A 57671-nucleotide genomic window follows, 5' to 3' on the forward strand; every position below is an offset into this window, starting at 1 on the left:
TAGTTAAATTGGAATTGGATTGACACGATTGTCACCCTGAGCGTTTGCCTGTTCCGACTTTTTCGGAATCGAAGGCTAATGAAAATGGATTGTAGCACAAAGTTTCACAAAGTTTTACATAGCGCCACACAGAGTTTTAATCTTTGCGACTTAGCGTCTTTGCGAGCAAAAATTCTCTTATGAACTTTTCAACGCAATCAAATTCAACTTAAAAAGCTTATATGACTTATATGGTTAATTTTGTGTTTTTAGTTTTTGAACGCTGATGATAAAGATTTTCTCTGCGACTGAAAACTGCGACTGAAAACTGATTTTTGTTTCAGGTTTCAAGTTTGAATTTGAACTTGTTTTTTGAACTTGTCCTTGTTCTTGATTCTTTTGTTTTTTAAAAGACTTCATCGAATAAAGTTTGCTTGGTAATTAAAATAGTTTAATTTTGAAAAGTTAAAACGTGAAAGTCCTAAAAGATGAATAAAACAAGTTATTCCGAGGAAGAATGGTTGTATGAAATTACCCCAAAAAACAAATTCTTTTCCCTTAATTTAAAAGAAGTTTGGCGTTATCGCGACTTGTTGCTTTTGTTTGTAAAACGTGATATTGTAACGGTGTATAAACAAACGGTTTTAGGGCCACTTTGGTATTTGATTCAGCCTTTGTTTACTTCTATTACATTTACTATTATTTTTAATAATGTAGCAGGGATTTCAACAGGAAGTATTCCTCCATTTTTATTCAACTTGGCTGGAATTATGGTGTGGAATTATTTTACTTCTTGCTTAACATCAACTTCAGATACGTTTAGGGCCAATGCTGGAATTTTCGGAAAAGTATATTTTCCAAGGTTAATTGTGCCAATTTCGGTAGTGATTTCTAATTTAGTGAAGTTCCTTATCCAATTTAGCATTTTTGTTGCTTTTTACATTTATTATGTAAGTACAGGAACAGTAATTGATTTAAATGGAACCGTTTTATTATTCCCGATTTTGATTATTGTAATGGGAATTTTAGGGTTAGGTTTGGGAATGTTAATTTCATCCTTAGTAACCAAATACCGTGATTTCTCTTATTTGATTGGTTTTGGTGTGCAATTGTTGATGTATTTATCAGCAGTAATGTACCCAATGGCATTGATTAAAGAAAAAATGCCGAACTTAGCTTGGCTGGTTCAGTACAACCCATTGGCGTATATTATAGAAACGTCTCGTTATATGTTGTTAGGTATTGGTGATGTGTCACTATTTGGGGTTTTGTATGTAGTTGGAATAACCGGTTTTATATTTCTTTTCGGATTATTGATTTTTAATAAGACAGAGAAGAGTTTTATTGATACGGTTTAGTGTGGTGATGGGTGATAGGTGATGGGTGATGGGTGACGAGGAGACTGGGGATTGAGAGATTGGCACGCGGATGAAACGGGTTCTTCGAAGCGCGGATGATGACGGATTTTTTACAAGTTTGAAGTTGATTTTTGGAGTTGATTTTGAATTATTGTCACTCTGAGCTTGTCGAAGACTAATGAAAATATATTGTAGCACAAAGTCTCGCAAAGTTTTTACTTCGTCAGTTCGCTATGGCTCGGGTCACAGAGTAACACGGAGTTTTTTTGAAGTGGATTGTGCTGAGAGAGTTACAGAGGCGTTTTACTTTTTAAGAGAGCGAAACAGATAAAAGATTTTTTAAATTGTTGTAATTTCTTAAATCAGTGTTCCTAAAATAGTTAAATTGAAATTGGATTGACACGATTGTCACTCTGAGCTTGTCGAAGACTAATGAAAAGATAACTTCATTTAGCCAAGTCTGACAAAGCAGAATAAAAAATAAAAATGAGTAAAAAAGATATCATATTAAAAGCAGAAAATATTTCCAAACAATACCGCTTAGGGGTTGTAGGTACGGGCACTTTGAGTCACGATGTAAATCGTTGGTGGCATAAAGTACGTGGCAAAGAAGATCCTTATTTGAAAGTAGGAGAAGCTAATGACCGAACTACTAAAGGAACTAGCGAGTACGTTTGGGCATTGCAAGATATTAATTTTGAAGTAGAGCGTGGTGAAGTATTAGGGATTATTGGTAAAAATGGCGCAGGAAAATCTACTTTATTAAAAATCTTATCCAAAGTTACAGCGCCAACAACTGGAAGTATCAAAACACGTGGTCGTATTGCTTCTTTGTTAGAAGTAGGAACTGGTTTTCATCCTGAATTAACAGGAAGAGAAAATGTGTATTTGAATGGGGCTATTTTGGGAATGACCAAAAAAGAAATCACTGCTAAATTAGACGAAATTATCGCATTTAGTGGTTGCGAACGTTACATTGACACACCAACTAAACGTTACAGCAGTGGAATGACCGTTCGTTTGGCTTTTGCGGTAGCTGCTTTTTTAGAACCTGAAATTTTAGTAGTAGATGAGGTTTTGGCTGTTGGTGATGCCGAGTTTCAAAAGAAAGCTATTGGCAAAATGCAAGATATTTCAAAAGGTGATGGAAGAACCGTTTTGTTTGTGAGTCACAATATGTCAACGATTAATAGTTTATGCAAAAATTCTATTATGCTTGAAAATGGTAGAATTTTCAAAACGGGTCCGACTAGTGAAATAATACCTTACTATTTATCATCTTCACAGAGCGAAGCAATGATTTCAATGGTTATCTATGAAAATGATAATCTGAAGAAATTACAAATCGTAGAAGCAAAATTGATTGATAATTCTGGAGAATTAATTTCTGATGGAATCGTTTCAACAAGTCAAGATTTTTTCTTTGAGGTCGTTTATAACTTTAAAGAGGTTATGCCTAAATGTCATTTGACTTACATAATTAAAAACTCTCTTGGGGAAGTTGTTTTATTTGTAGATAGAACTGATTTTTATAAAGAGTATTTTGTGGCAGAAGCCAAAACCTACAAATCGGTAATCAAAATTCAAAATCCGTTATTAAAGCCAGGTGTTTATTATGTTAGTTTAGGTCTTGCTGACCAATATTCAAATTTAAATGATCATAAATTTGATGTTTTGAAATTTAAAATTGAAGATTTAGATTCTATTAGATCTTCAAGACAAGGGGATTTATTTTTACCTACTGAATGGGAAATGAAAATGATGTAAAAATGGTAAAACTACTATCTAACATACTCGTTAAGTTAATTATGAAAGCTGATTCATCTAATTTGATACAACTTTATAATAAGTTGAGTAAATTAAATTCAGAAAATAATTATTTTGTTTGCAGAAAAAAATATGATTTGTCGGAAACTTTTAGATTTAACGGTAAGGATATTATGTTTTATGGAGAAGGTAAAATCTTCTGTGGAGACAATTCCTATATTGGTAATTTATCAACCGTTCAAGCATCAAAAGATTGTTTTGTAAAAATAGGGACTAATACGTCTATATCTCATAATGTAAGAATCTACACGTCGTCTAATGATGCTAATCAGGATATGAATTCTACTAATGAGAAAAATAAAATTTTTGGAAATGTAACCATTGGTGATGGTGTTTGGATTGGAGCAAACGTGTTTATAAATCCAGGAATTACAATTGGTGATAATGTTGTTGTGGGAGCTAATTCTGTGGTAACAAAAGATTTAGAATCCTATGGCATTTATGGAGGCGTACCAGCTAAACTAATTAGACAGAAAGACTATGAATAAATCAATCGCTTTTTTTATTCAAGCTAGAACAGGTTCTACTCGTTTACCTAATAAAGTGCTATTGCCTTTTGATGAAAATATTTATTTATAATGAGATAAATTTAATAAAATGAATATACTAGAGCTAATAGGGAGAAAAGAGACTTTGTTTGATAAAGATGTTTTTCAATATGAAAATGAATTATCTTTTTTAGTTTCAAAGTCTAAATTCTTAGTGCTTGGTGGTGCGGGTTCTATTGGTCAAGCTGTAACTCAAGAAATTTTCAAACGCAAACCCAAAACGCTTCATGTAGTAGATATATCAGAAAACAACTTGGTTGAATTAGTTAGAGATATTAGAAGTTCTTTTGGTTATATTGATGGCGATTTTCAAACATTTGCTTTAGATATTGGATCAATAGAATACGATGCTTTTATTGAGAATTCTTGTAGTTATGATTATGTACTGAATCTTTCTGCTTTAAAACATGTAAGAAGTGAAAAAGACCCATACACTCTTATGCGAATGATTGAGGTAAATGTATTTAATACCGAGAAAACCATTCGTCAATCTATAGTTAAGGGAGCAAAGAAATATTTTTGTGTTTCAACTGATAAAGCGGCAAATCCAGTTAATATGATGGGTGCATCAAAACGTATTATGGAAATGTACTTAATGAAATATAGTAGAGATATTTCTATTTCTACAGCACGTTTTGCTAATGTAGCTTTCTCGGATGGTTCTCTTTTACACGGATTTAATCAACGAATACAAAAAAAACAGCCGATTGTTGCGCCAAGTGATATAAAGCGATATTTTGTGATTCCTCAAGAGGCAGGAGAATTATGCTTAATGTCTTGTTTGTTGGGGGAAAATAGAGATATTTTCTTTCCTAAATTGAGTGAGAGTTTGCATCTTATCACTTTTGCAAATATTGCTGTGAAGTATTTAGAACAGCTAGGATATAAGCCTTTCTTATGCAAGTCAGAAGAAGAGGCAAGAAGTTTTAATTATGATAAAAATTCTTATCGTTGGCCTTGTTTATTTGTAGATAGTGATACCACAGGAGAGAAAGACTTTGAAGAGTTTTTTACAGAAAAAGAACAATTGGATTTAGAAACTTTTGTTAACTTAGGTGTGATAAAAAATGAATTAATTTTAGAGGAAGATAAGATAAATCATTTTAGTAAAACTATTAGTGAAATGAGAAAAACAAAAAAATGGACTAAAATAGAATTGGTAGAGTTATTTAATGATATGATATCTAATTTTGGACATAAAGAAACAAATAAGTACTTAGATGCTAAAATGTAAATGAATAATACTAAAGTCATATCTCACATTAGAGAAATTTTCAATACTTCTGAAAATTTTATCCCATTACATGCGCCAATGTTTAAAGGTAATGAGAAAGCTTATTTAGAAAATTGTATTGATACTACGTTTGTTTCAAGTGTAGGAAAATATGTAGATGGATTTGAACAAAAATTGCAAACTTATACAAGTATTAAAAAGGCTGTTGTTTGTGTAAATGGCACTAATTCAATTCATCTTTGCTTAGAAATAGTAGGAGTTAAGCCAGGGGATGAAGTTATTACACAAGCGCTTACGTTTATTGCTACAGCCAATGCTATTTGCTATGCACAAGCAAAACCTGTTTTTGTTGATGTAGACAAAGATACGATGGGTATGTCACCTAATGCCTTACAGCATTTTTTAGAAAATAATACTGAAATTCGCAATGATGAATGTTACAATAAAACGAGTGGTAATAGGATTAAAGCTTGTTTGCCAATGCACACCTTTGGTCACGCATGTAGGATAAAAGAAATTGCAATAATTTGCTCAAAATATAACATTGAATTAGTTGAGGATGCTGCTGAAGCAATGGGTTCATTTTATGAGGGAAGACATTTAGGTAATTTTGGAAAGATGGCTGCTATTAGCTTTAATGGTAACAAAATAATGACCACAGGTGGTGGTGGTGCTATTTTGACTAATGATGAGAGTTTAGCAAAAAAGGCTAAGTACCTAACCACACAGGCCAAAGTGCCTCATCCATGGGAATACTCACATGATGAGATAGGGTATAATTATAGAATGCCCAATATTAATGCAGCTTTAGGATTAGCACAAATGGAACAATTGGATTTTTTTTTAGAGAGGAAACGAGTCTTAGCAATGAATTATAAAGCCTTTTTTGAAAGTGAAAACATTGTGTTTTTTGACGAAAGACCTGGTGAAAAATGTAATTTTTGGTTAAATGCTATAATTTTAAAAAATAGAGAAGAGCGAGAGGAGTTTTTAAAGAAAACTAATGAAAAAGGAGTAATGACTCGTCCTATTTGGACATTAATGAGTAAATTGCCTATGTTTAAAAATTGCCAACACGATGGGTTACAAAACTCTGAATGGCTAGAAGAAAGAGTTGTGAATATACCAAGCAGTGTGATATGAGCGAAGATAAAAAACGAATAGTACTTATTGGAGGAGGAGGACATTGTCTTTCAGTTATAGACGTTGTTGAGCAACAAGGAAAATATAACATTTTAGGAATTTTAGACTCAAATCCAAACGTAAAAACGTTATTGGGTTATCCAGTTTTGGGAGGTGATGAACTCATACCTGAAATGGCATCACAAGGTGTCTTCTTTTTAATAACAGTTGGACAAATAAAATCAGTTGAATTAAGAAAAAAAATAGCAAATATTTTAGATAAAAACAATGCACAATTGGCAAAAGTAATTTCGCCTTTAAGTTATGTGTCAAAACACGCTAAAATAAAAGATGGAACTATTATTATGCATCATGCTTTAGTGAATGCTATGGCAAAAGTGGGTAAACATTGTATCATTAATTCCAAAGCCGATATTGAGCATGGAGTTGTTATTGAAGATTTTTGTCATATTTCAACTGCTGCAGTTGTAAATGGTGATGCCAAAGTGGGTAAAGAAACTTTTATAGGTAGTAATGCTGTCTTAGCCCAAAGTATTGAGGTTAAATCAAATTCAGTAATAGGAGCAGGAACATTTGTAAAATGAAAAAAACACTCATCATAGCCGAAGCAGGTGTTAATCATAATGGTGACCTAAAACTTGCAAAAAAATTAATAGATGTAGCAGCGGGAGCTGGTGTAGATTATGTGAAATTTCAAACTTTTAAAGCAGAAAAACTAGTAACAAAAGTAGCAAAAAAAGCGACTTACCAAAATGCTAGTATTGGAGATGATGAATCTCAATTTGAAATGTTAAAGAAACTTGAGTTAAATGTTGATCAACACAATGAACTCATATTATATTGTAAACAAAAAAACATCAAATTTCTGTCTACTGCATTTGATTTAGAAAGTATGGATTATTTAAGTACTTTGGGAATAGTACTTGCTAAAATTCCTTCAGGGGAGATAACGAACCTTCCTTATCTCAAAAAAGTCGCAAAGCTATTCCCAAATATTATTTTATCGACAGGAATGGCAAGCCTTCAAGAAGTAAAATCTGCTTATAAAGTCTTAATAGACAATGGAGCATTACATGATAATATTGTAATTTTACATTGTAATACTGAATACCCTACACCAATGGAGGATGTTAATCTTTTAGCAATGAACCATATTAAAAAAGAATTAGGTATAAATGTAGGTTATTCAGATCATACTTTGGGAATAGAAGTGCCTATAGCCGCGGTGGCTTTGGGTGCGTGTGTTATAGAAAAACATTTTACGTTAGATCGAACATTACCTGGTCCAGACCATGCAGCTTCTTTAGAGCCAAACGAGTTAAAAGCCATGGTCAAAGCTATTAGGAATATAGAAAAAGCAATTGGAAGTTCTGGGTTAAAAGAGCCTAGTGCATCAGAGGCTAAGAATAAATTTATAGTTAGAAAAAGTATTGTGGCCATAACTTTTATTAAAAAAGGTGGTATATTCACTGAAGAAAATATTGGTATCAAAAGACCTGGAACAGGTGTTTCTCCTATGAAATGGGATGAAGTAATTGGAAAAATAGCAATAAAAGATTTTGAAGAAGATGAATTAATAAGATTATAGATGAAAAGAAAAATAGCCATAGTAACAGGAACTCGTGCTGAGTATGGTTTACTTAAGCCACTTATTAAGGCAATAAACAATAATGTTGATTTTGAATTGCAATTAATAGCTTGTGCTATGCATTTATCTCCTGAGTTTGGTAAAACCATTAAGGAAATTGAGAAAGATGGTTTTTATGTTAACAAAAAAATAGAATGTTTATTGAGTTCTGACTCAGCTGTTGGAATTTCAAAATCTATTGGATTGGCTAATATTAGTTTTGCCGATGCTTTTGATGATTTAAAATCAGATTTAATCATACTTTTGGGTGACAGAACAGAAATTTTGGCTGCTGCAACTACTGCTTTGATTTTTGGAATTCCAATAGCACACATACACGGAGGAGAAAATACAGAAGGAGCCTATGATGAAGCTATAAGACATGCCATTACAAAAATGAGTCATTTACACTTTGCTAGTACAGATGTGCACAAACAACGTATTATTCAACTTGGCGAACAACCAGCAATGGTGTTTAATGTGGGTGCTATCGGTTTAGATTCGATTAAAAAGTTAAAACTTCTTTCAAAAGTAGATTTTGAACAATCAATTAAAAGAAAATTGCAAAAACAAAACATTTTAATTACCTACCATCCAGTGACGCAAGAAAAAGCTACAGCATCACATCAATTTGAACAAATTTTAAGAGCACTTGATAAATTAGACGATACTTTACTGATTTTTACACATGCTAATTCAGATAGAGATGGTCGAATAATTAATGAAATGATATGCCAATATGTACAAGCCAATTCAAATAAAGCATGTGAATTTAAATCTCTAGGACAGTTACTATATTTATCTGCTTTACAATATGTTGATGTTGTTGTTGGTAACTCTTCTAGTGGAATAATTGAAGTTCCTTATTTTAAAAAGCCCACAATTAATATTGGAGATAGACAAAAAGGAAGAGTGAAATCAGATAGTATTATTGATGTTGATAATAAAGAAAGAGAAATTCAAAAAGCTTTAGAAATGTCTTTTTCTAGAGATTTTAAAGAAAAATGTCTTTTAGTAAAACAGTTATATGGTAATGGTGATACAACAGAACAGATTTTATCAGTCATATCTTCAACAACAGAAATAAATCTTAAAAAGCCCTTTTTTGATTTTCCTTTAGATAAAAAATTATGATTAAACTAGAACATATTACTATACATAAAAATAAAACCCTTCTAGAAGGATTGGAATTACTCAATAAAATTTTATATGTCGAAAATATTAGCCGTCTAATTCTTTTTGTTATAGATGACAACAAAGCTGTAATTGGCACTATAACCGATGGCGATATCAGACGCGCTTTGGTTAAATCTAAAAGTTTAGATGTAAAAATCGGCACGATATGTAATAAAGATTTTCATTTTGAGTGGTACACAAATGGATATATTGATTTATCTAAATATAGGAAAATTGATATAAAAATCATACCTCTTTTGAATAAGGAAAAATGTTTAGTAGATATTATTGATGTTTCTAAACAGCAGGCTAGCTTACCTTTGGAATGTGTAATAATGGCAGGAGGAAGAGGAAAACGATTAAGTCCTTTTACAGATAGTTTACCCAAACCAATGTTGCCTTTAGGGGATAAAACAATTATAGAACATAACATTGACAGATTGATTAGTTTTGGAATAAAAAAAATTTATATTTCAATAAATTATCTAGGTGAAATAATAGAGGCTAATTTTGGTGATGGTTCTTCCAAAGGAATTGACATTGAATATATAAGAGAAGATGAGCCTTTAGGAACCGCTGGTGCTCTGACTTTAGTTGACAATTATAAATCGGAACATTTACTTTTAATGAATAGCGATTTGTTTACTGATGTAAATTTTGAAGATTTGTATTTAGATTTGGTCAATAATAATGCAGATATGGTTGTGGCTTCTACTCAATATAAAGTTGACGTTCCATTTGCAATTTTTGAAACAGAAGCAAGACAAGTAAAAAGTTTTAAAGAGAAACCTTCATATATTTATCATTCTAATGCTGGTATTTATATGTTTAAAACAGCTTTGATTAGCAAAATACCAAAAAATCAATTTTATAATATAACTGATTTAATGGAAGAATTAGTTAATGAAGGGGCAAAACTAATTCATAACCCAATTTTAGGTTATTGGATGGACATAGGAACTCCATCAGATTACAAAAGAGCACAAGAATTTATAAAACATTTTAGTTAATGATTGCAATTATTCCAGCACGAGGAGGATCCAAAGGACTGCCAAATAAAAACATTAAAATATTAAATGGGCTACCTTTGATTGCACATACAATCCTTGCTGCTAAAAAAGCAAAAAATATTTCAAGAGTAATTATAAGTACAGATAATTATGAAATTGCAACAGTTGCCAAAGATTTTGGTGCTGAAGTACCTTTCATGCGTCCAGAGCATTTAGCTACTGATACATCTTTAGCAATAGATGCTTATGAGTACACTATCAATAGACTTGAAGCCAACGATGGAATTTCTATAAATAACTTTGTGGTTTTACAACCTACAAGTCCTTTAAGGACTTGTGAAGATATAGATTCTGCGATAGCGTTATTTAAACAAAAAAAGGCGTTTTCGGTTATTAGTTTTTGTAAGGAGCATCACCCAATAAGTTGGCACAAGTACATAGATACAGATGGTAAAATATCATCTGTTTTTGAAGATAAGTTACAAAACAGACAAGATATTCAACCTACTTATTTTCCAAATGGAGCTATTTACGTTATGAACAGAAAAGTTTTTGAAACTAGAAATTATTATAGTGATGACACTTATGCTTTTATTATGGATAGAATGAATTCGGTAGATATAGATACGATTGATGACTTTTTATATGCAGAATTTTTAATGCTTAACCATAAATTTATATAAGTCAAGTTTAAATCTGAAAAACTAAAACAGCATAATTTTATTATGATAAAAAACCGAGTTGATATAAAAAACTTTATCATTAAAATAGAACGCGATTTTTCCGTTAATGAATGGCAAGTCAACGGTATTCATTTATGGCCAACACTAAGAATAAAGTTATATTTTTATCTCATTAATAAAATTGAGTTTGAGGCTAAAGTTTTACCGAATCAACCGTATGCTTCAAACCAAACCATTTCACCTATTCGTAAGTTGCTTTATCGTTTCAAGCGAAAGGTAAAACAATTAAATACTATTTATAATTATTTACTTTGGAAGACTAAATTACCACAAAAAAACTATTTGTTTTTAGGAGGCGATGTGCATCGGGTTGCTCATGAAAACTCCCGATTCAATCGTTTTTTTGATGTACTTATCGATAAGTACGGTATTCAAGAGCAATCGTTGTATTTGGAATATGGAAATCAAATCGTAAAAAATCAGTACCATTCTGAGCGCGTACTTTTTTATGAACCGATTTTTGTGGGTTATAAACTTTTGCATCGTACTTCCAAAAGTGAAGTTGTTTTTAAATGGAATGGATTTGCTGAATTCAAGAGTTTTTTGACTCAAAATGAAATGACAAAAGATTTTATTCAGAATAACGACGTATCAAATTTAGAATATTGGGCAAGAGAACTTTTTTTACCAAAAATTGCATTTTTTAAAACGGTATTGCAAAAAATTCAACCCAAACAAATTCATTTTTTGTGTTATTATTCCGAATTCAATTATGCGTTATTGGTAGCTGCTAATCAAGCAAAAATTACAACGGTTGAAATGCAACACGGTCCACAAACCGATATTCATTTGTCTTATGGTAGTTGGACTACAATTCCCGAAACAGGTTATGATGTGCTTCCAAGAGTTTTTTGGAATTGGGACGAAAGTAGCGCCAACGTTTTAAAGAAATGGATGCAATCAAATCCTAATTACGAAGTAAAAGTCATTGGAAATCCGTGGCTAGATTATTGGAAAACCAAGAGTCAAGCCTATCCTCATAAAGATTTTATTTTATACAGTTTACAACCCAATCCGATTACTTTAGATCAATTGTTTACGCTACAACTATTAGAATGTATACGTTCTGGAGAAGAAATTTGGTTTATTCGCTTGCATCCTAGACAAATGCATGAAATGGATACTATTGTTACGTTATTAGCAAAGGAAAATCTTTCAGCTAAAGTAAATATTACAGCAGCGACTCAAGATCCATTACCACAATTGTTAGCCAATGCCAAATTGCATGTAACTCATTCTTCAGGAACGGCTATTGAAGCTACCTTTTTTGGATTAAAAACGGTTTTACTTAATGAAATAGGTTTGGTTTCGTTTCCTGAATTATTAGCTAAAAATCAAGCCATTTATATCGATTATTTGTCGGAAGACTTTGCTTCAAAATTTAAAAGCTACTTGGCGGGACTTGATAAACCTGAAAATAATACTATATTTGAACAACCAATCATTTCCAATTTATTTCCTTAACATGTTTGCCATTAAGCGTAAAATAATTAATTACCTCAAAAGAACGATTAGCGCTAGTAATACTATTGCTAAAAGTGCTGTTTTGAAGCCTAATGTTAAGGTTACAGGTTCTTATATTGCTAGTCAAGTAACTATTGGAGAAAACACCAAAGTACTTCAATCGGAATTAAAAGGAAATTGCACCATCGGTTCTAATTCATTAGTCGATACGGTTCACATCACAGGAAATTTTAGCGCTAAAGAAAATTGTAAATTGTACCATTGTCAATTAGAAGGGACTGTTCAATTAGGAAGATTTACTTCTTTGTGGGGGCCTAATTTAGATATAAAAACAAACAACGAACGTGTAGTTATTGGTAACTTTTGTTCTATTGCGAGAAATGTTTCCATTCAATCCTATAATCATAACCATAAAAAAATCACTTCCTATTTCATAGGACAAAATTTTTTCAAAGAAAAGTGGGAAAATGAAAACGTATCCAAAGGAGATGTAGTAATTGGAAACGATGTTTGGATTGGTGCTCATAGTGTAATTTTAGGAGGTGTTACCATACATAATGGAGCAGTTGTGGCAGCTAATTCAGTTGTGAACAAAGATGTTCCGCCTTACAGTATTGTAGCAGGAACACCTGCAAAAGTGATAGGCTATCGTTTTGATGAAGCTACAATATCCAAATTATTAGCGTTGGAATGGTGGAATTGGTCTGAGGAGAAAATAAACAAAAATAAGTCACTTTTTATTAACGAACTTCAATCAGATTTTGAATCTTTACTTGTTGATTAACATTTGAATCACTTTATATAAATGCATCCTTTAGTTTCCATAATCATTCCCACTTACAACCGTGCTCATTTAATTGGAGAGACGTTAGATAGTGTATTGGAACAAACTTATACGAATTGGGAATGTATTGTTGTAGATGATGGTTCGGCGGATGATACAGAAACTGTTGTTATAGATTATGTGAAGAGGGATTCCAGATTTCAATTTCATAAGCGACTTGAAAAGTATCAATCAGGTGGAAATGGCGCTAGAAATTATGGCTTTGATGTAAGTAAAGGTGAATATGTAAATTGGTTTGATAGCGATGATTTGATGCTGCCAGATGCTATACAAAGTAAATTGGATGCATTTGAGGAAAATATCGATTTTGTTATTGGGAATTCATTAAACTTTGATGAAGAAGGTGTTATTTCAAGACCTTATGAGTTGGATTATACAATTCCAATTTCAGCCGAAAGTTTTATTAATCAAACCATTGGATGGATAACCAATGATGTTTTAGTAAAAAGGGAAGTTGTCCAAATTCGCTTTAATGAGCAATTAAAGTCGGGACAGGAATATAATTTTTTTTCTAGATTGTTATTTATCACTAATAGAGGAAAATATCTAAAAAAAGATGTTTCAAAAAGAAGAATTCATAAAGGTTCTATTCAGGTGAAATTAAGTTCGTCAAAACAGAAAACACTCCAACTTTTAGCGAATGAAATATTCCTATGGAATGATATTAAGGAAAAGGCAAATAGGAATATAAAAAGTAGAATTTTAAAAAGAATTATCAGGTTTTCATCTGAAACAACAGCTACCTTTTCTTTGCCAAACTATTTAGTTAGTATAGAGAGAACTTTATTTTTTTCTTTTCGATGGAATGTTTTTATTTGTTTTAATTTTTGGATGCTGTCCAATTTAATTACAGGGAAAGGCTATTTTTTTATAAAGAAGGCGTACAAAATATTAAATTAGAATTTTTTAATAAAGCATAACATGAGTTTGAACAGTATTCAAAATATACAACCTAAAGTTTCCATTGTTATACCTTGTTATAATGATGGTTTGTATATTGAAGAAGCTGTTTCCTCTGCTTTAAATCAAACTTATCCTAACATAGAAGTTATTGTAGTAGATGATGGCTCTAATACGGAAACGAAAGCTGTTTTAAAGAAAATCGAACCCAAGATTTCTCAATTAATCACGCAAGAAAATCAAGGGCAAAGCACCGCAAGAAATGTTGGTATAAATGCCGCAAATGGTGAGTTTATTTTGGTTTTGGATAGCGATGATTATTTTGAGTCTAGTTTTTGCGAAGAAGCTGTTGCGGTTTTTAGTTCAGATGCCTCAATTAAAATAGTGACTTGCCAAGCCACATTGCTTTTTTTAGATAATAAAAAGGAACTTTATATTCCAAATGGTGGTGATATAAAGAGTTTTATCTATGGAAATTGTGCTTTAGGAACTTCCATGTTTAAAAAGGAAGATTGGAAAAGAGCTAGTGGTTATGACGAAACCATGAGAAGTGGATTTGAAGATTGGGAATTTTTTATTCGCTTGCTTAAATCGGGTGGAATTGCGTTTGTAATTCAAAAACCACTTTATACTTACCGTAAAAGAGAAACTTCTACAACAACTAGGGCAAATAAAGCACGATACGATTTACTACATTTTATATTTACCAAACATAAAGACTTGTACGTTTCAGATTTTGAAAATTTCACTACTTTTCTTTTGGATAAAATACAAAAAGTAGAAACGACCAATCAGAATTTCAAAGAGAGAATAGATTATAAAATAGGTGCCGTAATCTTAAAGCCTTTACGTTTCATAAAATCTCTTTTCAAATGAAACCAGTAATAACCATCATTATGGCGACCTACAATAGAGCGCATTTTATTGTAGAAACTTTACTTTCTATCCAAAAACAGACTTTTGGAGAATGGGAGTGTTTAATTATTGATGATGGTGGTACAGATAATACACATGAAGTTATAGCTCCGATTCTTGAAAAAGATACTAGATTCCAATTTTTAAAACGTCCCGATACTTATTTAAAAGGATTGCCAGGTTCTAGGAATTATGGGTTGGATTTAGCTAAAGGTGATTTTATTATTTTCTTTGATGATGATGATGTTGTCCATCCGGATAATTTAAAAACTGGTTTGGCTGTTGTTCAAAATGAAAAAGTGGCTTTTTGTCATTATCAAAAACAAGCTTTTGAAATTGAAATTCCCAATTTTGAATTTAATGAACCTAAAATCAAACAAGCACTTAATCAATCTCATTTATACGATATCATTACGCATAAAATAGGTCTGGCATCTTGCACGGTTTTGTGGAACAAGAAATGTTTTGAAACGATTCGATTCAAGGAAGAATTATTATATGCAGAAGAATGGGAATGTTATACTCGAATTATCTCTAAAGGTTTTGAAGGTCTTAGTATTGAAAACGTGCTTTATTTTAACAGAAAACACCCCAATTCTAATACTGGAGAGTTTTTTAACAATAATCCAATTCGAAAAAAGTCTAATAGTGAAGCTATTTTATTGGTAGTTGTCAATTTGAAAGAGAAACAACTGTTAACCGATTCTATTCTTCGCTATTTCATTCAAATTGCTTTGGATTATAAAGAGTATCAATTATTTTCAGCAATAGTAGAAACGGCTCAATTGTCGGGATTTGGGAAAATAAAATGTCAATTTTTTTACACCTTTTTACCTGTAAGATTATATCTTTACAGCTTTAAGAAAAAACTATTTTCATGAGGATTCTACTTTGTTTTGGCACTCGTCCTGAAGCTATCAAAATGGCTCCACTATTTCATGAGTTAAAGAAACGCCCTTTTGAAGTAAAAGTTTGTGTTACTGCGCAGCATAGAGAAATGTTAGATCAAGTATTGGATTTTTTTGAAATACGTCCGGATTTTGATTTGGATTTGATGCAAAAAGGACAAAGTTTAAATCAGTTGAGTGCTCGCATACTTTCAAGTATAGATACAGTGTTGCATGATTTCCAACCCAATTTGGTTTTAGTTCACGGTGATACTACGACTTCTTCTATGGTGGCTTTAGCCGCTTTTCATAAAGGAATAAAAGTAGGACACGTGGAAGCTGGTTTGCGAACGTATAACAAATTATCACCTTTTCCAGAAGAAATTAATAGACAAATAACCGGTAAAATTGCCGATTATCATTTTGCACCCACTTCATGGGCTTCCGATAATCTTTTACAAGAAAAAGTAGCCAAAGAAAATATAGTAGTTACAGGTAATACTGTAATTGATGCTTTGCGATTAGGGATTTCCAAATTAGAAAGCGGTTATACTTGTGTCGATTTAAATATGGTAAAGCAGGTTGTAAATACTGCCAAAAAAGTGATTTTAATTACAGGTCATCGCAGAGAGAATTTTGGTGCAGGATTTGAAAACCTTTGTTTAGCTATTCGCCAAATTGCAACAATGGCACCTGATGTTCAAATTATCTATCCCGTTCATTTGAATCCGAATGTACAAGAGCCTGTGCAACGTATTTTGAGTGACATTTCTAATGTACACTTAATTCCGCCAGTTGATTATCCCGCTTTTTTATATTTGATGCAAAGCGCTTATTTCATTCTAACCGATTCGGGTGGTGTACAAGAAGAAGCACCGTCTTTAGGAAAACCCGTATTAGTTATGCGTGATACTACAGAAAGACCCGAAGCTATAGAAGCAGGCACGGTTGAATTGGTCGGTACTAATACAGCAACAATCGTTGCTGCTTGTTTGCGTTTGTTACAAGATAAAAATGAATATCATGTTAGAAGTCAAGCTCACAATCCTTATGGAGATGGGAAAGCTTCGGAGCGAATTTGTACCTTTATAGCCCAAATACAAGCTTAAAAATGAAGATTTTAGTTATAGTCGATTCCATAAATGTGAATGATAGCAGTGGTTCTAAAGCCAATGTAGCTCTAATTCAAAATTTGGCTGCTTGCGGATTTGAGGTTCGGGTGTTACATTATACCCAAAAAGAAATATCTTTAACTGGGATTACTTGTATTGTTATTCCAGAAAAAAAATGGAATTTCCTTTATTTATTGAGTAGAACGGAGCGACTTTTTACTAGACTAACTAAAATTAGTGTGAATGCCTCTTTAGAAAATTGGTTTGGTTTTTCCTTCACTTTTTTCAATGATTCCAATAGTATAGCTAAGGCAATACGAAAACAAAAAGATTTTCAACCCGATTTTGTTTTGACATTGAGTAAGGGCGCCAGTTTTCGTCCGCATCATGCAATGTTACAATTGCCAGAGCTTCATGATAAATGGATGGCTTATGTGCATGACCCTTATCCGTTTCATTTTTATCCAAGACCTTACAATTGGGTAGAACATGGCTACTATGAAAAACAAGAATTTTTTAGAGCGGTTTCAAAAAAAGCAAAGTATAGTGCTTTTCCAAGTCAATTGTTGCAAGAATGGATGGGAAGTTATTTTCCTGATTTTTTAAGAACAGGAGTCTTAATTCCACATCAAATTAGTGACTATCAGATTCAAGATACCACGTTTCCGTCTTTCTTTAATCCAGAAAAATTTTCATTGTTTCATGCAGGAAATTTAATGAAACAACGCGATCCTATTTTTTTAATTCAAGCATTTGAAAAGTTTTTAGATAACAATCCAGAAGCAAAAGAACAATCCCAATTAATTTTGGTAGGAGCACATGAGTATCATAAAGAAGCGTTGGAGTGCTATAAAAACCATTCTTCCGTTTTTATTGGAGAAAACATGCCTTTTGATGTGATTTTTAATGTGCAAAAACAGGCAAGTGTCAATATTATTTTAGAGTCTAAAGCTGAAATTAGTCCGTTTTTACCGGGTAAATTCCCACATTGTGTGGAAGCAAATAAACCGATATTATTGTTAAGTCCTTATTACAGTGAAACTAGAAGATTATTAGGCGAAGATTATCCGTATTGGTCGGAAGCAGATGATGTTTCTAAGTTGGAAGCGATTATTACAACTATGTATGCTACTTGGAAAGAGAAAAATGGTATATTTGAATTGAATCGTACGGATTTACTAGATTATTTGAGTGTAGAAAAATTAAAAGAAACGCTAACCACTTTACAATAACCATGGTTACTATCGTATATGCTTTTCGTAATCGCGATGTTTTGAGAGTTAAAGCTTCTTTAGATTCTTTGCAACAACAAACGCATTCCGATTTTAAAGTGGTTTTTGTTGATTATGGTTCTGAAACGAATTTAGCACTAGAAATTGAAAAATTAATAGGTAATTATAGTTTTGCTAATTATTATTACGTGCCTTCAACTACTTTACTTTGGAATAAAAGCAAAGCCCTTAATTATGGTATATCAAAAGCGATAACCCCCTTTATTTTTATTGCCGATGTTGATTTAATTTTTCATCAAGATACCGTTGCTTTATTTCATAAAATTGCTAATGCTGATAAAGCGATATTGTTTAAATTGGGTTATTTAACAAAGGAAGAATCTCAAAAAATAGAAACTCCAATTGCATTTGAAAGCCTTAAACCCAAACATTTTGGTTACGTAAATGGGATGGTTTTATGCTCAAAAAAAGCGTTAGAACAAATCAACGGATATGATACTTTTTTTCATTTCTACGGCTCAGAAGATGTAGATTTATATGTTAGATTAGAACATGCTGGAATTACAATTGAACAAAGAGAGGAAGCTTATTTCTTTCATAATTGGCATGTTATTTATAATTCCTATAACGATGAAGTAATGAGTAAAACGCCTCGTTTGTATAATGTAAAGAGAATTAATCAACAACATTATTTCTTTCATCAACAACATAAAATTATAGTACCTTTCAATCAAGAAGAATTTGGAACTGTAGTAAAAAAGGAAGACCAAGAGCAACTATTACAGCCAACCAAAATAGTTGAATTGCCTAATATTCATGCGGTTGTGCATCATTTTATTTGTGTGCAATTGCCTACATTTAAAAACGAAATTGTAAAAATCACTATTCAAGAGGATGCTTATTATCGTTCGTTAAAGCATTATTTGAAAAAGTTGTTAAAAAAGCAGTCTCAACCTTATGTTTCCATAAAGCAAGTTAATGATCTACTATTAACTGAAATCTTATATCGTTATAAACATCATAATTATGCTTATGAAATTTCTAATGATTTAAAAAAAGTTATCTTTACTATTAAACTATAAAAAAAGCATGAAGTTAATTCGAAAACTAGTTAATTACTTGAAGAATCGCAAGCGCAAGAAAGCGAATGAGATACGTATGAAAATGATTCAAGAAAATACTTTGAAATTAAAAGAGCAAAAGCAAAGTGATATTGCCCGTTGGAAAAATGATACCGAACTTTATGAAGATTGGAATGAACGTACTGCTATTTTAGGAAGTTATGTACAGCCAAGTGCAAAGGTGATTGAGTTTGGAGCTGGGAATATGTGTTTAAAATCAATTTTACCATCTAGCTGTGAATATACGCCATCAGATATTGTCAAAAGAAGTGAAAACACAATAGTTTGCGATTTAAATCAGCCTATTGCATTTGATTTGTCAAAATACGATACAGCTGTTTTTAGCGGAGTGTTAGAATATGTGTACGATATTGATACCGTTTTTAAACAAATAGAACCACATGTTCCACATGTGATTTTGTCTTACGCTTGTAGTGATGTTTGTAATCACAATAGATTGGTTCATGGTTGGTTAAGCGATTACACAAAAGAAGAAATTAGAGCTATTTTTTCAAAATATAATTATTCGGTTCTAAACGAACAGGAATGGCGCCAACAAACTATTTTTGAATTGAGAAAAAAGTAAAAGCTATGCTGAAGTCCAATACTATTCGTCTATTTTGGTGGAATGAAATTAAGATGATGCATAAAGCCAAAGAAAATTATGGCGATATGTTAGGTAAATATTTAGTGGAAAAAATTTCGTCGAAAAAGGTTACTTGGGTTTTTCCTAAACATTTTTCTATTTACAATTATTTCCAACCCATTTATGCTACTATTGGAAGTATTTTAGCTCATGTGAATGAAAATTGTATTGTTTGGGGAAGTGGCATTATTTCTCAAACAATTCCAGTAAAAAAAGCTAAATTTTTAGCAGTCCGTGGACCGCAAACGAGGAAATATTTGATTGGATTAGGTTATGATGTTCCCGAAGTTTATGGCGACCCAGCTTTGTTGTTACCCAATTATTATCATCCGGAAGTTGCTAAAAAATACAAATTTGGAATAGTGCCACATTACAATGATTATAAGGCAATGTCTCAATTGTATGTAAATCAGGATGATGTGTTGGTAATCGATTTGATGACTAACGATGTAGAAGCAGTAACGCGACAATTTTTACAATGTGAGAAAGTAGTTTCAACTTCTCTTCATGGAATTATAGTTTCTCATGCTTACCAAATTCCAGCTGTTTGGGTACAATTTTCAGATAAGTTATTTGGAGACGGAATCAAATTTCAAGATTACTTCGAGTCTGTAGAAATGCAATCGTATGTTCCTTCTATTAATTCAGAAAAAATGACGAATTCCGATATGGAACAACTTTTCGAAAGTTATCCTAGTCTTCCAAAAACGGAAAGAATAGAAGCGTTAAAAAATGGTTTAATGGCAGTTTGCCCTTTTGTGTAATTATGAATAAACCCTACTACATAGCCGAAATTGGACAAGCCCATGAAGGTAGCTTAGGCATTTTACATTCTTACATTGATGCTTTAGCTACAACGGGTGTAGATGCCGTGAAGTTTCAAATGCATATAGCTGCTGCCGAGAGTAGTCCCTACGAACCCTTTCGTGTCAAGTTTTCATATGAAGATGCCACACGATTCGATTATTGGAAACGAATGGAATTCACTTTGGAACAGTGGAAAGAAATCAAGCAACATTGCGATGCTGTAGGGCTTGATTTTATTTGTTCGCCTTTTAGTAATCTAGCAGTGGATTGGTTAGAAGAAATAGGGGTGAAGTATTATAAAATAGGTTCGGGAGAAGTTACTAATTTGTTGTTGTTAGAAAAAATTGCACAAACGGGCAAGCCTCTTATTTTGTCTTCAGGGATGAGCAGTTATACTGAATTGGATACTACGGTTGCTTTTTTAAGAGAAAAAAAGGTTTCTTTTTCTATTTTGCAATGCACCACATCCTATCCCACACAACCCGAACAATACGGATTCAATGTGATGCAAGAATTAAAAGAACGCTATCAAATACCCGTTGGGTTTTCTGATCATTCGGCTAAGATAGCTACTAATATTGCTGCTGTTGCTTTGGGTGCTGAGATTTTAGAGTTTCATGTGGTTTTCGACCGTCGAATGTTTGGTCCTGATGCAAAGTCTTCATTAACTATTGATGAAATCACACAATTGGTTACCGATTGTAATGCCATACACCAAGCAAAGCTACATCCTATAAACAAAAACGACAACTCCGCTTTTACCGAATTAAAAACCATTTTTGAAAAATCGCTTGCTGTAAATAAAGATTTACCCCAAGGACATATCCTTTCTTTCGCAGATTTAGAAGCAAAAAAACCAAAAGGTTACGGGATTGATGCCGCTAAATTTCAAGAAATTATTGGAAGAAAACTCAACAAAAACCTTAAGCAGTGGGATTTTTTGAATGAGGCGGATTTGGAGTAGTTGTGTAAATTTGTAATTCCACGATCTATAAGTCAAGCTGAGCTAGTTTATGCTGAGCTTTGTCGATGGAAACGAATTGTACTACAAAGGACTTCGACAAGCTCAGTCTGACATCGGAGTTAAATGATTTCAGTTTAAAAGGAGAGTTCTTTAAATATGTAATTCCACAATTGTCAAGCTGAGCTTGTCGAAGCCTAATGGAAACGAATTGTACTACTAAGGACTTCGACAGGCTCAGTCTGACATCGGAGTTAATCAGTTTCAATTGAAAAATAAGTTTTTTTAATTTTGTAATTCCACTATTGTCATCCTGAGCTTGTCGAAGGCTAATGAAAACAATTAAAGTTTACATCTTATGAAATTATTTTATGTTTATATCTTAAAATGTAAAGATGATTCTTTTTATACGGGAATCACTAATAGTATTGAGAGACGATTATATGAACACAATGTTGGAATTGATAAAGACGCTTATACCTATTCAAGAAGACCAGTTGAATTAGTTTGGTTTGAAATGTTTACAGATCCTACACAAGCTATTATGGTTGAAAAGAAAATTAAGGGATGGAGTAGAAGAAAGAAACAGGCCTTGATTGATGAAGATTGGGATAAGTTAGTAAGATACTCTAAGAATTATACTCAGTTCGGAAAAGAAGATTAGTGTTATAAATGACTTCGAAAGGCTCAGTCTGACATCGGAGTTAATCGGTTTCAGTTGAGATAATCAGTTTTTGAATGGTGCTACTAAGGACTTCGACAGGCTCAGTCTGACATCGGAGTTAATCAGTTTCAGTTGAAAAATAAGTTTTTTTAATTTTGTAATTCCACCATTGTCACTTCTAGCGCAGTCGAGAACTGATGAAAACAATCTCGATTCCGAAAAGCGGAACAGGCATTCGCTCGATTTGACAGAACAGTAGTTCTTTAGCTTTGTAATTCCAACTTTGTCACCCTGAGCGGAGTCGAAGGCTGCTGGAAATAATTTTGTATTTCAATATTTAAACTACCACAATTTCCATAAATTTTACTTATTTTTAGCCCTTTGAAGTAGCAAAGGAAAAATGAATAAAAGAAAAATAGCAGTTGTAATCACAGCACGACCTTCTTATAGTAGAGTTAAAACAGTTTTGTCTGCGATACAACTACATCCCAACTTAGAATTGCAATTGATTGTGGCGGCTTCGGCTTTACTAGACCGCTATGGTTCTGCGGTGAATTACATTGTAAAAGACGGATTTGAAATTGCGGCTAAAGTGTTCAATGTTTTAGAAGGAGAGAATTTAACCGCAGCGGCTAAAACGACTGGTATTGGAATTTTAGAATTGTCAACCGTCTTTGATAACTTAAAACCAGATGTTGTAGTAACTGTGGCTGATCGATTTGAAACTATGGCTACTGCTATAGCGGCGTCTTATATGAACATCCCTTTAGCTCACATCCAAGGAGGTGAAGTAACAGGAAATATTGATGAAAAAGTACGACACGCTATAACTAAATTAGCAGATTACCATTTTGTGGCTTCCGAAAGTGCTAAAGAACGTGTAGTTAAATTAGGAGAAAATCCAGAATTTGTTTTTAATACTGGTTGTCCCTCTATAGATTTGGCTAAAGAGGTAAAAGAAAATAGCGATTCATTACCTTTTAATCCTTATGAAAAATATGGAGGCGTAGGAGCAACACCAGATTTGTCTAACGGTTATTTGGTTGTTATGCAACATCCTGTAACCAATGAATACCAGGATTCTAGGAAACATATTGAAGCTACATTAGAAGCAGTATATCAGTTGAATCGTCCCACTTTATGGTTTTGGCCTAATGTAGATGCAGGAGCGGATGGTACTTCAACAGGAATAAGAGCTTTTAGAGAGCAACACCAATTACCAAATGTGCATTTCTTCAAGAATATGGAAGGCAAAGACTTTTTGCACTTATTGCATCATGCGGATTGTTTGATTGGAAATTCAAGCGTCGGTATTAGAGAGAGTGCTTATTTAGGTGTTCCAGTAGTGAATATTGGTACCCGACAAAATCGAAGAGATAGAGGCAGCAATGTGGTAGATGCCACTTATGACGTGCAAGCCATTAAAAACGCTATCGAAGAACGTATTTCAAGTTCAAAACAAATTTCAAATGTGTACGGCGGTGGAGATGCTGGAAAACAAATAGCGGAATTATTGGAACAGTTGCCCTTACAGTTCCATAAAACAATCATGTATTAATGCGAATTCTTGGTATCATAACAGCAAGAGGCGGTTCAAAAGGAGTTCCAGGCAAAAATATTAAATTGCTCGGGGAATTACCTTTGTTAGCTTATACGGCACAATCGGCTTTGGCTTCTCAACTTTTGACCAAGGTTATTCTTTCTACAGATTGTCCTACAATTGCTGCGGTTGCAAAGCAGTATAGGATTGAAGTGCCCTTTATAAGACCTGAAATTTTAGCAACCGATACCGCTTCAAGTATTGCAGTAGTACAACATAGCGTTTCTTATTTAGAAAATCAAGGAGAATTTTTTGATGCTGTTTGTTTGTTACAACCCACTTCACCTTTTAGACCCAAAGGATTTATTGATAAAGCTATTCAAAAGTTCATTCAAGATGGAGCTGATGCTTTGGTAAGTGTTTTGCCAGTTCCTCATGAATTTAATCCGCATTGGGTATTTGAACCAAATGAAAAAGGTTTGCTTCAAATTGCTACAGGTGATAAGGAAATTATAAAAAGACGACAAGATTTGCCTCAAGCTTTTTTTCGCGATGGGTCAATCTATATCACTAAAACTTCCGTTATAAAAGAAGGGAGTTTTTATGGAACAAAGTTAAGTTATCTAGAAAATCATCCTGATTTTTATGTCAATATTGACACGTTAGAAGATTGGGAAAAAGCAACAGCTAAATTACCTTTAATAAAATCTCAATTGTAATGTGTGGAATTGCTGGTATTTTTTCTTCAGCACTTGCTTTAGAAGATAGAAAATTGAAGTTAGGAAAGATGTTGCAAGCCCAAGAACATCGCGGACCTGATGCTACACAAGAGTGGCACGATTCGCAATGTAGTTTGGGACACAATCGATTGAGCATTATTGATTTATCTACTAATGCGAATCAACCTATGCCGAGTAGTTGTGGTCGTTATGTCATCGTTTTTAATGGTGAAATTTATAATTATTTAGAAATTAAAAAGGAATTACTTCCGCATTTTCAATTTCAAACGCAGTCCGATACCGAAGTCTTATTAAACGCTTATATTTATTGGGGTACTGATTTTTTACACCAACTCAACGGGATGTTTTCCCTAGCTATTTGGGATAAACAAGAAAAAACGTTGTTTATTGCCAGAGATAGATTCGGAGTAAAGCCGTTTTATTATTATGCAGACGCTCAACAATTTACTTTTGCTAGTGAAATTAAAGCCTTGTGGGCTTCTGGTATAAAAAAGATTCGCAATCAAAAAGTATGGGCTAATTATTTGTCTTTTGGGACGTATGGTATGCCCAATGAAACTTTTTGGGATACGATTCATCAGTTACCGGCAGGACATTTTGCAGTTCTTTCCCAAGAAAACTTAGCTACTTTTGAGCCTCAGCTCTGGTATGATTTTGTTGCAAGAGTGCAAGACACACCTGTTTTAGAAGTTGCGGAGTTAAAAAAGCAATATACAGCTTTATTAAACGATGCCATTCAACTCCGATTTAGAGCCGATGTGCCACTTGGAATGAATGTTAGCGGGGGATTAGATTCTTCTACGTTGATTGCTTTAATTCACCAAAATCTTCCCATCACTAAAAATATAGAAGCTTTCACTTTTTATTGTAATGACATCAATTATGATGAATTACCTTGGGTGGATTTGTTATTGCAAGACAAACCGTATTTGTTGAATAAAGTAGTACTAAAAGCAGATGAAGTTCCTGATTTAATTACCGCTTTAAGTCAAAATCAAGACGAACCTTTTGGTGGATTCCCAACGCTAGCTTACAGTTTGTTGTTTGATGCTGCACAAAAAAAAGGAATTAAAGTCTTGTTAGACGGACAAGGAATGGATGAAGCTTGGGCAGGTTACGATTATTATCACAATCAATCCAATCAAGTGATTCAAGGTGTAACTACTAGTCCGGTACGACCAGAAGTTATGGTCAATGATTTTGCAAATTTAGCGGAAAAAGAAGTGTATCCACAACCTTTTGCTTCTTCCATGCAGAATATGCAATATCGTGATTTATTTTATACCAAAATTCCTAGAGCTTTGCGTTTCAATGATCGTATTAGCATGTTGCATGGTACGGAATTACGAGAACCTTTTTTGGATTATCGTTTAGTAGAATTGGCTTTTGCTCAAAAAGATAGCATAAAATACAATCAAGGCAATACCAAATGGTTGTTGCGTCAAATAAGTCAAGAATTGTTGTCAAATCAAGTAGCCTTGGCACCTAAAAGACCATTACAAACTCCACAACGCGAGTGGATGGCTAATGAATTAAACGAATATGTTTCAGAGAAAATACAAGAGTTTGGTCAATTGGATTTTGTAGATTCCAAAAAAGTCCAACAAATTTGGCAGGACTATCGTAACGGAAATCAGGATAATAGTTTTTATATTTGGCAATGGATTAATTTGGTTGAATTAGTATAATGAATAAAAAGAAAGTCTTTGTTTTATTACCAGATGGAGTTGGACTTCGAAATTTTGCCTATTCCAATTTTTATGAAATTGGAAAGAATTTTCATGATATTGTTTTTTGGAATAATACCCCTTTTGATCTTTCTGAGTTAAACTATCCCGAAATAAAGTTTGAAAAACCTATTTTACATCCTTTTACAGATGTGTTTAAAAATGGAGTCATTCAGGCTTCTTTGACAAAAAACAGTAAAATTGAAAAGGATCAAGTTTATGACACTTATCGTTTTAAATCGAAAACTGTTGGTTTAAAAAATAAAATCAAAAATACAGTTGTGTCTTTCTTAAATTCTAATTATTCTAATCAAAAAAGCATACTTTCTTTACGAAATCGAATCAATAAATTAGAGAGAAGTACAACTTATTATAAGGATTGTCGAGCTACATTAGAACGAGAAAAACCCGATTTTGTTTTTTGCACAAACCAAAGACCTGTAGTAGCAATAGCTCCTTTATTAGCAGCAAAGGATTTAAAAATCCCTACGGCTACTTTTATATTTTCATGGGATAATTTACCCAAAGCTACGATGGTGGTTCAAACGGATTTTTATTTTGTTTGGAGCCAACACATGAAAAACGAATTACTTCATTATCATCCTGAAATTCAAGAAAACCAGATTAAAATTACAGGCACACCTCAATTTGAATCACATTATGATGATAATAATTTCATAGAAAGAGAGGTCTTTTTCAAAATTCACAATTTAGATACTAATAAAAAATACATCTGCTATTCTGGGGATGATATTACTACTTGTCCAGATGATGAGGTGTATTTAAATGACGTAGCTAAAGCGGTTAGTGAATTAAATCGAAATGGACATAATTTAGGAATCATTTTTAGAAGAAGTCCTGTTGATTTTTCAACAAGATATGATAGTGTGTTAAAGGAGTTCAAAAATATAATTGTTCCAATAAACCCCGATTGGAGAAAAATTGGTGAAGGTTGGAATACTATTTTGCCTACTCCTAATGATAATTCTTTATTAGTAAATACTATTAGACATTCGGAATTAGTTATTAATTTAGGTTCGTCGATGGTTTTTGATTTTGCAATTTTTAATAAGCCGTGTTTATACATCAATTATGATGTTGAAAATAAAAAGGATAAAAATTGGTCAGTAAAAAAAATATATCAATTTGTGCATTTTCGTTCTATGACTTCCAAAGAAGCTGTAGGTTGGATTTCTGATTCCCAGTCAATTGCTAGCGTGATTGAGAAGAATCTTTCAAAAAAACAAAATATAGAGGCTACTAAATGGTTTGAAAAAATCACTTGTCAACCCGCTAATTTAGCTTCAGACCGAATTTGGAAATCAATTAATTCGATAATCTAAATTATGCTCTTCAATTCCCTAGAATTTCTACTTTTCCTACCCACAGTTTTTGTGCTGTATTGGTTTGTGTTTAAAAACCAATTGCGTGCACAAAATATCTTGTTGTTGGTAGCTAGTTATGTGTTTTATGGTTGGTGGGATTGGCGTTTTTTATCGTTAATAGTTTTAAGTACGGCAATTGATTATTGGGTTGGCTTGCAACTAGAAAAAACAGCTGAATCTTCCAAAAGAAAGCTACTGTTAGGACTGAGCTTAACGGCAAATTTGGGAATGTTGGGCTTTTTTAAGTACTTCAATTTCTTTGTGCAAAGTTGGGTAGATGCATGGGCAAGTGTCGGTGTAACGATGCAAGGCACCACTTTGGAAATTATTCTACCTGTTGGTATTTCGTTTTATACATTTCAAACCTTAAGCTATACGATTGATATTTACCGCAAACAACTACAACCCACCAAAAGTTTTATAGATTTTGCAGCGTTTGTTACGTTTTTTCCACAATTAGTAGCTGGTCCAATCGAAAGGGCGTCGCATTTGTTGCCTCAGTTTTATAAGAAAAGAGTTTTTCAGTACGAACAAGCCGCTGCGGGTGTCCAACTCATAATCTGGGGAATGTTCAAAAAAGTGGTGGTTGCTGATAACTGTGCGTTTTTTGTGAATCCCATTTTTGAAAATCCAGCCGCTTTTTCTAGTGGAGAATTAGCTGTTGGGATGGTGTTTTTTGCCTTCCAAATTTACGGTGATTTTTCAGGCTATTCCGATATTGCCATTGGGATATCCAAATTGTTTGGTTTTGATTTGATGGTGAATTTTAAGTTTCCTTATTTTTCAAGAGATATCGCCGAGTTTTGGAGAAGATGGCACATATCCTTATCCACCTGGTTTCGCGATTATGTGTATATTCCTTTGGGAGGTTCCCGAGGGTCGAAGGGATTTCAGTTGCGAAATGTATTCATTATTTTCTTGGTCAGTGGCTTTTGGCATGGTGCCAATTGGACGTTTATCCTTTGGGGATTGCTGCACGCCTTACTTTTTTTACCGCTATTATTAGGGAATTGGAACCGCACCAATCTAGCCTCCAAATCGTATGGTTGGTTAGACGTTCTTAAAATCGGAACTACATTTACATTGGTTTGTGTGGCTTGGGTATTCTTTAGAGCGGATTCCTTGTCGCTAGCACTAACGTATTTGGAACAATTATCAAGTTTGGATTCGTTTTCGCTACGTTTTTTTATTAAGAATAATGCCTATACGTTGTTGTTTTTACTCAGTGTGCTGGCTATTGTGATTTTGAGCGTGAGAGAGTTGCTTTGGGTACTCCAAAAAAGAGAAACACCGTATTTGAATCGCTATTGGACCCTATTTTTATTGCTAGCTATCTTTTTTATGGGCAGTTTTAAAAATCAAATGGATTTTATTTATTTTCAATTCTAATGCAAAAGTTTGTAATCAAAATAGGTATATATGGAGTGTTGAGTTTTGTTTTACTCAATGCCATTGCTTTTGGAGCTTTGTTTTTTTTAGGGAAATCCCAATTGTACAAACCGCAGTTTTTGAAAAATGGTGTCCCAACAACCCAATTCGATTATATCGTTCTCGGTTCCAGCACAGGATTGACCACTTTAGATACCAAAACTATTGATTCCGTGATGCAATGGAACGGTTTGAATTTAAGTATGGACGATTCTTCGCTGAATTCACACGTACTGATGTTGGAGTATTTTTTGTCATTGGGTAAAAAAACGGATAAAGTCATTTTATGCGTCACGCCATGGGATTTACAAAATCCTACCAATACCTTAAACGACAACGATTATCGCTTTCTCACGGAAATTAATAATCCAGTTATTTATCAACATTATCAAACCTATGATACAAAAGGGTTAGCTGTGTTAAAATATTCCAAATACTTCCCGCTTTTAGGAATGAGTTATTACAACAACGAACTATTTTTTCCTGCTTTGTTTACGGCAGTCCAACCCAATAAGCGCAATCGATTTGATGAAAAGGGCAATTATACGTATCCCAATGCGCAAAATGCAGTAGTTCCCAAAGAACCAAACACCATACAACTGAGTATTAAGAATCCAGCATTCCAACGGATGCAAGCTTTGTGCGAAGCCCATCAAATAGAATTACTGATTTACCAATCGCCTTTGTATCGCCAAACCGTGCAATTTCCTGATGGAAAAGAAACCATCATCAATCACAGTGCTATTTTACCTGAAGATTTATTTTATGATCCGATTCACGTAACGTCGGTTGGACGAACTTTTTGTACATTAGCGTTTTGTGAAGCTTTGAAAAACAACGAATGAAATCGCCACTATCAACAAGTTTGCGTAAGCAATTGAAAATCATCGAACTCCTTACTAAATAAAATCAATTGTGAGATAAACACCTTTAAATAAATTAGCGATTCCATAACTTGTCCCGACTAATCGGGATGACCGCTGAAAAATAAAATTTCCATATATGAAAATAGCCTTTTTAACACCTGAATATCCACACCAAAAAACTGGTAACGCCGGTGGTATTGGTACGAGTATCAAAAATTTAGCGGAAAGTTTAACGGCTTTGGGTCATGAAGTGCGAATTTTGGTTTACGGACAAAAAGAAGATGTAATTTTTGAAGAAGAAGGCATTAACATTCAGCAAATCAAAAATGTCAAGATAAAAGGGGTATCGTGGTATTTTACTAGAAAGAAGTTGCAAGGGATTATAGATGATTTATATGACAAGCAACTTTTGGATATCGTAGAAGCGCCTGATTGGACAGGAATTTCGTCTTTTATACAACCCAAAAAATGTCCGTTAGTCATTCGTTTGAATGGTAGTGATACCTATTTTTGTCATTTGGACGGTCGCCCTGTGAAGTGGTGGAATCGTTTTCATGAAAAAAGAGCGTTACAAAAAGCCGATGGACCTATTTCCGTAAGCCGTTTTACAGCAGACAAAACAAATGTGTTGTTTGGATTGCAACTTCCTTTTACGATTATTCCCAATGGGATCAATCCCGAGAAATTTCAACCCGATGGTTCCGTACAAAAGATTCCAAATACGATTCTGTACTTTGGTACTTTAATTCGCAAAAAAGGTTTGTTGGAATTGCCATTGATTTTTAATCAAGTGGTAGCAAAAAATCCAAATGCCCAACTGATTTTAGTCGGGCGCGATGCTTTTGATATTGCTACGGGAAGCATTTCTACTTGGCAATTGATGCAAAAGTTATTTACTCCAGAAGCACTAAAGCGGGTAAATTATTTAGGAGGCGTTCCCTACGAAGAAGTTCGAGCGCATATAGCGCAAGCAAGCGTTTGTGTGTTCCCCACATTCGCAGAAGCCTTACCGGTTTCTTGGTTAGAAGCCATGGCAATGGAAAAAGCTATTGTAGCTTCCAATATTGGTTGGGGACCAGAAGTGATTGCAAACAACCAAGAAGGTATTTTGGTTCATCCCAAAGACCATGAAACGTATGCCAATGCGATACTGAGTTTGTTGGAAAATGATACCTTAAATACTACCTTTGGCCAAAAGGCAGCTCAAAAAATACAAGACGTTTTTGCTAATGGCTTAATTGCTGAACAGAGTGTAGCGTTTTATCAAACTATAATAGCTAATAAGAAATGATTTCGTTTACTACCTATACCAATACCCAAGGGGAAGCCATTTATTACACAGGAAATCCTGACTTGGATAAATTAGAAACCCTATCACTAGGAACAGGAGATTTGTGGCACAGTTCGTTTGAGCAAGGTTATAAAAATGCTTTTCCTGAAATCGTATATTTTGCCGTAGTTTTTTTTTGGTATGTCAACGATTTTGATGATTTGGACGAATGTGTGAGTTGGCGCATTAATCCAAATGCTTTTGCTATTCGTAAGTCGGCTTGGGATGCTTTGAATGGATTTGATGCTGAAATTGAAAATCCAACGTTGCAAGCTTTGGATTTTGGATATAATTTTCTGAAAAATTCAGGTGGTTTGCCTTTATATGTTCGTGGTTTGTATGCTGATACTACGCAAAGTGTTCAGAAAATAAGTTCTTATGACCGACATGTGTTTTTTAGAAAAAACTTCAAATTGGAACATGCGGTTTACATGAATTTTAGAGAAGGTTTTTGGAAAGTAAACGAATGGGTAAATTTATTTAAAGCAAGAAAATTTGCCTTTAGAACGCATTATCCTCTAATTCCACCTAGAACTTTGGAAGCTATTAAAGGAAATCCAACCGTAAGTTATATCATACCCACAATGTTGCGTCAAGATTTTACCCTGACGTTATTGGAAGATTTAAAAAAACAAACCTATTTACCTACTCAGGTTGTAGTCGTAGACGCTACACCCGAAAATCAGCGTGACGAAAGTTTGTACAATCCAGCTAATTACCCTTTTGAAGTTATTTTTCAATGGCAAACGACTAAAGGAAGTTGTAGAGCTAGAAATGAAGCGATTGCTTTTTGTACCGGTGATTATATTCTTTTTGGGGATGATGATATTCGCATTCCATCTGATTTTATTGAAAATCACATTCGTTTACTACAAACCTATAAAGCGGGGGCTTGTAATGGCTTAGACATAAGAGCAGATCATCAACAACAAACCTTAATCGATTTAGATAAGAAATTAGATCAATTAGGAGAAAAACGTTGGAAAGTTGGTCCAACACCCAATTTCAGCAATGCCAATTCTTGTGTAAAAAAGGAATATGTAGACCAATTGAAAGGAAATGATATCAATTATGATGGTGGTTATGGTGAAGACACTGATTTTGGTCTTTCTTTGGTTAAATTAGGAGTTCCCGTACTTTATAATCCGTTTTCAGCCAATTTGCATTTGAAGCCACCCGCTGGAGGCTATCGTTTTTGGGGAAGTCAGGCAAAAAAGAAAGGCAAACAAAGAAAAGCACAACCTTGGGAGTTAGACACACCAGTAAAAAGGATAATTCCTATTCCGAGCCCTACCATTATGTATATGATCTATAAACATTTTGATGCGCGTACCATTAAAGAATATAGCATTAAGTATTTTGTATTGCATTTGTCTAAAGGGAAGTTAGTGGAATTACCTCTAAAGCTTATACGATTGCCTTATAAAATCTTACAATATAAAAAATCTGTTTTTTACGCTAAAAAATTGCTAGCATTAGGAAAAAGAACCGCTTAATTATGAACTTTAGTCTCATCATATGCACCTATAAACGCCCACAGGCTTTGTTGACTTTACTACAATCCGTAAAGCAGCAAACGCTTTATCCTGATGCGATTTTAATTGTAGATGGTTCTCCGGATGATGCCACTAAAGCCATGCTGGACCAAAATGCTTTTCAAAATTTGAACTATTTCAAAGTAGAGGAAAAGGATAGAGGTTTAACCAAACAGCGTAATTATGGGATTTCAAAAGTTCAAGAAACTAGTGAAGTCGTTTGTTTTTTAGATGACGATACGGTTTTAGCGCCCAATTACTTCGAAGAAATTATCAAAACCTATACGATACACCCAGAAGCATTAGGAGTAGGAGGTTACATTACCAATGAAGTAGCTTGGCAGCATGTGGGTATGGAATATGAACCTAAAAGCAATGAATTTTATTTCGATGGGTACAAACGAAGTGATGGTTCTCGTTTTGTTTGGCGCAAGAAATTAGGTTTGGATAGTAATGTAGCACCAGGATATTCGCCTGAGTTTTCCCATGGTCGTAGTGTGGGTTTTTTACCTCCATCAGGAAAAGTCTATCCTGTAGAACAATTAATGGGTGGAGTTGCTTCATTCCGAAAATCCGTTTTTCAGGAATTTCAGTTTTCCACATACTTTGAAGGCTACGGTTTGTATGAAGATGCGGATTTTACCTTGCGTGTTTCTAAAACCGGGAAATTATTTTTAAATACCGCTGCCCAATTGGAACACCATCACGATGCTGCCGGTCGTCCAAATCAATACGTCTATGGAAAAATGGTCGTGCGAAACGGTTGGTACGTGTGGCGCGTAAAAAATCCAAAACCTTCATTTAAAGCAAAATTAAAATGGCATGCGATTACACTGATGTTAACATCCATTAGAGGGGCAAATGTGTTTACTTCTTCTAAAAGAAAAGAAGCTTTTACGGAGACATTGGGTAGGTTAGTGGGGTGGTTTTCGTTATTTTTGAATAAACCAAAAATAAAATTATGATATCATTGCTGTTTTCCGATTACAAGAAATATAAAAAATACGGGGGTAATTTTTTTACCATCCTGTTTTTTACTCAAGGATTTTGGGCTATTTTTCAATATCGAGTAGCACATAGTGTTTATAAAATGAAATTTCCTATTGTTAAACAAGTCTTGCAATTCTTTTGTTTGATTTGGCAAAAAGGAATTGAAATCACAACAGGGATATCCATTCCTGCTTCTGTTCAAATAGGGCATTCCTTTTATATTGGACATTTTGGAGGTATTATATTAAATGCAAAAACGATAATGGGTAACAATTGTAATCTATCACAAGGTGTAACCATAGGCGTTTCAGGACAAGGAGAGAATAGAGGTGTGCCTAAAATTGGTAATAATATATATATTGGTGCTAATGTGGTAATCGCAGGAAATATTGTGGTAGAAGATAATGTTTTAATTGGAGCTTGTTCACTAGTCAATACGAATGTTACAGCAAACAGCGTAATGCTAGGGGTGCCAGCAATAAAGGTCTCAGAAAAAAGTTCGGATGGCTATATTTAGATGAGGAGACTTTGAGACTAGGAGATTGGAACGCAGATGTGACGGATTCGTTGATACGAAACGCGAATGGTTACGGATTTTATACAATTTCTTGTCCTGAAAATAGGCTTACACCATCTTGTCATGCTGTCAAGCATCTCTTGTAATAACGATAAGTTTTTTAAAATACAGATTCCATAAATTACCACAGATTTCTTTGTGTTCCTTGTGCTTTCCTTGTGTGCTTTGTGGTTAAAATTATCCCTGATTTCCTTTGCGTTGCTTTGCGTAAAACCTAGCAAACTTTGCGTTTAAACTTTTTTGTTCTTTCCTTTTTTTGTTTCGGGATTAAATTTGCTTTATGAAAATGTCTTTTGAAATTGTAACTTGCACCCAAAATAAAAAATACTTTGAAGCTTTTAGTCATATCCTCAGCACCAGTTGTTGCAATCGATGGTAAATTCCATTTGTACGCTCCTTACGAAAAGGAAATGCAATTGTGGGCAAAACATGCCGATACGATACAATTTTGCTGCCCCATTTGGAGAGATGACAAGAAACTTCTAATTGCACCTATTTCTTTTGAAGTAGAAGGGATACAAGAAGTTAAAGAGTTTGACATTACTTCATTTTCAAATAAACTCAAAGCAATTCCTTTTACTTTTCTAGCCTTAGTTAAAATTTTTAAAGCCATGCAACAGGCAGATCATATTCATTTACGCTGTCCTGGAAATATCGCTTTATTAGCTTGTTTAGTTCAAATTTTATTTCCAAAGAAAACAAAAACCGCTAAGTATGCAGGAAATTGGGATCCAAAAGCTAAACAACCTTGGAGTTACAGCATGCAAAAATGGTTACTATCGAATACCTTCTTAACCAGAAACATGCAGGTTTTAGTGTATGGCGAATGGCCAAATCAGACTAAAAATGTGAAGCCTTTTTTTACTGCAACTTATAGTGAAAGTGAAATTCAGAATTCAGAATTAAGCATTCAGAATAAGTTGTCACCTCAAGCGGATACTAGTTCTGAAAAATCGGAATCGAGAACTACTGAAAAAGAATTAGATTTGCCTAGGTCTGATAAAGATGATAATACTTTATTGTCACTTCGAGCGGAGTCGAGAACTATTGAAAACAGTCTCGACTCCGCTCGACTTGACAAAACAGAGAATAAATTATTCCCAACTCCTGACTCCCAACTTCCAACTTCCTTCTTATTCGTTGGTACATTGTCTAAAGGAAAGCAACCTTTGTATGCGATTCAATTGGTAGAAGAACTACACAAACGAGGAAAAAAAGTAACACTTGATTTGTTCGGTGAAGGTATTTTAAGAAAGGAATTGGAAAATTATATTGGTCAAAATAATTTACAAAATATCATTCGTTTAAAAGGAAATCAAACGAAAGAAACCGTTTTAAAAGCCTATCAATCCACTCATTTTTTAATCTTACCATCCAAAAGTGAAGGTTGGCCCAAAGTGGTGGCTGAGGCTATGTTTTGGGGCTGTGTGCCATTAGCTTCGCCAGTTTCTTGTGTGCCATATATGCTGGGTAACGGGAGTAGAGGACTACTGCTTACGGAGCGATTAAGTGAAGATATTAATCAATTAGTAGCATTACTTCATTATCCAAAAACCTCTCAAAAAATGGCAAATGAAGGACAAAATTGGTCGCGACAATTTACTACGGATAAATTTGAAGCGGAGATTAGGGAGTTGTTGAGGTGATGATTGGTTGTTTAATGTTTATGGTTTGTTGTTTGTAGTTTAAGGGATAAGGGAGAAGAACTTTCAAATTGTTATAATTTTTTAATCTGTGTTTCTGAAATAGTTAAATTGGAATTGGATTGACACGATTGTCACCCTGAGCGTTTGCCTGTTCCGACTTTTTAGGAATCGAAGGCTAATGAAATGATTTCAGATTTGAAGTTGATTTTTGAGTTTGTTTTTGTTCTTGCTTTTAGGAGCAACAGATTGGAGTAATTTGATAATTTTTTAAAATTTACCGCTAATTCCCTAATTTTAATGCAAAAGTGTTTTTCTTCTCTAAGTAAAGTTGTAATTTTTTTCACACAATCTTATCATGCTGTTAAGCATCTCTTGTACAACCGATACTTTTATTAGCACTCGTGCAACATTGCTTCTTTTTTTGCACTTTGTGACCTTTGTGGTAAAATTAGAACGCGGATGATGACAATTTTTTTCTGAGACTGAAAACTGCGACTGAAAACTATTTTTTTCAGGTTTGAAGTTTGCTCTTGATTTTTGAGTTTGCCCTTGCCCTTGCCCTTGCCCTTGCCCTTGTTTTAATTTTTTCTATCTTTGACACAATCAATACCGTCACTTGTGCCTAAAAAAGAAATTCGAATTTTACAATTAATTGATAGCCTAGAAGCGGGTGGTGCTGAACGAATGGCAGTTACTTATGCCAATGCGTTGCATCAAGAATTAGGATTTGGCGCACTTGCATGTACACGGGCGGAAGGGATGTTAAAACAACAATTGCTTTCAGGTGTCGTATATACTTTTTTAGCTCGTAAGAACGTTTTTGATTTCGCTGCTTTATTGCGTTTGTATAGATTAATAAATCAGCATCATATTACACACATTCATGCACACAGTAGTTCTGTTTTTTTTGCTGTTTTGTTGAAATTGTTGTGTCCAAGTGTACGATTGCTATGGCACGATCATTACGGGAAAAGTGAAATGCTCGAGCAACGCCCTTTTTGGACTTTGCGAATAGCTTCCTTGTTCGTAACCCAAATTATTGCGGTCAATCAGCAGTTGGTTCATTGGTCCAAAGAAAAACTTTGGTGTAAAAAGGTAACCTATTTACCTAATTTTACTTTACCTGATACATCGGTTGCTGTAACCCAACTTCATGGAACAATGGGTAAGCGTATCGTCTGTTTGGCGAATCTTAGACCTCAGAAAAATCATATGTTGTTATTGGATGTAGCTAAAGTAATTTCACAATCGCATCCTGAATATACGTTTCATTTGGTAGGAAAAGATTTTAATGATGCTTATGCAGCCACTATAAAAGCGACCATTGTGTCTTATGGTCTACAAGACACTGTGTTTTTGTATGGCTCTTGCGATGATATTCCCGCTATTTTAAATCAAAGTACTGTTGGTATATTAACTTCAGATTCTGAAGGGCTTCCAATAGCTTTATTGGAATACGGATTTTATAACTTGCCTGTGGTGGTTACCGCTGTTGGTGAAATTCCAGAAGTTGTTACTCACGATAAAGAAGGTTTTGTTGTTCCAAAGAATGATAGCCTAGCTTTTATAAATGCATTGCAAGAGTTGCTGGATAATCCAAATTTACAAGCTACATTTGCGAGACAATTGAACGAAAAAATAGTAGCCCAATACAGTTCTGAAGCTGTTTTGAAAAGTTATTTGAAGCTGTTAGATGAAAAATAAGTTATTTACCTATACCAATGTTATTGTTTTGCATGTGCTAATCGCATTTGCGGTATTTGCCTTGCCTTTTTTGTCCAAAATTTACGGATTGATTATCCCTTTTTTAGGAACGGTTTTAGTATTGAATACCAAAAATAAAAATAACGAAGCCTTACTTGTTGCGGGTTATGTTATAGGTTCTGAAGTTTTTTTACGAATGACTGGAGGAAATATTGCTCATGAAATTGCTAAGTATGAAGTGATTTATTTTTTATTTTTAGGCATGTTGTTCAAAGGGTTTTCCTATAAATCCATTATCTATATCCTATTTATGTTGCTTTTATTGCCAGGAATTTATCTTGGAGCTAATGTTCTAGGCCACGAGATAGATGTACGTAAAGCAATTTTATTTAATGTTTTGGGAGAAATTACTTTGTTTGTTAGCGCCTTGTATTGTTTTGAAAAAAAGATAACCTTAGAGCAAATACATTTTTTACTTAAAGCATTGTCTTTACCTATAGTTTCGGTTTTAACTTATTTATTTTTATATAACCCATCGATTAAAGATGTAGTTACTAGTACCCAATCCAATTTTGAAACTTCGGGTGGTTTTGGTCCTAATCAAGTGTCTACCATTTTAGGTTTGGGGATGTTTTGTTTTTTTGCTTTACTAGTATTGTTTTCTAAAACTAGAAATTTGCAAATGATTCATTTGACATTATTGATTATAGCATCTTTTCGTGGCATTGTTACCTTCTCGCGTGGAGGTGTTTTTACTGCTCTAGCTATGATTGCTGTATTAATAGGAGTATTGTATTGGTATGCTAATGCTAAAACTAAAAATTTAATTCTAATATTAAGTGTTTGTGCAGTTTTAATTGGCGGTTTTGTCTGGACGTATAGCGTAGTGCAAACTAGCGGGATGATTGAAAATCGCTATGCCAATAAAGATGCACGAGGAAGAGAAAAAGAAGATCGTTTAGGCGGACGTGAACAAATTGCCAATACCGAAATTCAAATGTTTATGGAAAACCCAATTTGGGGTATTGGCGTTGGGAAAAACAAAGAATACCGTGAACAAATGACGGGTATTGTAGCTGCTTCGCACAATGAAATTACGCGTTTGTTAGCCGAACATGGTATGTTTGGTATAATGGCGTTATTAATTTTACTGATTACACCATTGATTACTTATTTTACGAATCGAGAACATGTGTTTTTGCTTCCCTTTTTTATATTTTGGTTACTTACCATTAATCATGCCGCTATGCGTTTAGCTGCACCAGGGTTTATTTATGCATTAACCTTGTTAAAAGTCCGTTTTAAAGATGAAAGTCCGTCTGCTGTATCTGGGGAACCAACTGAGTAAGCATGGGTTGAATGCAACCACCATTGAAACTTTAGGTCCTGAACTAGAGAGGTTAGGGTTTGAAATGGTTTATGCTTCTTCAAAGAAAAGTTTTTTGTTTCGCCTTTTGGATATGTTATGGGCTACCATTGTGCATCGGAATAAAGTATCTTATATTTTAATTGATACCTATAGTACAAAGGCTTTTTGGTATGCCTTTTTGTGTGCTCAACTTGCCCGACTTTTAAAAATAAAATATATTCCCATTTTGCACGGGGGTAACTTGCCTAATCGTCTTAAAAGTAATCCCAAATTGTGTAGCAGGTTGTTTGCAAATGCCTATAAAAACGTAGCGCCATCTGGATATTTGAAACAGGCTTTTGAAAACGAAGGTTTCACTAATGTGGTTTTGATTCCTAATGCGATTGAAATAGAGAAATACACGTTCAAAAACAGAGCAACGTTAGCACCAAAATTGCTTTGGGTAAGAGCTTTTGCGTCTATTTATAATCCTGAAATGGCAGTTCGTGTCTTACAGCAATTGCAAAAAACGTATCCAGAAGCGACTTTAACTATGGTGGGTCCTGATAAAGATGGGAGTTTACAAACCACAAAAGCAGTTGCTGCTTCCTTAGGGATAACAGTAACTTTTACTGGACAACTAACCAAAGAGGCTTGGTGGCAATTGGCAGCGGAACACGATATTTTTATCAATACCACCCATTTTGATAATACACCAGTAAGTGTTTTGGAAGCGATGGCATTGGGTTTGCCTGTAGTTTCTACCAATGTGGGTGGAATTCCTTATTTGATTGCCCACGATGTAAATGGTAAATTAGTTCCAGATGCGGATGCGAATGCCATGGTTGCTGCTGTAACTCAACTTCTACAACAACCAGATCAAACACAATTATTAATCCAAAAAGCGCACTCTTATGTCACTCAAATGGATTGGGAAGTGGTTAAGGAGATGTGGGTTGAGGTGTTGGGTAAAGGGTGATGGGTAATTGGTAATTGGTAATGGGTGATTGGTGATGGGTGATTGGTGATGGGAAGAAGGGTTTATCCGCAAAACTTGTCATTCCGTAGGAATCTCTCTTATATGAACTTCTATGACTTATATGTTTTTTTTGTTCAGGTTCATAGTTTATACTTTATGGTTGATTTTTGAGTTTGAATTTGTTCTTGATTTTTATGTAATTTTTTTTAGCGTTTTTTTAACAATTTGAATTTTATTCATTACTTTGCAGTATTACTGAATAGCTATGAAACCCAACAAAAAAATACATTTTGAAATCTCTGAACGTAAAATATTATTGCGTTTGGTTGATGTTTTTTTTGTATTACTTACGCTTTACTTTATTAGTGAATTTTTCAGGTTTGATTATTTTGCTGTTCGAGTAGATAATTTTTATTGGACAATTGTACTTGCTATTTATCTGAATTTAGTAGGTACAGTTTTTGAAATGTATAATTTGCAAGTGGCAAGCAACCGCTTTCAAGTTACCAAAAGTATTATTTTAACTACTTCGGTTACAACTTTGTTTTATTTGTTAACTCCTTTTTATACACCAGTTTTACCTTCTAATCGTTTACAAATTATTTTATTTTTCCTGTCTATTTTATTTGCTTTGGTTGTATGGAGAAATTTATACATTGTGTTTTTAGCGTCTAATCGTTTCATTAAACGTGTAGTGTTCATTGGAAGTAGCAAGAAAGTAGAAGCTTTGGTTTTTGAATTAAGTATTGGCAATCCCCATTATTTGGTTAATGGTTTTGTGGCTACTGATGAAAGAAAAACAGCTACTTTATTGCCTGAAATTTCACTTTCTGAGTTGGAATCTTATGTAAAAGAGCATGCAATTTCAGAAATAGTTGTTGCCAATGGATCAAGAAAAACCATGGATGTGGCTTTGTATGATTTGTTGCTAAAATTACTTGAAAACGGTGTGGTGATTCGCCAGTATGACGATGTGTATGAATCTGGGACGTACCGACTTCCTATTCATTTTGATGATAAGGAATTGTATAAGTTTTTCCCGTTTAGCAGAAGTAATCAAAACAAACTGTACCAATTGTATACTCGTATTTTTGATGTTGTATTTGCTATTATTGGACTACTTAGTTTAGTTATTATTCTCCCGTTTGTGTTCCTTTTTAATTTGATCTGGAATAAAGGGCCGCTTTTTTACAAACAAGAACGTGTTGGACGAAATGGAATTCCTTTTAAAATAGTCAAACTAAGAACTATGGTGGTAAATGCGGAACAAAATGGTGCTGTCTTTGCTTCTACCAATGATAGCCGAATAACCACTTTTGGAAAATTACTTCGAAAGTCGCGATTGGATGAAGTGCCTCAATTCATCAATGTTTTAAAGGGGGAAATGGCACTAATTGGTCCTCGACCCGAACGTCCCGTTTTTGTTGAAAAAATTGCAGCTAGCATTCCAATGTATCAAACGCGTCATGTGATTAAACCAGGACTCACCGGTTGGGCGCAAGTGAATTATTCCTACGGGGAAAATTTAGAAGATAGCTTGATGAAATTGCGTTATGACTTGTATTACATCAAACATCGCAGCTTGTTTTTGGATATTAACATCATTGTGAAGACGTTGAGTACGGTTTTGTTTTTTAGAGGACAGTAGGTGCTGGGTGATTGGGAGACTTAGAGATTGGTTTACCCACAAACTTGTCATTCCGTAGGAATCTCTTTTTGAACTTATATGTCTTATATGGTTAAATTATTTTTTTAAGTTTAATGTTTGAAGTTGATTTTTGAAGTTGTTCTTGATTTTTGTAACACAAAGTCTCACGAAGTTTTACACAGAGTTTCACGGAGTTTTTTTGAATAGGATTGTGTTGAGAGAGTTGCACAGAGACGTTTCACTTTTAAGTTTTAGGTTTGTGGTTTGTTGTTGATTTTTGAAGTTGCTCTTGATTTTTGCTATTGTTCTTTTTAAACCAGTTTTTTATTTTCCAAAATCAATCTTCCTACCAATAGAAAATTGGTAACTATAAAAGGCAAAACAATAAGTAAATGGATTTTTCCAAGCATGTAAACTAAATAGCCCAATAAACAGAATATTAAGATTTGACCTGTTTTTACAATTCCTTTTTGGTTTTTCTTGAAGTAGAAAAAGGCTAATAGCAAATAGATAGGATTGAAAAGAAACGCATTGTAATTCCAAAGAACTTCTTCATGTTGGGAGTATAAACCTACCAAACAAAAGAAAAGACCTAAACTACCTAAAAGGATAAAATAACTTTGGGTTAGTCCTTTTTTTCTAACTAAAATTATAAGTCCAAGTACGATAATTAGTGTATAAATACTATTGAATGGATTGGGTTGGTAATCATTTTCTGGTGCTTCGTAAATTGTCTTTGTAGGTTTTGCTAATGGCTTTCCGTTAATTTCTGTATTTTCTAAGGATTGAATTAATTCCAATGGTAAGAATAGGCGTTCGGCGGGTTGGTCTACTTTGGTTCCGAAGATGATATTGATTCCTAATTTTTCAAAAAAATGATTTTCCATATACGGATATAGTATTTCTCGGTAACTAATGGTTACTGGTTTTAGAGTAGTGATAGGTTTGCCTTCTAGAACAGCATTCACTTTATCAATAACCATAGTAGTACAATTGCGGTCAATAAATTTATACGTATAAAATTTTTCGTCTGAGTTTGCGGAGAGAAGTATTTGTTTGTATAAAAGCTCTTTTTGCTCTTTGGAAAGGTCAATTTCTTGTTCGTATATGGAACGTTTTTCGTAGCGATAGGTGTATTCAAAATCGGGATAGTAATTCGCAGTTACAAAATATTGTAAATCACCTTTTACGAATTTCAACATGAAATTAGGCGTTTCAAAATCAAAAGCACCATAATTAAATACAATGTCAATTCCTTGTAAGGGATCATTGATTCTAATACCTGTATGGCCATAAAGGGAATAGGATTCGTTTCCCGTTCCGCAGTTTAGGATGCTTATGGTCGCTTTTTCGGAAAGGGTTTGGGAAAAAGATAAAGTAGTTGTTAAAAGAAATAGTAGAACGACTAGTTTTTTTATCATTTTTTTATTGTTTATAGTTTGTTGTTTATGGTTTGTTGTTGTCTTTTTGCTCCGCTCAAACATTTGCCTACTTCGTAGGAGATTCCTCGCAAGCTCGGAATGACAGAAACAGGAGTAATTTCAAGTACAAGAACAAGTTCAAATTCAAGTTTAAAAATTCCAATATTTTAAATTCCAAATTCCAACGTTTAAAATCCGTCAAAATCTGAAACCGCTTTAGCGGACTGTATTTTTAAAAATCAGTGTAAACCTGTCAAATCTGCTTCATCCGCATTCCAAAAAAATGAATTCAAATTCAAAATCAATTTCAAATATTAAAACATAAAAGTCATAAAAGTTTTTTAAAAGTCTAGTTTGTTTACGTTTAAAAGTTCAGATAAGATTTTAACTATTTCTAAAATTTTATCAACCTGTGTTCCAAAAAATTCAAGTTCAAGTTCAATTTCAAAAATCAAGAACAAGTTCAAAAATTAACCAAAAAAACCATTAACAATTAACCACAAACTTGAAACCTGAAACAAACATCCGAAAATCTAACCTCTAACTTCTAATCTCTATTTTCTATTCTCTCAAATTACCTAAACAAATCCAAATCTACTTTTACCGAAAAAATATTGGAATACAAGGCGGCACTTTGGTTTCCTAAATCGGTTAAAGCGTAATCAATTTGTATGCCTCGATATTTGAAACCCAGTCCGAAGTTAGGTTGAAAGCTTAATTTGCTGGTATTGTCAATTTGTGTGATTTGCTGAAAATTTCCCACACCACCGCGTAAATAAATTAACTCAATATAACCAAATTCAAAACCGAGTGCTGGGTCAATACTCATTGCATTGGTTGAAATAATATCATTGGTTCTGGTAAATCGGGTGTTTAAATTAGCTGCTGCTGTTAGGCTATAATCGTAACGAATAATCCATTTTTTGGCTACTCCCAATTGTGCTTTTGGCAAGGTGATTTCACTCGTTTCTGGCAATTCTTGGTTTTCGCCTGGAACTGCGTCTCTAATTTTGTTAAACTCTTCTTCGTTGATGGTCCAAGTGTTGTATGTCGTGGTAATATCGCGTACCATAATTCCAAATTTCCAATCTTCATCATCACTGATGTATTGAATACCTAAATCAAATCCAAATCCCCAAGCGCTGGCAAAATCACCAATTTTTCTGTGAATGACTTTGGCATTGACTCCATAATTTAACCCGTCAATAGGTAAACTTCTGGCATAGGATACCGTTAGCGCATAATCCGCTGTTGAAAATAGAGAAATTCTGTTGTAGTCAATATTTCCTTGACTATCGATTAATTGGGTTGTATTTAAGATATCGTCTACTCCAAAACGGATGATAGAAGCTCCAATAGCACTTCTGTCGTCAATGGGCATAGCGAAACCCGCATAATTGTATTGGGCAATATTCGCAAAATAATTGGCATGCATTAAGGAAAACTGTTTGTCTTCGAGTTTAATTAATCCTGCTGGATTCCAATAGCCAGAATTGACATCGCCTGTGTGTGCTACTACTGCATTGCTCATACCTAAAGCAGCCGCATCAACCCCAATGTTCAAAAATTCATTGGAATATTTACGCACAGTTTGTCCGTAGGCAATGGAAAGACTACCTAGAAGAAGACCAATTATAAAACTCTTTTTCAACAGCTAATTATTTTTACAAATATCTAATAAAATTCTTAAATACTAAACTCTAAAAGTATTACAATATTGTATTACATTTGCTTTATCTTAATACGTATTCTTTTTTAGGTACGAATTTTGAGACGATTTTGTTTTTATTTGCTTCATTTTATTAATTAGACGTTTAACTAACATTGTTTTCATGGATATTAAAAAACACATTCCCAATGCTATCACTTTATTGAATTTAGCTTCTGGTTTGTTGGCTTTGATTGCTATTTTTAATGGCTTTTTTGATGAAGCCTTTATTTTTGTCAGTTTGGGTATTTTCTTTGATTTTTGGGATGGTTTTTTGGCACGAAAGTTCAATGTTGCTGGACCGTTAGGATTGCAATTGGATTCTTTAGCCGATATGGTTACTAGTGGCGTAGTTCCGGGATTGTTGATGTTTAAGTTGTTTGATAACATTCAAAAAGACGATACTTCCATTTATTATTTGACTGAAGAATATTTTTATATGGGTTTTGTACCTTACTTAGGATTCTTAATCACAATTGCTTCTTGTTATCGCTTAGCGAATTTTAATATTGATACCAGACAAACCGAATCGTTTATTGGTTTACCCACGCCTGCCAATGCTATTTTAATCATGAGTATTCCTATGATACAGTATTTCAGTAGCTGGACATGGTTGACGGAGTTACTTTCTAACCCGTATTATTTGTTATTTATTACTCTGGTAAGTTCGTATTTATTGAACGCTAATATTCCCTTGTTTTCTTTAAAAGTAAAATCTTTTTCTTGGCAAACCAGTAAATTGCAACTTTCTTTTCTAGGATTTTCATTGGTACTATTGTTGGTTTTAGGTTTTGTAGCTATTCCAATTATTATATTTTCTTACATTGGTTTATCTTTAGTACTTCATTCTAAAAAGTAATTATTTTTGGCTACTAAAAAGTCATATACGCGCCGCGCGAATTCCAAAGGAAAAACAAAAAAGAGTTGGACTACCCGAATCCTTCTTTTTAGTATTAGTTTTTTGGCATTGGTAATTGCAACCTTTACAGTGTATCAATTTCGTGATGGGATTTTGTATTATTTGGGATTTAAAACCAATAAAAATGTCAATGCACTTTCCAAAGAAGAACGAAAAATCGCAGACATTCGCATTTATGAAGTGTTATCCAAACATCCTGATAAAGTAGTTGGTTTTGATGTTTCGCAATACCAAGGGAATATTCAATGGGATGAAATTAGAAAGATAGAAGATACGTTTCAATTGCAATTTGTGTTTGTTCGAGCTACGGCAGGAAAAAATAAAGTAGATAGTCAATTTAAAGAAAATTGGAAACAAGCAAAAAAACATCAGTTTATTCGGGGTGCTTATCATTATTACCGTCCCAATGAAAATTCGATTCAACAAGCGGAGAATTTTATACAAACAGTACAACTTGAACCTGGAGATTTTCCACCCGTTTTGGATATTGAACAATTACCCAAAAAACAATCTTTAGATAGTTTGAAAGTGGGTTTGAAGCGTTGGTTAACCAAAGTAGAAAAACATTACAAAGTAAAACCTATCATTTATTCTGGCGAAAGTTATTACAACGATTTCTTAAAAAAAGAATTTTCGGATTATCCCTTTTGGATTGCCAATTATAATTTTTGGCGTAACCAACCCGAATCGCATTGGTTGCTTTGGCAGTTCACAGAAAAGGCGCAAGTTTCTGGAATTAAAGGACCTGTAGATGTCAATATTTTTAATGGAAATATAATTTATTTGCGCAGTAAACTTGTGTATTAGATAAATTTGATTACTTTTGTTTAATCAAATTCAAAAAAAGATGAACAAAGTAAAAACAATCTTCACGGTAAAAGATTTAGAAAACCTTTCGGGTATTAAAGCTCATACCATACGAATTTGGGAAAAACGCTATCAAATTTTTACGCCTCAGCGTACTGAAAATAACATACGATTGTATGAAAATCAAGATTTAACTAACCTATTAAATGTAAGTTTCTTAAATAATTTTGGATATAAGATTTCAAAAATCGCAAAATTGAATGAAGCTGAACGTCAAGAGTTAGTAAAATCTATTTATAATGATAAAAGTAAAAGAGAGTTAGCTATTAATGACTTTAAAATTGCGATGCTAAATTTTGATGCGCAGTTGTTTCATAAAGTCTACGATGAGGTTTGCAAAGACAAATCATTCAAAGATGTTTTTTATAATATTTTTATTCCGCTTTTGGATGAAATTGGTATTTTATGGCAAACTGGAACTATTAAGCCTTCGCATGAACATTTTATTAGTTATTTAATTAAGCAGAAATTAAATTCAATTATTGAAAATCTTCAGCTTAATACACCTATCACAAATGATAAAATTTTTATCTTGTTTTTACCCAATAACGAAGTACATGACTTGGGATTGATGTTTGTGAATGCTGAATTGATCCAAAAAGGGTATCAAACGGTTTTTCTTGGTGATAATATTCCTTTAGAAGATTTACAGGATTTTATTAATCATTTTGATGATATTACTTTTATTTCTTATTTTACTGTTTCACCTACTCCTGAAGAGATGACAAGTTATCTGGAAGAATTTTCAACTCGAATATTAGAAAATACTACGAATCAGCTTTGGGCATTGGGAAAACAAACCCAATACGTTGATCAATTGCCTAATCAAATTCGCAAATTTAGTGGCATAGAAAGTCTCTTAGCTGAAATTTAATGTAAAACTATTTGTTTTGTTTAATAAAAACACTACATTTGTTAAACAAAATTGTAATTATGAAAATCCATATAATTGGTTCAGGGTTTGCTTCTTTGTCTGCTTCTTGTTATTTAGCGAAGGCAGGTCATGAAGTAACTGTTTTTGAAAAAAATGCTACCGTTGGTGGAAGAGCACGCCAGTTGCATCGTGATGGTTTTCATTTTGATATAGGGCCAACATGGTATTGGATGCCCGATGTTTTTGAAAAGTTTTTTAATGATTTTGGTAAAAGTGTATCAGATTATTACGAGCTTTTTAAATTAACTCCTGCTTATCAGGTGTATTTTAAAGATAACGAATCAGTTACTATTGCGGATAATTTAACCGATATAAAAGCAACTTTCGAAACTATAGAAAAGGGAAGTGGTGCCAAATTACAAGCTTTTATAGATGAAGCACGAGAAAATTACGCCATTGCAGTGGAAAAAATGGTTTACAAACCAGGTGATTCTCCATTGGAATTAGTGAGTTTTGAAACTATTCAACGTGTTAGTCAGTTTTTCTCAACCGTTAGTCAGCAAGTGCGTAAGCGTTTTACTAATGAAAAACTGATTCAAATTCTAGAATTTCCTGTATTGTTTTTAGGAGCAAAACCATCCAATACGCCTGCGTTTTATAACTTCATGAATTATGCTGATTTCGGATTAGGTACTTGGCATCCTAAAAATGGCATGTATAGTGTAGTTTTGGCAATGGAGACTTTAGCTAGAGAATTGGGTGTGAAGTTTGTTACTAATGCCAATGTTTCTGAAATTATTGTTGAAAATGGAAGTGCTACAGGATTGGTAGTTAATGGAGAAAAGAAACATGCAGATGTAGTTTTAAGTGGTGCGGATTATCATCACACAGAGCAATTGTTAGAAGAAAAAAATAGGATGTATTCTGAAAGTTATTGGGATAAAAAAGTTTTTGCTCCTTCTTCCTTATTGTTTTATGTAGGTTTTGATAAGAAAATTAAAAATGTGGAACATCATACGTTGTTTTTTGATGCGCCATTTGAGCCTCATGCCAAAGAAATTTATGACACAAAAGTTTGGCCTAAGAACCCATTGTACTACGCTAGTTTTCCTTCTATTACGGATTCGTATTTTGCACCTGAAGGAAAAGAAGCCGCTACATTTTTAATTCCAATTGCGCCTGGTTTAGAAGATAATGAAGCCATAAGAAAGAAATACTTTGATATCATATTGGATCGATTAGAAAAATCAACCAATCAAGAATTGCGTTCGAGCGTTTTATTTATTGAGTCGTTTTGTGTGAATGATTTTATAAAAGATTACAATTCGTACAAAGGAAATGCTTATGGTTTGGCTAATATTTTGACACAGACCGCATTTCTTCGTCCTAAGATAAAAAGTCAGAAAGTAGATCGTTTATATTTTACAGGTCAATTAACCGTTCCTGGACCTGGTGTTCCGCCATCCATAATTTCTGGAAAAATAGTTAGCGAAAAGATAATCAATAACTTATAATTAGTATATTTATAAAAATTACACAAAAAAATATTGTTGCCTATGAAAGCACTATTTGACGAAGTTTCTTTAGAGTGTAGTAAAAAGATTACCAAAAAATATAGTACTTCTTTTTCGCTAGCTATTAAAATGTTATCGCCCAAAATCCAAGATGAGATTTATGCGATTTATGGTTTTGTGCGCTTTGCTGACGAAATTGTAGATACGTTTGAAGGATACGATCAAGAAATTTTGTTAGATGAGTTTGAAGCTGAATATGAAAAAGCATTGGAACGTAAAATTAGCTTGAATCCCGTTTTGAATGCTTTTCAACGTGTGGTTCATGAGTATAAGTTACACGATTTGGTTCCGCCGTTTATGAAAAGCATGCGAATGGATTTGACTAAAAAGGAATACGAAACTGTAGCAGAGTACGAAGAATATATTTATGGTTCGGCTGATGTTGTTGGTCTAATGTGTTTAAAAGTGTTTGTTGCGGGAGACGAAAAGCGTTATGAAGAGTTGAAATCTAGTGCGATGCGTTTGGGTTCCGCTTTTCAAAAGGTGAATTTCTTACGTGATTTGAAACACGATTACGAGACTTTAGGTCGTATTTATTTTCCTGGAATTAATTTTTCATCGTTAACCAATGAAAATAAAAAGCAAATCGTAGCTGAAATCGAAGCTGATTTTGAAGAGGCTTTCAAAGGAATTTTGCAACTGCCTGTTGAGGCTAAGTTTGGTGTTTATACGGCTTATCGTTATTACAGAAGTTTAATGAATAAAATCAGCAAAACGCAGCCTGAGGAATTTTTAAATGCTCGAATTCGTATTTCAAATCCTTTAAAATTAGTAATTTTGAGCAAATCTTATTTACGTTATCAATTCAATATTATCGCTTAATGGAAATTTTATTATTTATAGGAACTACGCTAGTTACTTTTTTAGTTATGGAAATGGTTACTTGGTGTACGCATAAGTTTGTAATGCATGGTTTTTTGTGGTATTTACACGAAGATCATCACCAACCGAAATACCAAGGAATTTTCGAAAAAAATGATGCTTTTTTTGCCATTTTCGCTATTCCAAGTATCCTGTTGTTTTATTATGGGGTTCAACCCGAATTGAATTATTTATTCTTTATTGGTTTAGGTATTTTACTATATGGTATGGCTTACTTTTTAATACATGATGTTTTAATTCACCAACGATTTAAATGGTTTAAGAATACCAAAAATAAATATTTAGTTGGCTTGCGAAAAGCGCATAAAGTACATCATAAACATTTAGGAAAAGAAGAAGGAGAATGTTTCGGGATGTTAAATGTTCCGAAGAAGTATTTCCGAATGTAAATTTTTGTTTTTTGTTTTTGTTTTTTACCAAAGAAAAATCTCAATCGTTTTGATTGAGATTTTTCGTTTTTTAGAATTCTAATTTCTTTTTTCGCAACTCGAAATTTTGTCCGAGGTACACACGTCTTACCATTTCGTCTTCTACCAATTCTTCTGGTTTTCCTGCCTTCAGAATGCCTCCTTCAAACATTAAGTAGGTTTTATCGGTAATTGCTAAAGTTTCTTGTACGTTATGATCGGTAATTAAAATCCCGATGTTTTTATTTTTTAATTGGGCAACAATTCTTTGAATATCTTCTACTGCAACTGGGTCAACTCCTGCAAATGGTTCGTCCAATAAAATGAATTTTGGATCTGTTGCCAATGCGCGAGCAATTTCTGTTCTTCGTCTTTCTCCTCCAGAAAGTAAGTCGCCTCTATTGGTACGAATGTGTTCCAATGAAAATTCGGCAATCAATTCTTCCATTTTAGCAACTTGCGCTTCTTTTGAAAGGGTTGTTAATTGCAATACACTTAAAATATTGTCTTCAATACTCAATTTTCTGAAAACCGAAGCTTCTTGTGCCAAATAGCCAATACCATGCTGAGCTCTTTTGTACATTGGGAAATTGGTAATATCCATGTCGTCAAGGTAAATATTGCCGCTATTTGGTTTTACCAAGCCTACAATCATATAGAAAGAAGTCGTTTTTCCAGCTCCATTTGGCCCTAATAAACCCACAATTTCTCCTTGGTTTACTTCCACGGAAATCCCTTTTACTACACTTCTTTTTTTATAGGTTTTGACTAAATTTTCTGCTCTTAATTTCATTTTTTTAATTTGTCAATTAGGCAATGTGCAATTTTTTTGTAAATGTATACATTTTATTTAATGCTAAAACTTACTTTAATTTTGTTTTAACTTAAACGGAATACTGTTACTGATTACTGAACACTTTCTTCAAGTGCTTCCCAGAATTCATAAGCTCTTCGCAAGTGTGGAATCACGATAGATCCACCCACTAAAGTAGCAATTCCCATAGCTTCCATCATTTCTTCTTTAGTAATTCCATTTTTATAGGAAGTTTCTAAATGGTATTTGATGCAATCGTCACAACGCAAAACAGCTGAAGCTACTAATCCTAGTAGTTCTTTGGTTTTTACATCCAAAGCGCCTTCCGCATAAGCATTGGTATCTAAATTGAAAATTCGTTTTACAATTTTATTGTTATCGGCTAGTAATTTTTCGTTCATTTTAGCGCGATAATCATTGAATTCTTTTACTAAATCTGCCATTTTTTAGGTTTTTATAATTTCTTTTTCTTTGTTTTTTAATACTACGACACTTATTAATATACTCAATTCATATAATATCATAATTGGAATAGCTACAATAACTTGACTCATTACGTCGGGTGGTGTAATAATTGCGGATAAAATTAATACAATGATTAAAACGTATTTGCGATAGGTTCTTAAAAAAGTGGGCGTTACTAAGCCTACTTTAGTAAGAAAATAGATAATAACGGGTAATTCAAAAAAGACACCACAAGCAACTGTAGACGAGCGAAGCAGACTAATATAAGAAGCTAAGTCGATATCATTAAAAATCTCGTTGCTCACATTGTAATTGGCTAGGAAGTTAACCGACAAAGGTGCTATTAAATAGTATCCAAAAAGTACTCCCGTAAAAAACAATAAAGAGGCTACTATTACAAAGGCTCTTGCATATTTCTTCTCGTTTTGGTATAACGCCGGACTGATAAAATTCCAAAAAAAGTATAGAATCACTGGAAAAGACATAATGAATCCTGCAGTAATGGATGTCCACATGTGTGCAGAAAATTGTCCGCCCATTTCTCTACTTTGAATACGCATGGGAATTTCGGTAACACATAAACTTTTGTCTAAACCGAATTCTTGCGACAAATCACAAAAAATGCGGTAGGTAATAAAATCAGGATTTTTTGGACCAAATAAAATTTGATCGAAAATAAAATCACTGAAAAAAAACGCGACAGTTGCTCCAATTAAAACAGCAATTGTACAGCGAATCAGTAACCATCTTAGTTCTTCTAGATGGTCTAAAAAAGACATTTCGTTTGCAGGTTTTTTAGCCATTATACAATTCCTTCTTTTAAAATGTCGTGTAAATGTAAAATTCCTTGGTACTTTTCGTTGTCAATAACAACCAGTTGTGTTATGGCATTGTTTTCTAAAATATTTAATGCATCTACAACCATGGTGTCTGAACTAATATTTTTTGGATTTTTGGTCATAATATCTGTTGCCACTAAATGTGTAAAACTGTCATTGTTGTTCAACATTCTACGAATATCACCATCCGTAATTATTCCAATAACTTTGTTGTCTTCTAAAACTGCAGTAACTCCTAGGCGTTTTTCCGAAATTTCCATAATCACTTCCTTTATACTAGCTGAAGGAAGTACAGCTGGACGATGCGTTGTGTCAAGCATATCTTTCACACGAAGCAATAATTTTTTTCCTAATGCGCCACCAGGATGGTATAAAGCAAAATCTTCACTTTTGAAATTTCTAGCTTCCATTAAAGCGACAGCCAAAGCGTCTCCAAGAACCAATTGTGCTGTGGTGCTATTGGTTGGTGCTAAATTATTTGGACACGCTTCTTTTTCTACAAATGCATGAAGAATATGGTGTGATTCTTTTCCTAAAAACGAGTTTTTATCGGCCGTCATTCCAATTAAAGTGTTGCCAAAACGTTTTAGTAGCGGAACCAATACTTTAATCTCAGGACTATTCCCGCTTTTTGAAATGCAAATAATAACATCGCCTTTTTGTACCATTCCTAAGTCGCCATGAACGGCTTCTGCTGCGTGCAAAAACAAAGAAGGTGTTCCTGTTGAATTTAATGTGGCTACTATTTTTTGAGCAATGATGGCACTTTTTCCAATTCCTGTAACTACCAATCGGTTGTTTGAAGCCATGATTAATTGTACACAAGCGGCAAAGTCATCCGTTAGGTAATGGACTAAATTTGCTATGCTTTCGCTTTCTTCCAAAATGGTTCTTTTGGCAGCTTCTAGAATGTTTTTCGTTGTGTTCAAAGTAATGAAATTAATGTTTTGTTATTTTAAAGAAAATTGTATCTTTATGTTTGCAAATTTAGGTAAAATCATATTAATAGAGAATGAATCCGAACGAAATTGATTTACACAAAGAATTAAAAAAATATTTTGGGTTTAGCCAATTCAAAGGTCTTCAAGAACAAGTAGTTGGGAGTATCATCAAGGGTAATAATACTTTTGTGATAATGCCTACTGGTGGTGGTAAATCGTTGTGTTACCAGCTTCCTGCTTTGGTGCTTGAAGGAACAGCAATCGTTGTTTCGCCGCTGATTGCCTTGATGAAAAACCAAGTAGATGCCATAAGAAGTTTGAGTTCCGAAAACGGGATTGCTCATGTTTTGAATTCTTCTTTAAATAAAACGGAAGTCAACCAAGTGAAAAGCGATATTGCTTCTGGCTTGACCAAGTTGTTGTATGTGGCTCCAGAATCTTTAACCAAAGAGGAATACATTCAGTTTCTAAAGTCTGTAAAATTATCCTTTGTTGCGATAGATGAAGCACACTGTATATCCGAATGGGGTCATGATTTTCGTCCCGAGTATAGAAATTTAAGAAACATAATTAAGCAATTAGGAGATATTCCTATTATTGGCTTAACGGCTACAGCTACTCCAAAAGTACAAGAAGATATCTTGAAAAACTTGGATATGCCAAATGCCAATGCGTTTAAAGCGTCTTTTAATCGCCCCAATTTGTTTTACGAAGTACGTCCAAAAACTAAAAATGTAGATTCTGATATTATTCGTTTTATTAAACAGAATAAAGGAAAGTCAGGCGTTATTTACTGTTTGAGCCGTAAAAAAGTAGAAGAAATTGCCCAGTTACTGCAAGTGAACGGCATTAGTGCTGTACCTTATCATGCTGGTTTGGATGCCAAAACCCGTTCCAAACATCAAGATATGTTCCTCATGGAAGATGTTGATGTGGTTGTAGCCACTATTGCATTTGGTATGGGAATTGACAAACCCGATGTGCGTTTTGTTATTCACCACGATATTCCAAAATCATTAGAGAGCTACTATCAAGAAACCGGTAGAGCAGGACGTGATGGAGGGGAAGGACATTGTTTGGCTTATTATTCGTATAAGGATATTGAAAAGCTGGAGAAATTTATGTCAGGAAAACCAGTAGCCGAACAAGAAATTGGATTTGCCTTGTTACAAGAAGTAGTTGCTTATGCGGAAACTTCTATGTCGAGGAGAAAATATTTATTGCATTATTTCGGAGAGGAATTTGACGAAGTAAATGGTGAAGGCGCTGATATGGACGATAACATTCGTCATCCTAAGAAAAAAGTAGAAGCTAAAGACGAAGTAAAAAAATTACTTGAAGTTATTCGCGATACCAAACAACAGTTTAAAGGCAAAGAAATTATTTTAGCCTTAATGGGTAAAGTAAATGCTATTATTAAAGCACATAAAATTGACCAACAACCGTATTTCGGTAAAGGAGCTTCGCATGATGAACGTTTTTGGATGGCTTTAATTCGTCAAGTATTAGTAACTGGAATGATTCAAAAAGATATTGAAACTTATGGTGTGATTAAAATTTCTGAGAAAGGTTTGGATTTTATTAAAAACCCAACTTCTTTTATGATGTCGGAAGATCACGAATACAGTGAAGCAGAAGACGATTTAATTGTTGCAGCAGCAAAATCATCAGGAACTACTGATGAAGCGCTAATGACCATGTTAAAAGATTTGCGTAAAAAAGTTGCCAAAAAACTAGGTGTTCCACCATTTGTTGTATTCCAAGATCCTTCTTTGGAAGATATGTCGCTTAAATATCCTGTTACCATTGATGAATTAGGTAGTATTCACGGTGTTGGAGAAGGGAAAGCTAAAAAATACGGAAAAGAATTCGTAGATTTAATTGCGCGTTATGTAGAAGATAACGACATTATTCGTCCAGATGATTTAGTAGTAAAATCAACAGGAGCCAATTCTAGTCTGAAACTGTACATTATTCAAAATGTTGATAGAAAGTTAGCTTTGGATGATATTGCCAGAGCTAAAGGATTGTCAATGGATGATTTGTTGAAAGAAATGGAACAGATTGTATATTCGGGAACTAAGTTGAATATCAAATATTGGGTAGATGATATTTTGGATGAAGATCAGCAAGAAGAAATTCACGATTATTTTATGGATTCTGAATCGGATAAAATTGATTTAGCATTAAAAGAATTTGATGGCGATTACGATACCGAAGAATTGCGCTTGATGCGAATTAAATTTATTAGTGAAGTAGCGAATTAATCAAGTTCAAGAACAAGAGCAAATTCAAGGACAAGAACAAATTCAAGAATTAAGGAAATTGTTTTCGCTTCGCTCAAATGTTAGCCTACTTCGTAGGAGATTCCTCGCAAGCTCGGAATGACAAAAATAAAATAAAATCCAAATTCCAATATTTTTTGGGATTTGGATTTTTTAATTTGAAGTAAATTATTCAATTTTTTTTTGTTAATTTGTGTTAAACTTTAAACAAAATTCTACTATGTCAGAAAATCAAAAAGTATGGAAACCCACTGAGGAGGCTAAAAGTCAAGCGGGTCAATTTCGTTTATTCGCAGTCTTGTTGTGGCTAGGTGCAATTGTTGCACAAGTTTTTGCTATTCGTATGTTTTTACAAGCTGTTAATGCAGGGGAGTCTCCTGTAAATGCATGGGTTATAGGTTTAATTGTACTTGATTTAATTTTAGTTTTTTCAGGTTCTATTCTTTGGAAGAAATCCAATCGATTAAGTCCACCATCAGAGAAAAATCAATTTTTATATTACATGCAAAATCAATTGGGTGTTGTTATGGCATTTGTTGCTTTTCTACCTTTGATTGTGTTTATTTTAACGAATAAAAAAGTTGACGGAAAAAGCAAAGCGATTTTAGGAAGTATTGCTGGATTAGCTTTAGTTATAGCTGGAATTGGTGGTTTTGAATCTAACATGGCGTCAATTGAAAAATATACTGAAGAAACTAATATGGTTGAAGCTTTAACAGGAGCGAATAATGTTTACTGGACAAAGTCTGGTGGTCGTTATCATTTGTACCAAGACTGTGGTTATATTAAAAATAGTACCGAAGTAACAAATGGAACTGTTGCACAATCTTACGAAACTAAAGGAATCGACCAATTGTGTCAGCGTTGTAAAAAGCAAAAAATGAAAGAAGAAAACATCACTGATGAATCTTTATTAGATAAAATAAAACAATTAAACCCAACGGAAAACAAAGAAGAAACTGCTCCAGCAGAAGAAGTTGAAGAAGAAAAAGATGCAGCTTAGTTTGTTGACGGTTTTAAGTTTTTGGTTATTAGTATAAAAGGAGCAATTTGCTCCTTTTTTTATTCATAAACTTCGCCTCGATGTGGTTTTAATGCATCTCTGAATTTTATCATATCTTGTTCTTCCACGACCAAAAATGCAATAGCGTGCATTTCGTTTCGTATTTCAAAACCGGTAATTTGGAGGGCATATTTTTCAGCTTCCAAGAATTCTTTTAAGTGAATTTCGTGGTGTTCGGCTGTTTTGGCTGCGGCTTCTCCTCTGAAATCCCAAATCAATTTTATTTTTCTGTTCATCTTTTCGAAATAAAAATCAAAGGTAAGTTTTTAGTACATTTGAAAAAACTATTCGCGTCATGAAATTTTTATTTGCACTACTATTTATTGGAAGTTTTTCGCATTCGCAACAATTAACATTGGAACAAGCCAATCATTTAGCTAGTTTGCCTATCAAGTGTTTGCAGCAAGAATATCCCAATAAATTGAATCAGTTGTTGCTTAATGAAACGGAATTGCTTTCTCCTAAAGCTTTGCATCCTGCTTTTTATGGTTGTTTCGATTGGCATTCTTCCGTTCATGGGCATTGGAGTTTGGTGTATTTGTTGAATCATTTTCCAAATTTGGCCAATAAAAAGGAAATCATCGAAAAACTAACTACCAATCTTTCACCAGAAAATATAGCCGAAGAGATTCTTTATTTTTCTAAACCTCATGAAAAATCATACGAACGCACGTATGGTTGGAATTGGTTGCTAAAATTGCAACACGAATTAGAAACTTCCAAAGAACCTTTTGCAAAACCATTAGCGCAAAATCTAAAACCTTTGACTGATTTAATTGTCGCACGTTATATTGAATTTTTGCCTAAACTTTTGTATCCCGTTAGAGCTGGAACTCATAACAATACTGCTTTTGGGTTGTCTTATGCTTGGGATTATGCGGTGTATTCCAATACTATTCCTCTTCAGAATAGTATCAAAGAAAACGCCATGCGATTATTTCTAAACGATACCAACTGTCCAATGGATTGGG

Annotated in this window: 54 protein-coding genes (1 of these 54 running past the window's edge); 47 read left to right on the forward strand and 7 right to left on the reverse strand. The window is 33.7% G+C overall.

Going from position 1 to position 57671, the window contains the following annotated elements:
- Positions 1-467 precede the first annotated feature (467 nt).
- From DPN68_RS02860 to DPN68_RS03045, 38 genes are all read left to right on the forward strand, one after another.
- Positions 468-1337 carry an ABC transporter permease gene (locus DPN68_RS02860; protein WP_113988092.1) on the forward strand — a complete coding sequence of 290 codons (870 nt, stop codon included), beginning with the start codon at positions 468-470 and terminating at the stop codon, positions 1335-1337.
- Positions 1338-1823: 486 nt separating this feature from the next.
- Positions 1824-3104, forward strand: a complete 1281-nt coding sequence (locus DPN68_RS02865) for an ABC transporter ATP-binding protein (RefSeq protein ID WP_113988093.1) — start codon at positions 1824-1826, stop codon at positions 3102-3104.
- 41 nt (positions 3105-3145) lie between these two features.
- Positions 3146-3652, forward strand: coding sequence for an acyltransferase (locus tag DPN68_RS02870; protein ID WP_113988337.1), 507 nt, complete (start codon positions 3146-3148; stop codon positions 3650-3652).
- On the forward strand, positions 3645-3743 hold the full coding sequence (locus DPN68_RS02875; protein WP_204673657.1) for a cytidylyltransferase domain-containing protein: 99 nt from the start codon (positions 3645-3647) through the stop codon (positions 3741-3743). Before DPN68_RS02870 ends, DPN68_RS02875 begins: the two co-directional genes overlap by 8 nt.
- Before the next feature lie 18 nt (positions 3744-3761).
- Positions 3762-4946: a UDP-N-acetylglucosamine 4,6-dehydratase gene (locus DPN68_RS02880; RefSeq protein WP_113988094.1), complete on the forward strand. Its 1185-nt coding sequence runs from the start codon at positions 3762-3764 to the stop codon at positions 4944-4946.
- A complete protein-coding gene (locus DPN68_RS02885; protein WP_113988095.1) occupies positions 4947-6089 on the forward strand; it encodes a LegC family aminotransferase in 1143 nt (380 codons plus the stop codon). It abuts the gene before it with no gap.
- Positions 6086-6673, forward strand: coding sequence for a NeuD/PglB/VioB family sugar acetyltransferase (locus DPN68_RS02890; protein ID WP_113988096.1), 588 nt, complete (start codon positions 6086-6088; stop codon positions 6671-6673). Before DPN68_RS02885 ends, DPN68_RS02890 begins: the two co-directional genes overlap by 4 nt.
- Positions 6670-7677: an N-acetylneuraminate synthase gene (gene neuB, locus DPN68_RS02895; RefSeq protein WP_113988097.1), complete on the forward strand. Its 1008-nt coding sequence runs from the start codon at positions 6670-6672 to the stop codon at positions 7675-7677. Before DPN68_RS02890 ends, neuB begins: the two co-directional genes overlap by 4 nt.
- A complete protein-coding gene (gene neuC, locus DPN68_RS02900) occupies positions 7678-8850 on the forward strand; it encodes a UDP-N-acetylglucosamine 2-epimerase (protein ID WP_113988098.1) in 1173 nt (390 codons plus the stop codon).
- On the forward strand, positions 8847-9902 hold the full coding sequence (locus DPN68_RS02905; RefSeq protein WP_113988099.1) for a nucleotidyltransferase family protein: 1056 nt from the start codon (positions 8847-8849) through the stop codon (positions 9900-9902). Before neuC (DPN68_RS02900) ends, DPN68_RS02905 begins: the two co-directional genes overlap by 4 nt.
- Positions 9902-10585: an acylneuraminate cytidylyltransferase family protein gene (locus DPN68_RS02910; protein WP_113988100.1), complete on the forward strand. Its 684-nt coding sequence runs from the start codon at positions 9902-9904 to the stop codon at positions 10583-10585. The genes DPN68_RS02905 and DPN68_RS02910 overlap by 1 nt, the downstream gene beginning before the upstream one ends.
- A gap of 42 nt (positions 10586-10627) precedes the next feature.
- On the forward strand, positions 10628-12109 hold the full coding sequence (locus DPN68_RS02915) for a hypothetical protein (RefSeq protein ID WP_113988101.1): 1482 nt from the start codon (positions 10628-10630) through the stop codon (positions 12107-12109).
- Between the two features lies 1 nt (position 12110).
- Positions 12111-12893, forward strand: a complete 783-nt coding sequence (locus tag DPN68_RS02920; protein WP_113988102.1) for a xenobiotic acyltransferase family protein — start codon at positions 12111-12113, stop codon at positions 12891-12893.
- Positions 12894-12914: 21 nt separating this feature from the next.
- On the forward strand, positions 12915-13853 hold the full coding sequence (locus tag DPN68_RS02925) for a glycosyltransferase family 2 protein (protein WP_113988103.1): 939 nt from the start codon (positions 12915-12917) through the stop codon (positions 13851-13853).
- A gap of 21 nt (positions 13854-13874) precedes the next feature.
- Positions 13875-14729 (forward strand): glycosyltransferase, encoded by an 855-nt coding sequence (locus DPN68_RS02930; RefSeq protein WP_239986990.1) that lies wholly within the window; start codon positions 13875-13877, stop codon positions 14727-14729.
- Positions 14726-15649, forward strand: coding sequence for a glycosyltransferase family 2 protein (locus DPN68_RS02935; RefSeq protein ID WP_113988104.1), 924 nt, complete (start codon positions 14726-14728; stop codon positions 15647-15649). Before DPN68_RS02930 ends, DPN68_RS02935 begins: the two co-directional genes overlap by 4 nt.
- A complete protein-coding gene (wecB, locus tag DPN68_RS02940) occupies positions 15646-16764 on the forward strand; it encodes a non-hydrolyzing UDP-N-acetylglucosamine 2-epimerase (protein ID WP_193477826.1) in 1119 nt (372 codons plus the stop codon). Before DPN68_RS02935 ends, wecB begins: the two co-directional genes overlap by 4 nt.
- A 2-nt stretch (positions 16765-16766) precedes the next feature.
- Positions 16767-17999 (forward strand): glycosyltransferase family protein, encoded by a 1233-nt coding sequence (locus DPN68_RS02945; RefSeq protein WP_113988106.1) that lies wholly within the window; start codon positions 16767-16769, stop codon positions 17997-17999.
- 2 nt (positions 18000-18001) lie between these two features.
- Positions 18002-19081, forward strand: coding sequence for a glycosyltransferase family 2 protein (locus tag DPN68_RS02950; protein ID WP_113988107.1), 1080 nt, complete (start codon positions 18002-18004; stop codon positions 19079-19081).
- A 7-nt stretch (positions 19082-19088) separates the two neighbouring features.
- Positions 19089-19706, forward strand: coding sequence for a methyltransferase domain-containing protein (locus DPN68_RS02955; protein WP_113988108.1), 618 nt, complete (start codon positions 19089-19091; stop codon positions 19704-19706).
- Between the two features lie 5 nt (positions 19707-19711).
- On the forward strand, positions 19712-20530 hold the full coding sequence (locus DPN68_RS02960; protein ID WP_113988109.1) for a polysaccharide pyruvyl transferase family protein: 819 nt from the start codon (positions 19712-19714) through the stop codon (positions 20528-20530).
- A 2-nt stretch (positions 20531-20532) separates the two neighbouring features.
- The gene (locus tag DPN68_RS02965) at positions 20533-21537 is read left to right on the forward strand and encodes an N-acetylneuraminate synthase family protein (RefSeq protein WP_113988110.1); all 1005 of its coding nucleotides are present in this window, start codon (positions 20533-20535) and stop codon (positions 21535-21537) included.
- A 355-nt stretch (positions 21538-21892) separates the two neighbouring features.
- Positions 21893-22198: a GIY-YIG nuclease family protein gene (locus DPN68_RS02970; protein ID WP_113988111.1), complete on the forward strand. Its 306-nt coding sequence runs from the start codon at positions 21893-21895 to the stop codon at positions 22196-22198.
- A gap of 400 nt (positions 22199-22598) precedes the next feature.
- On the forward strand, positions 22599-23756 hold the full coding sequence (gene neuC, locus DPN68_RS02975; RefSeq protein ID WP_113988112.1) for a UDP-N-acetylglucosamine 2-epimerase: 1158 nt from the start codon (positions 22599-22601) through the stop codon (positions 23754-23756).
- Positions 23756-24457, forward strand: coding sequence for an acylneuraminate cytidylyltransferase family protein (locus DPN68_RS02980; RefSeq protein ID WP_113988113.1), 702 nt, complete (start codon positions 23756-23758; stop codon positions 24455-24457). The genes neuC (DPN68_RS02975) and DPN68_RS02980 overlap by 1 nt, the downstream gene beginning before the upstream one ends.
- On the forward strand, positions 24457-26166 hold the full coding sequence (gene asnB / locus DPN68_RS02985) for an asparagine synthase (glutamine-hydrolyzing) (protein ID WP_113988114.1): 1710 nt from the start codon (positions 24457-24459) through the stop codon (positions 26164-26166). Before DPN68_RS02980 ends, asnB begins: the two co-directional genes overlap by 1 nt.
- Positions 26166-27548, forward strand: a complete 1383-nt coding sequence (locus DPN68_RS02990) for an MGDG synthase family glycosyltransferase (protein ID WP_113988115.1) — start codon at positions 26166-26168, stop codon at positions 27546-27548. The genes asnB and DPN68_RS02990 overlap by 1 nt, the downstream gene beginning before the upstream one ends.
- Before the next feature lie 81 nt (positions 27549-27629).
- The gene (locus DPN68_RS02995) at positions 27630-28979 is read left to right on the forward strand and encodes an MBOAT family O-acyltransferase (RefSeq protein ID WP_394336417.1); all 1350 of its coding nucleotides are present in this window, start codon (positions 27630-27632) and stop codon (positions 28977-28979) included.
- Complete coding sequence (locus DPN68_RS03000) at positions 28979-29863, forward strand: hypothetical protein (RefSeq protein WP_113988117.1); 885 nt, start codon at positions 28979-28981, stop codon at positions 29861-29863. The genes DPN68_RS02995 and DPN68_RS03000 overlap by 1 nt, the downstream gene beginning before the upstream one ends.
- 157 nt (positions 29864-30020) lie before the next feature.
- Entirely contained in the window at positions 30021-31175 is a 1155-nt protein-coding gene (locus tag DPN68_RS03005; RefSeq protein WP_113988118.1) for a glycosyltransferase family 4 protein, read from the forward strand.
- A complete protein-coding gene (locus tag DPN68_RS03010; RefSeq protein WP_113988119.1) occupies positions 31172-32710 on the forward strand; it encodes a glycosyltransferase in 1539 nt (512 codons plus the stop codon). Before DPN68_RS03005 ends, DPN68_RS03010 begins: the two co-directional genes overlap by 4 nt.
- 2 nt (positions 32711-32712) lie before the next feature.
- Positions 32713-33714: a glycosyltransferase family 2 protein gene (locus tag DPN68_RS03015; RefSeq protein ID WP_113988120.1), complete on the forward strand. Its 1002-nt coding sequence runs from the start codon at positions 32713-32715 to the stop codon at positions 33712-33714.
- 125 nt (positions 33715-33839) lie between these two features.
- The gene (locus tag DPN68_RS03020; RefSeq protein WP_239986991.1) at positions 33840-34256 is read left to right on the forward strand and encodes a serine O-acetyltransferase; all 417 of its coding nucleotides are present in this window, start codon (positions 33840-33842) and stop codon (positions 34254-34256) included.
- 389 nt (positions 34257-34645) lie between these two features.
- On the forward strand, positions 34646-35962 hold the full coding sequence (locus tag DPN68_RS13285; protein ID WP_239986992.1) for a glycosyltransferase family 4 protein: 1317 nt from the start codon (positions 34646-34648) through the stop codon (positions 35960-35962).
- Between the two features lie 618 nt (positions 35963-36580).
- The gene (locus tag DPN68_RS03030; protein WP_113988122.1) at positions 36581-37666 is read left to right on the forward strand and encodes a glycosyltransferase; all 1086 of its coding nucleotides are present in this window, start codon (positions 36581-36583) and stop codon (positions 37664-37666) included.
- Positions 37656-39014, forward strand: coding sequence for an O-antigen ligase family protein (locus DPN68_RS03035; RefSeq protein ID WP_113988123.1), 1359 nt, complete (start codon positions 37656-37658; stop codon positions 39012-39014). Before DPN68_RS03030 ends, DPN68_RS03035 begins: the two co-directional genes overlap by 11 nt.
- Positions 39015-39318: 304 nt before the next feature.
- Entirely contained in the window at positions 39319-39993 is a 675-nt protein-coding gene (locus DPN68_RS03040) for a glycosyltransferase family 4 protein (RefSeq protein ID WP_239986993.1), read from the forward strand.
- Between the two features lie 265 nt (positions 39994-40258).
- On the forward strand, positions 40259-41641 hold the full coding sequence (locus DPN68_RS03045; protein WP_113988125.1) for an exopolysaccharide biosynthesis polyprenyl glycosylphosphotransferase: 1383 nt from the start codon (positions 40259-40261) through the stop codon (positions 41639-41641).
- 311 nt (positions 41642-41952) lie between these two features.
- Here the strand turns inward: DPN68_RS03045 and DPN68_RS03050 are convergent, their stop codons facing one another.
- Positions 41953-43062, reverse strand: a complete 1110-nt coding sequence (locus DPN68_RS03050; RefSeq protein WP_157958494.1) for a lipoprotein N-acyltransferase Lnb domain-containing protein — start codon at positions 43060-43062, stop codon at positions 41953-41955.
- A gap of 574 nt (positions 43063-43636) precedes the next feature.
- Complete coding sequence (locus DPN68_RS03055; RefSeq protein WP_449404199.1) at positions 43637-44713, reverse strand: putative type IX sorting system protein PorV2; 1077 nt, start codon at positions 44711-44713, stop codon at positions 43637-43639.
- Positions 44714-44894: 181 nt separating this feature from the next.
- Here DPN68_RS03055 and DPN68_RS03060 point away from each other — a divergent pair, with 181 nt between their 5' ends.
- The 6 genes from DPN68_RS03060 to DPN68_RS03085 are packed head-to-tail and all read left to right on the forward strand — an operon-like array spanning position 44895 to position 50275.
- Positions 44895-45629: a CDP-alcohol phosphatidyltransferase family protein gene (locus tag DPN68_RS03060; RefSeq protein WP_193477827.1), complete on the forward strand. Its 735-nt coding sequence runs from the start codon at positions 44895-44897 to the stop codon at positions 45627-45629.
- A gap of 6 nt (positions 45630-45635) precedes the next feature.
- Positions 45636-46496, forward strand: a complete 861-nt coding sequence (locus DPN68_RS03065) for a glycoside hydrolase family 25 protein (RefSeq protein WP_113988127.1) — start codon at positions 45636-45638, stop codon at positions 46494-46496.
- Between the two features lie 40 nt (positions 46497-46536).
- Complete coding sequence (locus tag DPN68_RS03070; protein WP_113988128.1) at positions 46537-47430, forward strand: MerR family transcriptional regulator; 894 nt, start codon at positions 46537-46539, stop codon at positions 47428-47430.
- A 59-nt stretch (positions 47431-47489) separates the two neighbouring features.
- Positions 47490-48944: a phytoene desaturase family protein gene (locus tag DPN68_RS03075; protein ID WP_113988129.1), complete on the forward strand. Its 1455-nt coding sequence runs from the start codon at positions 47490-47492 to the stop codon at positions 48942-48944.
- A gap of 42 nt (positions 48945-48986) precedes the next feature.
- Entirely contained in the window at positions 48987-49826 is an 840-nt protein-coding gene (locus tag DPN68_RS03080) for a phytoene/squalene synthase family protein (protein ID WP_113988130.1), read from the forward strand.
- Positions 49826-50275: a sterol desaturase family protein gene (locus tag DPN68_RS03085; RefSeq protein ID WP_113988131.1), complete on the forward strand. Its 450-nt coding sequence runs from the start codon at positions 49826-49828 to the stop codon at positions 50273-50275. Before DPN68_RS03080 ends, DPN68_RS03085 begins: the two co-directional genes overlap by 1 nt.
- 70 nt (positions 50276-50345) lie before the next feature.
- On the opposite strand, the gene lptB is transcribed toward DPN68_RS03085, so the two are convergent.
- The 4 genes from lptB to DPN68_RS03105 form a co-directional block, all read right to left on the reverse strand.
- Positions 50346-51086, reverse strand: coding sequence for an LPS export ABC transporter ATP-binding protein (lptB, locus tag DPN68_RS03090; RefSeq protein WP_113988132.1), 741 nt, complete (start codon positions 51084-51086; stop codon positions 50346-50348).
- A 113-nt stretch (positions 51087-51199) separates the two neighbouring features.
- Complete coding sequence (locus DPN68_RS03095) at positions 51200-51550, reverse strand: carboxymuconolactone decarboxylase family protein (RefSeq protein WP_113988133.1); 351 nt, start codon at positions 51548-51550, stop codon at positions 51200-51202.
- A gap of 3 nt (positions 51551-51553) precedes the next feature.
- Positions 51554-52375: a twin-arginine translocase subunit TatC gene (gene tatC, locus DPN68_RS03100; RefSeq protein ID WP_113988134.1), complete on the reverse strand. Its 822-nt coding sequence runs from the start codon at positions 52373-52375 to the stop codon at positions 51554-51556.
- A complete protein-coding gene (locus tag DPN68_RS03105; protein WP_113988135.1) occupies positions 52375-53340 on the reverse strand; it encodes a KpsF/GutQ family sugar-phosphate isomerase in 966 nt (321 codons plus the stop codon). Before DPN68_RS03105 ends, tatC begins: the two co-directional genes overlap by 1 nt.
- 83 nt (positions 53341-53423) lie before the next feature.
- On the opposite strand from DPN68_RS03105, the gene recQ reads away from it, so the two are divergent.
- Entirely contained in the window at positions 53424-55619 is a 2196-nt protein-coding gene (gene recQ / locus DPN68_RS03110; protein ID WP_113988136.1) for a DNA helicase RecQ, read from the forward strand.
- Positions 55620-55857: 238 nt separating this feature from the next.
- A complete protein-coding gene (locus DPN68_RS03115; protein WP_113988137.1) occupies positions 55858-56640 on the forward strand; it encodes a hypothetical protein in 783 nt (260 codons plus the stop codon).
- 59 nt (positions 56641-56699) lie between these two features.
- On the opposite strand, the gene DPN68_RS03120 is transcribed toward DPN68_RS03115, so the two are convergent.
- Complete coding sequence (locus tag DPN68_RS03120; RefSeq protein WP_113988138.1) at positions 56700-56936, reverse strand: hypothetical protein; 237 nt, start codon at positions 56934-56936, stop codon at positions 56700-56702.
- Positions 56937-56995: 59 nt separating this feature from the next.
- Here DPN68_RS03120 and DPN68_RS03125 point away from each other — a divergent pair, with 59 nt between their 5' ends.
- On the forward strand, positions 56996-57671 hold the 5' portion of the coding sequence (locus DPN68_RS03125) for a DUF2891 domain-containing protein (protein WP_113988139.1). It continues 383 nt past the right edge of the window; 676 of the gene's 1059 nt are visible here — the first part of the coding sequence; the start codon lies at positions 56996-56998; its stop codon lies off the right edge, out of view.

It is taken from the genome of Flavobacterium tibetense, assembly GCF_003293845.1.
Classification (GTDB): Bacteria; Bacteroidota; Bacteroidia; order Flavobacteriales; family Flavobacteriaceae; genus Flavobacterium; species Flavobacterium tibetense.

What these genes read in the sequence shown, in the direction of transcription:
- DPN68_RS02925 (WP_113988103.1), top strand. Translation starts at nt 12,915, where the DNA reads ATGCATCCTTTAGTTTCCATAATCATTCCCACTTACAACCGTGCTCAT.
- DPN68_RS02905 (WP_113988099.1), top strand. Translation starts at nt 8,847, where the DNA reads ATGATTAAACTAGAACATATTACTATACATAAAAATAAAACCCTTCTA.
- DPN68_RS02880 (WP_113988094.1), top strand. Translation starts at nt 3,762, where the DNA reads ATGAATATACTAGAGCTAATAGGGAGAAAAGAGACTTTGTTTGATAAA.
- DPN68_RS02875 (WP_204673657.1), top strand. Translation starts at nt 3,645, where the DNA reads ATGAATAAATCAATCGCTTTTTTTATTCAAGCTAGAACAGGTTCTACT.
- tatC (WP_113988134.1), bottom strand. Translation starts at nt 52,375, where the DNA reads ATGGCTAAAAAACCTGCAAACGAAATGTCTTTTTTAGACCATCTAGAA.
- DPN68_RS03010 (WP_113988119.1), top strand. Translation starts at nt 31,172, where the DNA reads ATGATTTCGTTTACTACCTATACCAATACCCAAGGGGAAGCCATTTAT.
- DPN68_RS02910 (WP_113988100.1), top strand. Translation starts at nt 9,902, where the DNA reads ATGATTGCAATTATTCCAGCACGAGGAGGATCCAAAGGACTGCCAAAT.
- DPN68_RS02870 (WP_113988337.1), top strand. Translation starts at nt 3,146, where the DNA reads ATGAAAGCTGATTCATCTAATTTGATACAACTTTATAATAAGTTGAGT.
- DPN68_RS03050 (WP_157958494.1), bottom strand. Translation starts at nt 43,062, where the DNA reads ATGATAAAAAAACTAGTCGTTCTACTATTTCTTTTAACAACTACTTTA.
- DPN68_RS02970 (WP_113988111.1), top strand. Translation starts at nt 21,893, where the DNA reads ATGAAATTATTTTATGTTTATATCTTAAAATGTAAAGATGATTCTTTT.
- DPN68_RS02860 (WP_113988092.1), top strand. Translation starts at nt 468, where the DNA reads ATGAATAAAACAAGTTATTCCGAGGAAGAATGGTTGTATGAAATTACC.
- DPN68_RS03085 (WP_113988131.1), top strand. Translation starts at nt 49,826, where the DNA reads ATGGAAATTTTATTATTTATAGGAACTACGCTAGTTACTTTTTTAGTT.
- DPN68_RS02865 (WP_113988093.1), top strand. Translation starts at nt 1,824, where the DNA reads ATGAGTAAAAAAGATATCATATTAAAAGCAGAAAATATTTCCAAACAA.
- DPN68_RS03035 (WP_113988123.1), top strand. Translation starts at nt 37,656, where the DNA reads ATGAAAAATAAGTTATTTACCTATACCAATGTTATTGTTTTGCATGTG.
- DPN68_RS03015 (WP_113988120.1), top strand. Translation starts at nt 32,713, where the DNA reads ATGAACTTTAGTCTCATCATATGCACCTATAAACGCCCACAGGCTTTG.
- wecB (WP_193477826.1), top strand. Translation starts at nt 15,646, where the DNA reads ATGAGGATTCTACTTTGTTTTGGCACTCGTCCTGAAGCTATCAAAATG.
- DPN68_RS02955 (WP_113988108.1), top strand. Translation starts at nt 19,089, where the DNA reads ATGAAGTTAATTCGAAAACTAGTTAATTACTTGAAGAATCGCAAGCGC.
- neuB (WP_113988097.1), top strand. Translation starts at nt 6,670, where the DNA reads ATGAAAAAAACACTCATCATAGCCGAAGCAGGTGTTAATCATAATGGT.
- DPN68_RS02990 (WP_113988115.1), top strand. Translation starts at nt 26,166, where the DNA reads ATGAATAAAAAGAAAGTCTTTGTTTTATTACCAGATGGAGTTGGACTT.
- DPN68_RS03080 (WP_113988130.1), top strand. Translation starts at nt 48,987, where the DNA reads ATGAAAGCACTATTTGACGAAGTTTCTTTAGAGTGTAGTAAAAAGATT.
- DPN68_RS03045 (WP_113988125.1), top strand. Translation starts at nt 40,259, where the DNA reads ATGAAACCCAACAAAAAAATACATTTTGAAATCTCTGAACGTAAAATA.
- DPN68_RS03000 (WP_113988117.1), top strand. Translation starts at nt 28,979, where the DNA reads ATGCAAAAGTTTGTAATCAAAATAGGTATATATGGAGTGTTGAGTTTT.
- DPN68_RS02980 (WP_113988113.1), top strand. Translation starts at nt 23,756, where the DNA reads ATGCGAATTCTTGGTATCATAACAGCAAGAGGCGGTTCAAAAGGAGTT.
- DPN68_RS03075 (WP_113988129.1), top strand. Translation starts at nt 47,490, where the DNA reads ATGAAAATCCATATAATTGGTTCAGGGTTTGCTTCTTTGTCTGCTTCT.
- DPN68_RS02950 (WP_113988107.1), top strand. Translation starts at nt 18,002, where the DNA reads ATGGTTACTATCGTATATGCTTTTCGTAATCGCGATGTTTTGAGAGTT.
- DPN68_RS03120 (WP_113988138.1), bottom strand. Translation starts at nt 56,936, where the DNA reads ATGAACAGAAAAATAAAATTGATTTGGGATTTCAGAGGAGAAGCCGCA.
- neuC (WP_113988112.1), top strand. Translation starts at nt 22,599, where the DNA reads ATGAATAAAAGAAAAATAGCAGTTGTAATCACAGCACGACCTTCTTAT.
- DPN68_RS03005 (WP_113988118.1), top strand. Translation starts at nt 30,021, where the DNA reads ATGAAAATAGCCTTTTTAACACCTGAATATCCACACCAAAAAACTGGT.
- neuC (WP_113988098.1), top strand. Translation starts at nt 7,678, where the DNA reads ATGAAAAGAAAAATAGCCATAGTAACAGGAACTCGTGCTGAGTATGGT.
- DPN68_RS02965 (WP_113988110.1), top strand. Translation starts at nt 20,533, where the DNA reads ATGAATAAACCCTACTACATAGCCGAAATTGGACAAGCCCATGAAGGT.
- DPN68_RS03020 (WP_239986991.1), top strand. Translation starts at nt 33,840, where the DNA reads ATGAAATTTCCTATTGTTAAACAAGTCTTGCAATTCTTTTGTTTGATT.
- DPN68_RS02885 (WP_113988095.1), top strand. Translation starts at nt 4,947, where the DNA reads ATGAATAATACTAAAGTCATATCTCACATTAGAGAAATTTTCAATACT.
- asnB (WP_113988114.1), top strand. Translation starts at nt 24,457, where the DNA reads ATGTGTGGAATTGCTGGTATTTTTTCTTCAGCACTTGCTTTAGAAGAT.
- lptB (WP_113988132.1), bottom strand. Translation starts at nt 51,086, where the DNA reads ATGAAATTAAGAGCAGAAAATTTAGTCAAAACCTATAAAAAAAGAAGT.
- DPN68_RS02945 (WP_113988106.1), top strand. Translation starts at nt 16,767, where the DNA reads ATGAAGATTTTAGTTATAGTCGATTCCATAAATGTGAATGATAGCAGT.
- DPN68_RS03070 (WP_113988128.1), top strand. Translation starts at nt 46,537, where the DNA reads ATGAACAAAGTAAAAACAATCTTCACGGTAAAAGATTTAGAAAACCTT.
- DPN68_RS02935 (WP_113988104.1), top strand. Translation starts at nt 14,726, where the DNA reads ATGAAACCAGTAATAACCATCATTATGGCGACCTACAATAGAGCGCAT.
- recQ (WP_113988136.1), top strand. Translation starts at nt 53,424, where the DNA reads ATGAATCCGAACGAAATTGATTTACACAAAGAATTAAAAAAATATTTT.
- DPN68_RS03095 (WP_113988133.1), bottom strand. Translation starts at nt 51,550, where the DNA reads ATGGCAGATTTAGTAAAAGAATTCAATGATTATCGCGCTAAAATGAAC.
- DPN68_RS02920 (WP_113988102.1), top strand. Translation starts at nt 12,111, where the DNA reads ATGTTTGCCATTAAGCGTAAAATAATTAATTACCTCAAAAGAACGATT.
- DPN68_RS03060 (WP_193477827.1), top strand. Translation starts at nt 44,895, where the DNA reads ATGGATATTAAAAAACACATTCCCAATGCTATCACTTTATTGAATTTA.
- DPN68_RS02960 (WP_113988109.1), top strand. Translation starts at nt 19,712, where the DNA reads ATGCTGAAGTCCAATACTATTCGTCTATTTTGGTGGAATGAAATTAAG.
- DPN68_RS02930 (WP_239986990.1), top strand. Translation starts at nt 13,875, where the DNA reads ATGAGTTTGAACAGTATTCAAAATATACAACCTAAAGTTTCCATTGTT.
- DPN68_RS03115 (WP_113988137.1), top strand. Translation starts at nt 55,858, where the DNA reads ATGTCAGAAAATCAAAAAGTATGGAAACCCACTGAGGAGGCTAAAAGT.
- DPN68_RS02915 (WP_113988101.1), top strand. Translation starts at nt 10,628, where the DNA reads ATGATAAAAAACCGAGTTGATATAAAAAACTTTATCATTAAAATAGAA.
- DPN68_RS02890 (WP_113988096.1), top strand. Translation starts at nt 6,086, where the DNA reads ATGAGCGAAGATAAAAAACGAATAGTACTTATTGGAGGAGGAGGACAT.